General features: G+C 61.7%; 55 protein-coding genes and 2 tRNA genes (2 of these 57 only partly in view). 28 read left to right on the top strand and 29 right to left on the bottom strand.

Going from position 1 to position 56,153, the window contains the following annotated elements; translation table 11 throughout:
- The 8 genes from dusB to hflX all read left to right on the top strand — a co-directional run.
- Nucleotides 1-71 carry the final stretch of a tRNA dihydrouridine synthase DusB gene (gene dusB, locus NKI19_RS23135; protein WP_352491358.1) on the top strand. 955 nt of this gene lie to the left of the window's left edge, so only the last 71 of its 1,026 coding nucleotides appear in the window; the start codon falls outside the window, past its left edge; its stop codon occupies nucleotides 69-71.
- Nucleotides 68-1,210, top strand: coding sequence for a two-component system sensor histidine kinase NtrB (locus tag NKI19_RS23130; protein ID WP_023675075.1), 1,143 nt, complete (start codon nucleotides 68-70; stop codon nucleotides 1,208-1,210). The genes dusB and NKI19_RS23130 overlap by 4 nt, the downstream gene beginning before the upstream one ends.
- Entirely contained in the window at nucleotides 1,207-2,667 is a 1,461-nt protein-coding gene (gene ntrC, locus NKI19_RS23125) for a nitrogen regulation protein NR(I) (protein WP_023675074.1), read from the top strand. The genes NKI19_RS23130 and ntrC overlap by 4 nt, the downstream gene beginning before the upstream one ends.
- 128 nt (nucleotides 2,668-2,795) lie before the next feature.
- Nucleotides 2,796-5,081, top strand: a complete 2,286-nt coding sequence (locus NKI19_RS23120) for a sensor histidine kinase NtrY-like (protein ID WP_352491357.1) — start codon at nucleotides 2,796-2,798, stop codon at nucleotides 5,079-5,081.
- Entirely contained in the window at nucleotides 5,071-6,432 is a 1,362-nt protein-coding gene (gene ntrX / locus NKI19_RS23115) for a nitrogen assimilation response regulator NtrX (protein ID WP_352491356.1), read from the top strand. The genes NKI19_RS23120 and ntrX overlap by 11 nt, the downstream gene beginning before the upstream one ends.
- A gap of 89 nt (nucleotides 6,433-6,521) precedes the next feature.
- Entirely contained in the window at nucleotides 6,522-7,385 is an 864-nt protein-coding gene (locus NKI19_RS23110) for a D-amino-acid transaminase (protein WP_352491355.1), read from the top strand.
- 145 nt (nucleotides 7,386-7,530) lie between these two features.
- Complete coding sequence (gene hfq / locus NKI19_RS23105; RefSeq protein WP_006202172.1) at nucleotides 7,531-7,776, top strand: RNA chaperone Hfq; 246 nt, start codon at nucleotides 7,531-7,533, stop codon at nucleotides 7,774-7,776.
- The gene (hflX, locus tag NKI19_RS23100) at nucleotides 7,777-9,168 is read left to right on the top strand and encodes a GTPase HflX (RefSeq protein ID WP_352491354.1); all 1,392 of its coding nucleotides are present in this window, start codon (nucleotides 7,777-7,779) and stop codon (nucleotides 9,166-9,168) included.
- A gap of 6 nt (nucleotides 9,169-9,174) precedes the next feature.
- Here the strand turns inward: hflX and mazG are convergent, their stop codons facing one another.
- Nucleotides 9,175-9,999, bottom strand: a complete 825-nt coding sequence (gene mazG / locus NKI19_RS23095) for a nucleoside triphosphate pyrophosphohydrolase (protein WP_352566218.1) — start codon at nucleotides 9,997-9,999, stop codon at nucleotides 9,175-9,177.
- A 162-nt stretch (nucleotides 10,000-10,161) separates the two neighbouring features.
- Nucleotides 10,162-11,346: an amino acid aminotransferase gene (locus tag NKI19_RS23090; RefSeq protein WP_352491352.1), complete on the bottom strand. Its 1,185-nt coding sequence runs from the start codon at nucleotides 11,344-11,346 to the stop codon at nucleotides 10,162-10,164.
- A gap of 217 nt (nucleotides 11,347-11,563) precedes the next feature.
- Here NKI19_RS23090 and NKI19_RS23085 point away from each other — a divergent pair, with 217 nt between their 5' ends.
- From NKI19_RS23085 to NKI19_RS23070, 4 genes are read left to right on the top strand one after another with little or no spacing between them, the layout of a single operon-like run.
- The gene (locus NKI19_RS23085) at nucleotides 11,564-12,094 is read left to right on the top strand and encodes a sigma-70 family RNA polymerase sigma factor (RefSeq protein ID WP_473555436.1); all 531 of its coding nucleotides are present in this window, start codon (nucleotides 11,564-11,566) and stop codon (nucleotides 12,092-12,094) included.
- Nucleotides 12,094-12,867 (top strand): anti-sigma factor family protein, encoded by a 774-nt coding sequence (locus tag NKI19_RS23080; protein WP_352491350.1) that lies wholly within the window; start codon nucleotides 12,094-12,096, stop codon nucleotides 12,865-12,867. Before NKI19_RS23085 ends, NKI19_RS23080 begins: the two co-directional genes overlap by 1 nt.
- Nucleotides 12,868-12,891: 24 nt before the next feature.
- Complete coding sequence (locus NKI19_RS23075; protein WP_352491349.1) at nucleotides 12,892-13,599, top strand: Bax inhibitor-1/YccA family protein; 708 nt, start codon at nucleotides 12,892-12,894, stop codon at nucleotides 13,597-13,599.
- Between the two features lie 32 nt (nucleotides 13,600-13,631).
- Complete coding sequence (locus NKI19_RS23070; RefSeq protein ID WP_352491348.1) at nucleotides 13,632-14,186, top strand: DUF2076 domain-containing protein; 555 nt, start codon at nucleotides 13,632-13,634, stop codon at nucleotides 14,184-14,186.
- A gap of 102 nt (nucleotides 14,187-14,288) precedes the next feature.
- Here NKI19_RS23070 and NKI19_RS23065 read toward each other — a convergent pair whose 3' ends face one another.
- The 9 genes from NKI19_RS23065 to NKI19_RS23025 form a co-directional block, all read right to left on the bottom strand.
- Nucleotides 14,289-14,879: a hypothetical protein gene (locus NKI19_RS23065; protein WP_352491347.1), complete on the bottom strand. Its 591-nt coding sequence runs from the start codon at nucleotides 14,877-14,879 to the stop codon at nucleotides 14,289-14,291.
- 204 nt (nucleotides 14,880-15,083) lie between these two features.
- Nucleotides 15,084-15,902, bottom strand: coding sequence for an MBL fold metallo-hydrolase (locus NKI19_RS23060; protein ID WP_352491346.1), 819 nt, complete (start codon nucleotides 15,900-15,902; stop codon nucleotides 15,084-15,086).
- A 3-nt stretch (nucleotides 15,903-15,905) separates the two neighbouring features.
- Complete coding sequence (locus NKI19_RS23055; RefSeq protein WP_352566220.1) at nucleotides 15,906-16,700, bottom strand: TatD family hydrolase; 795 nt, start codon at nucleotides 16,698-16,700, stop codon at nucleotides 15,906-15,908.
- Entirely contained in the window at nucleotides 16,700-18,286 is a 1,587-nt protein-coding gene (gene metG, locus NKI19_RS23050; protein ID WP_352491407.1) for a methionine--tRNA ligase, read from the bottom strand. Before metG ends, NKI19_RS23055 begins: the two co-directional genes overlap by 1 nt.
- A gap of 122 nt (nucleotides 18,287-18,408) precedes the next feature.
- Entirely contained in the window at nucleotides 18,409-19,464 is a 1,056-nt protein-coding gene (locus tag NKI19_RS23045) for a DNA polymerase III subunit delta' (RefSeq protein ID WP_352491344.1), read from the bottom strand.
- A complete protein-coding gene (gene tmk / locus NKI19_RS23040) occupies nucleotides 19,461-20,135 on the bottom strand; it encodes a dTMP kinase (protein ID WP_352491343.1) in 675 nt (224 codons plus the stop codon). Before tmk ends, NKI19_RS23045 begins: the two co-directional genes overlap by 4 nt.
- Before the next feature lie 64 nt (nucleotides 20,136-20,199).
- Nucleotides 20,200-21,330, bottom strand: coding sequence for a D-alanyl-D-alanine carboxypeptidase family protein (locus tag NKI19_RS23035; RefSeq protein ID WP_352491406.1), 1,131 nt, complete (start codon nucleotides 21,328-21,330; stop codon nucleotides 20,200-20,202).
- 131 nt (nucleotides 21,331-21,461) lie between these two features.
- Nucleotides 21,462-22,685 carry a septal ring lytic transglycosylase RlpA family protein gene (locus tag NKI19_RS23030; protein WP_352491342.1) on the bottom strand — a complete coding sequence of 408 codons (1,224 nt, stop codon included), beginning with the start codon at nucleotides 22,683-22,685 and terminating at the stop codon, nucleotides 21,462-21,464.
- Between the two features lie 273 nt (nucleotides 22,686-22,958).
- On the bottom strand, nucleotides 22,959-23,690 hold the full coding sequence (locus tag NKI19_RS23025) for a hypothetical protein (RefSeq protein ID WP_352491341.1): 732 nt from the start codon (nucleotides 23,688-23,690) through the stop codon (nucleotides 22,959-22,961).
- Nucleotides 23,691-24,151: 461 nt separating this feature from the next.
- On the opposite strand from NKI19_RS23025, the gene NKI19_RS23020 reads away from it, so the two are divergent.
- The 4 genes from NKI19_RS23020 to rimO all read left to right on the top strand — a co-directional run bounded on the left by NKI19_RS23020 (nucleotide 24,152) and on the right by rimO (nucleotide 27,231).
- A tRNA-Ser gene (locus tag NKI19_RS23020) sits at nucleotides 24,152-24,241 on the top strand.
- A 284-nt stretch (nucleotides 24,242-24,525) separates the two neighbouring features.
- Nucleotides 24,526-24,933, top strand: coding sequence for a DUF930 domain-containing protein (locus tag NKI19_RS23015; protein WP_352491340.1), 408 nt, complete (start codon nucleotides 24,526-24,528; stop codon nucleotides 24,931-24,933).
- Between the two features lie 171 nt (nucleotides 24,934-25,104).
- Nucleotides 25,105-25,764, top strand: a complete 660-nt coding sequence (locus NKI19_RS23010; protein ID WP_352491339.1) for a TerC family protein — start codon at nucleotides 25,105-25,107, stop codon at nucleotides 25,762-25,764.
- 153 nt (nucleotides 25,765-25,917) lie between these two features.
- The gene (gene rimO / locus NKI19_RS23005) at nucleotides 25,918-27,231 is read left to right on the top strand and encodes a 30S ribosomal protein S12 methylthiotransferase RimO (protein ID WP_352566222.1); all 1,314 of its coding nucleotides are present in this window, start codon (nucleotides 25,918-25,920) and stop codon (nucleotides 27,229-27,231) included.
- A 62-nt stretch (nucleotides 27,232-27,293) separates the two neighbouring features.
- Here the strand turns inward: rimO and NKI19_RS23000 are convergent, their stop codons facing one another.
- From NKI19_RS23000 to NKI19_RS22965, 8 genes are all read right to left on the bottom strand, one after another.
- The gene (locus NKI19_RS23000) at nucleotides 27,294-28,361 is read right to left on the bottom strand and encodes a BMP family ABC transporter substrate-binding protein (protein WP_352491337.1); all 1,068 of its coding nucleotides are present in this window, start codon (nucleotides 28,359-28,361) and stop codon (nucleotides 27,294-27,296) included.
- 47 nt (nucleotides 28,362-28,408) lie between these two features.
- Entirely contained in the window at nucleotides 28,409-29,329 is a 921-nt protein-coding gene (locus tag NKI19_RS22995; RefSeq protein WP_352491336.1) for an ABC transporter permease, read from the bottom strand.
- Complete coding sequence (locus NKI19_RS22990) at nucleotides 29,329-30,441, bottom strand: ABC transporter permease (protein WP_352491335.1); 1,113 nt, start codon at nucleotides 30,439-30,441, stop codon at nucleotides 29,329-29,331. Before NKI19_RS22990 ends, NKI19_RS22995 begins: the two co-directional genes overlap by 1 nt.
- Complete coding sequence (locus NKI19_RS22985) at nucleotides 30,438-32,030, bottom strand: ABC transporter ATP-binding protein (RefSeq protein ID WP_502899326.1); 1,593 nt, start codon at nucleotides 32,028-32,030, stop codon at nucleotides 30,438-30,440. The genes NKI19_RS22990 and NKI19_RS22985 overlap by 4 nt, the downstream gene beginning before the upstream one ends.
- Nucleotides 32,031-32,180: 150 nt before the next feature.
- On the bottom strand, nucleotides 32,181-33,158 hold the full coding sequence (locus NKI19_RS22980; RefSeq protein ID WP_352491333.1) for a quinone oxidoreductase family protein: 978 nt from the start codon (nucleotides 33,156-33,158) through the stop codon (nucleotides 32,181-32,183).
- Nucleotides 33,159-33,176: 18 nt separating this feature from the next.
- The gene (pcsA, locus tag NKI19_RS22975; RefSeq protein WP_352491332.1) at nucleotides 33,177-33,992 is read right to left on the bottom strand and encodes a phosphatidylcholine synthase; all 816 of its coding nucleotides are present in this window, start codon (nucleotides 33,990-33,992) and stop codon (nucleotides 33,177-33,179) included.
- Entirely contained in the window at nucleotides 33,989-34,603 is a 615-nt protein-coding gene (locus NKI19_RS22970) for a DUF1326 domain-containing protein (protein ID WP_352491331.1), read from the bottom strand. The genes pcsA and NKI19_RS22970 overlap by 4 nt, the downstream gene beginning before the upstream one ends.
- A 13-nt stretch (nucleotides 34,604-34,616) precedes the next feature.
- The gene (locus NKI19_RS22965) at nucleotides 34,617-35,555 is read right to left on the bottom strand and encodes a DUF2182 domain-containing protein (RefSeq protein ID WP_352566224.1); all 939 of its coding nucleotides are present in this window, start codon (nucleotides 35,553-35,555) and stop codon (nucleotides 34,617-34,619) included.
- Between the two features lie 61 nt (nucleotides 35,556-35,616).
- Between NKI19_RS22965 and NKI19_RS22960 the strand changes: the two genes are divergently transcribed.
- Nucleotides 35,617-36,825, top strand: a complete 1,209-nt coding sequence (locus NKI19_RS22960; RefSeq protein WP_352491329.1) for a UbiH/UbiF family hydroxylase — start codon at nucleotides 35,617-35,619, stop codon at nucleotides 36,823-36,825.
- A gap of 221 nt (nucleotides 36,826-37,046) precedes the next feature.
- Nucleotides 37,047-37,370 carry a heat shock protein HspQ gene (gene hspQ / locus NKI19_RS22955; protein ID WP_352491328.1) on the top strand — a complete coding sequence of 108 codons (324 nt, stop codon included), beginning with the start codon at nucleotides 37,047-37,049 and terminating at the stop codon, nucleotides 37,368-37,370.
- A gap of 117 nt (nucleotides 37,371-37,487) precedes the next feature.
- Here hspQ and NKI19_RS22950 read toward each other — a convergent pair whose 3' ends face one another.
- Nucleotides 37,488-38,117 carry an invasion associated locus B family protein gene (locus NKI19_RS22950; protein ID WP_352491327.1) on the bottom strand — a complete coding sequence of 210 codons (630 nt, stop codon included), beginning with the start codon at nucleotides 38,115-38,117 and terminating at the stop codon, nucleotides 37,488-37,490.
- A gap of 250 nt (nucleotides 38,118-38,367) precedes the next feature.
- On the opposite strand from NKI19_RS22950, the gene NKI19_RS22945 reads away from it, so the two are divergent.
- Nucleotides 38,368-40,155 carry an extracellular solute-binding protein gene (locus tag NKI19_RS22945; protein WP_502899329.1) on the top strand — a complete coding sequence of 596 codons (1,788 nt, stop codon included), beginning with the start codon at nucleotides 38,368-38,370 and terminating at the stop codon, nucleotides 40,153-40,155.
- A gap of 23 nt (nucleotides 40,156-40,178) precedes the next feature.
- Nucleotides 40,179-40,856, top strand: coding sequence for a DsbA family oxidoreductase (locus tag NKI19_RS22940; protein ID WP_352491325.1), 678 nt, complete (start codon nucleotides 40,179-40,181; stop codon nucleotides 40,854-40,856).
- Nucleotides 40,857-40,862: 6 nt separating this feature from the next.
- On the opposite strand, the gene NKI19_RS22935 is transcribed toward NKI19_RS22940, so the two are convergent.
- Nucleotides 40,863-41,297: a hypothetical protein gene (locus NKI19_RS22935; protein ID WP_352566226.1), complete on the bottom strand. Its 435-nt coding sequence runs from the start codon at nucleotides 41,295-41,297 to the stop codon at nucleotides 40,863-40,865.
- Between the two features lie 639 nt (nucleotides 41,298-41,936).
- On the opposite strand from NKI19_RS22935, the gene NKI19_RS22930 reads away from it, so the two are divergent.
- The gene (locus NKI19_RS22930) at nucleotides 41,937-43,826 is read left to right on the top strand and encodes an ABC transporter ATP-binding protein/permease (protein ID WP_352491323.1); all 1,890 of its coding nucleotides are present in this window, start codon (nucleotides 41,937-41,939) and stop codon (nucleotides 43,824-43,826) included.
- Nucleotides 43,827-44,097: 271 nt separating this feature from the next.
- Nucleotides 44,098-45,462: a magnesium transporter gene (mgtE, locus tag NKI19_RS22925; protein ID WP_352566228.1), complete on the top strand. Its 1,365-nt coding sequence runs from the start codon at nucleotides 44,098-44,100 to the stop codon at nucleotides 45,460-45,462.
- 57 nt (nucleotides 45,463-45,519) lie between these two features.
- On the opposite strand, the gene gor is transcribed toward mgtE, so the two are convergent.
- From gor to rpiA, 3 genes are all read right to left on the bottom strand, one after another.
- On the bottom strand, nucleotides 45,520-46,908 hold the full coding sequence (gene gor / locus NKI19_RS22920; RefSeq protein WP_352491321.1) for a glutathione-disulfide reductase: 1,389 nt from the start codon (nucleotides 46,906-46,908) through the stop codon (nucleotides 45,520-45,522).
- A gap of 118 nt (nucleotides 46,909-47,026) precedes the next feature.
- A complete protein-coding gene (locus tag NKI19_RS22915; RefSeq protein ID WP_352491320.1) occupies nucleotides 47,027-47,605 on the bottom strand; it encodes a DUF2059 domain-containing protein in 579 nt (192 codons plus the stop codon).
- Nucleotides 47,592-48,323, bottom strand: coding sequence for a ribose-5-phosphate isomerase RpiA (gene rpiA, locus NKI19_RS22910; protein ID WP_352491319.1), 732 nt, complete (start codon nucleotides 48,321-48,323; stop codon nucleotides 47,592-47,594). Before rpiA ends, NKI19_RS22915 begins: the two co-directional genes overlap by 14 nt.
- Before the next feature lie 145 nt (nucleotides 48,324-48,468).
- On the opposite strand from rpiA, the gene NKI19_RS22905 reads away from it, so the two are divergent.
- Both NKI19_RS22905 and NKI19_RS22900 read left to right on the top strand, forming a co-directional pair.
- Nucleotides 48,469-49,152 (top strand): phosphoglycolate phosphatase, encoded by a 684-nt coding sequence (locus tag NKI19_RS22905; RefSeq protein ID WP_352491318.1) that lies wholly within the window; start codon nucleotides 48,469-48,471, stop codon nucleotides 49,150-49,152.
- Nucleotides 49,153-49,255: 103 nt separating this feature from the next.
- Nucleotides 49,256-49,330 (top strand) — tRNA-Val (locus NKI19_RS22900).
- A gap of 34 nt (nucleotides 49,331-49,364) precedes the next feature.
- Here the strand turns inward: NKI19_RS22900 and NKI19_RS22895 are convergent.
- On the bottom strand, nucleotides 49,365-49,766 hold the full coding sequence (locus NKI19_RS22895; RefSeq protein WP_352491317.1) for a hypothetical protein: 402 nt from the start codon (nucleotides 49,764-49,766) through the stop codon (nucleotides 49,365-49,367).
- Between the two features lie 68 nt (nucleotides 49,767-49,834).
- On the opposite strand from NKI19_RS22895, the gene NKI19_RS22890 reads away from it, so the two are divergent.
- Together NKI19_RS22890 and NKI19_RS22885 are read left to right on the top strand one after the other, a co-directional pair.
- Nucleotides 49,835-50,086 carry a PepSY domain-containing protein gene (locus NKI19_RS22890; RefSeq protein WP_352491316.1) on the top strand — a complete coding sequence of 84 codons (252 nt, stop codon included), beginning with the start codon at nucleotides 49,835-49,837 and terminating at the stop codon, nucleotides 50,084-50,086.
- A 127-nt stretch (nucleotides 50,087-50,213) separates the two neighbouring features.
- Entirely contained in the window at nucleotides 50,214-50,690 is a 477-nt protein-coding gene (locus NKI19_RS22885; RefSeq protein ID WP_352491405.1) for a hypothetical protein, read from the top strand.
- A gap of 11 nt (nucleotides 50,691-50,701) precedes the next feature.
- Here the strand turns inward: NKI19_RS22885 and NKI19_RS22880 are convergent, their stop codons facing one another.
- Nucleotides 50,702-52,594 carry a L,D-transpeptidase family protein gene (locus NKI19_RS22880; RefSeq protein WP_352491315.1) on the bottom strand — a complete coding sequence of 631 codons (1,893 nt, stop codon included), beginning with the start codon at nucleotides 52,592-52,594 and terminating at the stop codon, nucleotides 50,702-50,704.
- A 219-nt stretch (nucleotides 52,595-52,813) separates the two neighbouring features.
- The gene (locus tag NKI19_RS22875; RefSeq protein WP_352491314.1) at nucleotides 52,814-53,560 is read right to left on the bottom strand and encodes a 3-oxoacyl-ACP reductase family protein; all 747 of its coding nucleotides are present in this window, start codon (nucleotides 53,558-53,560) and stop codon (nucleotides 52,814-52,816) included.
- Between the two features lie 98 nt (nucleotides 53,561-53,658).
- Between NKI19_RS22875 and NKI19_RS22870 the strand changes: the two genes are divergently transcribed.
- Nucleotides 53,659-54,273, top strand: a complete 615-nt coding sequence (locus tag NKI19_RS22870; RefSeq protein WP_352491313.1) for a TetR/AcrR family transcriptional regulator — start codon at nucleotides 53,659-53,661, stop codon at nucleotides 54,271-54,273.
- A gap of 35 nt (nucleotides 54,274-54,308) precedes the next feature.
- On the opposite strand, the gene NKI19_RS22865 is transcribed toward NKI19_RS22870, so the two are convergent.
- Nucleotides 54,309-55,217, bottom strand: coding sequence for an alpha/beta hydrolase (locus NKI19_RS22865; RefSeq protein WP_352566230.1), 909 nt, complete (start codon nucleotides 55,215-55,217; stop codon nucleotides 54,309-54,311).
- A gap of 47 nt (nucleotides 55,218-55,264) precedes the next feature.
- Between NKI19_RS22865 and NKI19_RS22860 the strand changes: the two genes are divergently transcribed.
- The gene (locus tag NKI19_RS22860; protein ID WP_352491311.1) at nucleotides 55,265-55,717 is read left to right on the top strand and encodes a MarR family winged helix-turn-helix transcriptional regulator; all 453 of its coding nucleotides are present in this window, start codon (nucleotides 55,265-55,267) and stop codon (nucleotides 55,715-55,717) included.
- A gap of 27 nt (nucleotides 55,718-55,744) precedes the next feature.
- Here the strand turns inward: NKI19_RS22860 and NKI19_RS22855 are convergent, their stop codons facing one another.
- Nucleotides 55,745-56,153, bottom strand: partial view of a pyridoxamine 5'-phosphate oxidase family protein gene (locus tag NKI19_RS22855; RefSeq protein ID WP_352491310.1) — the 3' portion only. The gene runs 203 nt beyond the window's last position; only the last 409 of its 612 coding nucleotides appear in the window; its start codon lies beyond the right edge, outside the window — the gene reads right to left on this strand; the stop codon is at nucleotides 55,745-55,747.

Here is a 56,153-nt window from a genome sequence, read left to right as displayed (position 1 = left end):
ATGTCATTGCCTTGCTGCGCGACATGTTCTCAAGCGCTCCCGAAGCGGCGAACCTGCGGAGTGCGGCATGAACGCTACCGTCACACAGAGCACGGATATGGCGGACGCCGCGCATATTGTGCTCAACACCATTCGTCGGCCGGTAATCATGGTCGATCCACAAGGCTTCATCACCTTCGCCAATGCCGATGCCGAGGATTTTTTCCGCTCGAGCGCCACGATGCTCGCCCGCAACACGCTGCACAAGCTCATTCCTTTCGGCAGTCCGCTGCTAACGCTTGTCGACCAGGTGCGCGAGCGCCGGGCGCCGGTCAACGAATACCGGGTGGACGTGTCGTCGCCACGTCTCGGCATCGAGAAGGTAGTCGACCTCTACGTCGCACCGGTGACTGAATTTCCAGGCTCGGTCGTGGTGATGTTCCAGGAACGCTCAATGGCCGACAAGATCGACCGGCAGATGACGCATCGCGGCGCGGCACGCTCGGTTACCGGCCTTGCCGCGATGCTTGCCCATGAGATCAAGAACCCGCTGTCCGGCATTCGGGGTGCCGCGCAGCTGCTTGAACTGTCGGCGTCTGACGAGGATCGCGCACTGACCAGGCTGATCACCGACGAGACCGACCGCATTGTCTCGCTGGTCGACCGCATGGAGGTATTTTCGGACGAGCGGCCGATCGACCGTTATCCCGTCAACATCCATGTCGTGCTCGACCATGTCAAGGCAATCGCCAAGAACGGTTTTGCCAAGCGGATCAAGATATTGGAGGACTATGATCCATCATTGCCTCCGGTTTTTGCCAATCGCGACCAGCTCATCCAGGTGTTCCTCAATCTGGTAAAAAATGCCGCCGAGGCGATCGGCAGCGATCCACAGGGCGAAATCATGCTGTCGACAGCCTTCCGCCCGGGCATTCGCGTTTCCGTACCCGGGACTCAGGACCGCGTGTCGCTGCCATTGGAATTCTGCGTACGCGACAACGGTTCGGGTGTCTCCGAGGATATCCTGCCGATCCTGTTCGATCCTTTCATCACCACCAAGCCGAACGGCTCCGGTCTCGGTCTGGCGCTGGTCGCAAAGATCGTCGGCGAGCATGGCGGCATCATTGAATGCGAATCGACCCCGCGCGGGACCACCTTCCGCATCCTGATGCCGGCGTGGAAAGAAACCCAGTTTGGCACCGACGACGACGGTGAAGGAGACCGCAAATGACCGTTCGCGGCAATATTCTAGTCGCCGACGACGATGCGGCCATCCGCACTGTCCTCAACCAGGCGCTTTCGCGCGTTGGCCACGACGTGCGTGTCACCTCCAACGCTTCGACGCTGTGGCGCTGGGTTGCGGCGGGCGAGGGCGATCTGGTTATCACCGACGTTGTCATGCCTGACGAGAACGCCTTCGACATGCTACCGCGCATCAAGAAGGCGCGACCGGAACTGCCGGTCATCGTCATGAGTGCGCAGAACACGTTCATGACAGCAATCCGGGCCTCCGAAACCGGGGCCTACGAGTACCTGCCGAAACCGTTCGACCTGACCGAGCTGCTCAACATCGTCAACCGCGCACTTTCCGAGCCGCGGCGGCCGAAGATCGATACGCGGGCCGACGAGCCGCCGGAAACGATGCCGCTGGTCGGCCGCTCGGCCGCCATGCAGGACATCTACCGCATGCTGGCGCGCATGATGCAGACCGACCTGACGGTCATGATCAGCGGAGAGTCGGGTACCGGAAAGGAACTGGTGGCGCGCGCGCTGCATGAGTACGGCCGCCGCCGGGGCGGTCCCTTCGTCGCCATCAACATGGCAGCGATCCCGCGCGACCTGATCGAATCGGAGTTATTCGGGCACGAGAAGGGCGCCTTTACCGGCGCGCAGAACCGCTCGACCGGCCGTTTCGAGCAAGCCGAAGGCGGCACGCTCTTCCTCGACGAGATCGGCGACATGCCGATGGAAGCGCAGACGCGGCTGCTGCGTGTGTTGCAGCAGGGCGAATACACTACGGTCGGCGGCCGCACGCCGATCAAGACCGACGTGCGCATCGTCGCTGCCACCAACAAGGACCTACGCACGCTGATCAATCAGGGGCTTTTCCGGGAGGATCTGTTCTACCGCTTGAACGTTGTGCCGCTCAGGCTGCCGGCGCTGCGCGAGCGATCGGAGGACATTCCGGACCTCGTCCGGCACTTCTTCAAGCTCGGCGCCAGTGAAGGCCTGCAGACCAAGCGCATCTCGACCGGCGGCATCGAGCTGATGAAGCGCTATCCATGGCCGGGTAACGTGCGCGAACTCGAAAACCTCATCCGCAGGCTGGCTGCGCTGTATTCGCAGGACGAGATTTCCGCCGAGATCATCGAGGCGGAGTTGAAGACCGGCGAAAGGCCTGTCGTTCCAGGTGGTGGCAACCTCATTCCCGACGACCTTTCCATCGGCCAGGCGGTGGAGCATTTCCTGCAACGCTATTTTGCCTCGTTTGCCGGCGATTTGCCACCGGCCGGCCTCTATCAGCGAATCCTCTCCGAGGTCGAATATCCGCTCGTCCTCGCCTCAATGACCGCAACGCGCGGTAACCAGATCAAGGCTGCCGAACTGCTGGGGCTCAACCGCAACACGCTGCGCAAGAAGATCCGCGAACTCGGCGTCAACGTCTATAAATCGTCCAGGCAGGTCTAGACGAATCCCTTTACGAGCGCTTTCCAGGGGATCGATTGCCGAAAGATTTCCGTCTCGGCCACACTTGTTGCATAATCGCCACAATGCGTTGCATACATCCGACGCAATCACTGGCTCTAGACGGCGACATGGCCCTGCACGCACCGACACTGAGCAAACCGCTTTTCAGCAATACGGGCGCGAGAGACGGTCGCCGGCTGCTTGCGCTGCCCGGCGTGATCGCCGTTGCCGGTGCGCTGGTGACGGCGGCCATCTCCTTCGCCATTCTGGTTGGCGCGACGCCGATCACGCCCGACGCGAGGACGACGCTGGCGCTGATTGCGCTTAATGCGGCGTTCGTCCTGTTTCTGATCTTGCTGGTCGGCCGCGAGGTGCATCGCATCCTGATGGCACGCCGGCACGGCAAGGCTGCGTCGCGCCTGCATGTGCGCATCGTGGCGATGTTTGCGCTGGTCGCCGCCATCCCCGCGATCATGGTGGCGATCATCGCCTCGATCACGCTCGACATCGGCCTCGACCGCTGGTTCGAGATCCGCACCAAGACGATCGTCAATTCGTCGTTGTCGATCGCCGACGCCTATGTGCAGGAAAACGCGCGAAATCTTCAGGGCACGACGTTGTCGATGGCTTATGACCTCGACGCTTCGCGCACGCTCTACGGCCTCGATCGTACCGGTTTCCTCGACCTCATGAACAAGGAGGCGGTGGGACGCTCGCTGGCGCACGCTGCACTCATCAAGCCCGACGGTTCCTTCGTCATGAGCGCCAAGACCGACGCGGACTTTGCCATGCCGGAGCCGCCGGAGGGCGCCGTGGCAAGCGCTGCCGGCGGGAAGCCAGTGCTGATAGAACCGCGCACCCGCAACATCATGGGTGCCATCGTCAAGCTGCGCGAGATCGACGGGCTCTATCTCTACACCATCCGCCTCGTCGATCCCGAGGTGATCAAGGCACGGCAGATCGTCAAATCCAACACCGCCGAATATCGCGGTCTCGAAGACAATCGCCGCACCTCGCAAGTGGCTTTCGCGCTTCCCTATCTGTCGCTGACGCTGATCATCATCCTGTCCGCCATCTGGACTGGCATTGCGGTGGCCGACCGCCTGGTGCGGCCGATTCGTCAGCTCATCGGCGCGGCCGATGAGGTCGCTACCGGCAATCTCGACGTAGCCGTGCCTGTCCGCCCCTCCGATGGCGATGTCGCCTCGCTCGGCGACACATTCAACAAGATGCTGATGGAGTTGAAATCGCAGCGCAACGAGATCCTGTCGGCCAAGGATCTGATCGATGAACGGCGGCGCTTTTCGGAGGCGGTGCTTGCCGGCGTCACCGCCGGGGTCATCGGCGTCGATCCATATGGCATCGTCACTATTGTCAACCGTTCGGCCGAAACGATGCTGGCCATATCCGCCACGGCAGCGCTTGGGCAGAACCTTTCCGCCGTGCTGCCGCATGTCGGGCGCGTCTTCGAGATCGGCCGCAAGTCGGGCAAGCCGGTCTATCGCGAACAGGTCACCTTCTATCGTGCCGGCACTGAACGGACCTTCAACGTGCAGATCACCATCGAAGCCGGCGACGACGGTTCGGAGGATAAATCCTACGTCGTGACGGTCGACGACATTACCGATCTGGTCCAGGCACAGCGTTCCTCCGCATGGGCCGACGTGGCGCGGCGCATTGCCCACGAGATCAAGAACCCGCTGACGCCTATCCAGCTTTCGGCCGAGCGCATCAAGCGACGGTACGGCAAGGTCATCACCGAGGACCGTGAGGTTTTCGATCAATGCACCGACACCATCATCCGGCAAGTGGAGGACATCGGACGCATGGTCGACGAGTTCTCGGCGTTCGCCCGCATGCCGAAACCGGAAATGAAGGCCATCGACCTGCGCGATTCGTTGCGCGAAGCCTCGTTCCTGGTCGAAGTGAGCCGGGCTGACATCACCTTCGAGCGCGTCTTCGGCAACGAGCCGCTCAAAGGCACGTTCGACAGCCGGCTGATGGCGCAAGCTTTCGGCAACGTCATCAAGAATGCTGCCGAAGCCATCGACGGACTTGATGCAGAGGATCGTCCGCACGGCATAATCCGGATTCAAGCCGGGCGTCAGAATGGCGCGATTCGAATCGACGTCATCGACAACGGCAGGGGCTTGCCGCGCGAGAACCGGCAGCGCTTGCTCGAGCCTTACATGACGACACGCGAGAAAGGCACCGGGCTTGGCCTCGCTATCGTCAAGAAGATCGTGGAGGACCATGGCGGGCGACTCGAATTGCACGATGCACCAGCGGACTTCCACGATGGGCGGGGTGCAATGATCAGCATCATCCTGCCGGTTGCCGCCACCGTTCCGATACGCGGCGAGGGCAAGACGGAACACGAAAAAGAAACTGAAAAGGTCGGTAATGGCTTCTGATATTCTCATCGTCGATGACGAGGAAGACATCCGCGAACTCGTCGCCGGTATCCTGAGCGACGAAGGTCACGAAACACGCACGGCGTTTGATGCCGACAGCGCACTGGCGGCGGTCGCCGACCGGGCACCCAGACTGATCTTCCTCGACATCTGGCTGCAGGGCTCGCGGCTCGATGGTCTGGCTTTGCTAGACGAGATCAAGACGATGCACCCGAATCTGCCGGTGGTGATGATCTCGGGCCACGGCAATATCGAAACGGCAGTCTCGGCCATCCGCCGCGGCGCCTATGATTTCATCGAAAAGCCTTTCAAGGCCGACAGGCTGATCCTCATTGCCGAGCGGGCGCTCGAAACCTCCAAATTGAGACGCGAGGTTTCGGACCTCAAGCTGCGCAGCGGCGAGACTTTCGACCTCATCGGCATGTCGTCGGCAATGAGCCAATTGCGCCAGACCATCGAGCGCGTCGCGCCGACCAACAGCCGCGTCATGATCATTGGCCCCTCCGGCTCGGGCAAGGAACTGGCCGCGCGCGCCATCCACGCGCTCTCAGCGCGCAAGAGTGCACCGTTTGTGACGCTGAGCGCCGCCAACATCACCCCGGAGCGTATGGAGATCGAGCTGTTCGGCACCGAATCGAACGGCGTCGAACGCAAGGTCGGTGCGCTGGAGGAGGCCCATCGCGGCATTCTCTACATCGATGAAGTGGCCGACATGCCGCGCGAGACGCAGAACAAGATCCTGCGCGTGCTAGTCGAACAGCAGTTCGAGCGGGTAGGGGGCACCAAGCGGGTCAAGGTCGACGTGCGCATCATCTCGTCGACCTCGCAGAACCTGGAAGCCATGATCGCCGACGGCCGTTTCCGCGAGGACCTTTATCACCGCCTGGCCGTGGTTCCGGTTATGGTGCCGGGACTGGCCGAGCGTCGCGAGGACATTCCTTATCTGGTCGACAATTTCATGAAGCAGATCGCTCGCCAGGCCGGCATCAAGCCGCGCCGCATCGGCGACGACGCGCTGGCGGTGCTGCAGGCGCACAACTGGCCGGGCAACGTTCGGCAGTTGCGAAACAATGTCGAGCGTCTGATGATCCTGGCGCGCGGCGACAATGTCGATGCGCCGATCACCGCTGACCTCTTGCCTGCCGAGATCGGCGACGTCATGCCGCGCACTCCAAACAAGTCCGATCAGCACATAATGGCGCTGCCGCTGCGGGAAGCGCGCGAACAATTCGAGAAGGACTATCTGATCGCCCAGATCAACCGTTTTGGCGGCAACATCTCGAAGACAGCAGAGTTTATCGGCATGGAACGCTCTGCATTGCACCGCAAGCTGAAGTCGCTGGGCGTCTGACAGCCAAACCAGTCGTGGCCCACGCAATTATCGGTTACGGCGGTGTTGGAATCGCATAAGAAAGCTGGGACTTCTTCCAGGGATTAGCCATGCCGCGCATTGCCTATGTGAACGGGCGCTACGTCGCTCACGCCGAAGCTTCCGTGCATATCGAGGACCGTGGCTATCAATTCGCCGACGGCGTCTACGAGGTCTGCGAGGTGGCACGAGGCTTCATCGTCGACATGCCGCGCCATCTCGCCCGATTGAACCGCTCGCTTACCGAACTCTCGATCGATTGGCCGATCACGCGCGGCGTGCTGCCGATCGTCATGCGCGAGGTGGTGCGCCGCAACCATGTCGTCGGCGGCCTGGTCTATGTCCAGGTGACGCGCGGTGTCGCCAGCCGCGAGTTTTTCTTCCCGCCGGCGGGCACGAAGCCGTCGCTGGTGGTGACCGCCAAAAAAGCCGATCCTGCAGCTGCCGCGAAGCGGGCCGAGAGCGGAATCCGGGTCATCACGGTGCCGGAGAACCGGTGGGATCGGGTGGATATCAAGTCGGTCGGCCTGCTGCCGAACGTGCTGGCCAAGCAGAAAGCCAAGGAAGCCGGCGCTCAGGAGGCCTGGTTCGTCGATGTCGACGGCACCGTCAAGGAAGGTGGATCGTCGAACGCCTGGATCATCACCAGGGACGGCGTGCTGGTGACGCGCCCCGCCGAGCACGGCATCCTGCGCGGCATCACCCGCACGACGCTGTTCGATGTCGCCGCCAAGCTCGGCCTGAAGATCGAGGAGCGCGGCTTTTCGGTTGCCGAGGCCAAGGCCGCACGCGAGGTTTTCATCAGCTCCGCGACCACGATTGCCATGCCGGTGGTAGCGATCGATGGCGCTGCCGTCGCCAACGGCCACCCGGGCTCGATAACAGTTTCATTACGGCAGGCCTTTTTTGACGTTGCGGAAAAAAGTCCAGCCTGATAACCGCACAGATGGAATGAACATCAATATATCTCGTTCTGCTTGTCGTTACTGACGGCAAGATGGTGTTTGCGTGCTTGACATGTGCCGGCTAATTTGGCGCATTGGCCTGCAAACCGAAGGGGATCGGCGAAAGACAAGAACAATGGCGGAACGATCGCAAAATCTTCAGGACCTGTTCCTGAATTCAGTTCGCAAGAGCAAAAACCCACTCACCATCTTTCTCATCAACGGCGTGAAGCTGACCGGCGTGGTCACTTCGTTCGACAATTTCTGCGTTCTGTTGCGTCGCGACGGCCATTCCCAGCTTGTCTACAAGCACGCTATTTCCACGATCATGCCGAGCCAGCCGGTTCAGATGTTCGATGGTGAGGAAAGCCAGGGCGCCTGATTGGCACGTGAGAAAGACGCGGACCGCAGCGTTCGCGGAAAACCAGTACATCAGACCGGGACAGAGGCCAACGGTCCGACCCGGGCGGTGGTCATCGTGCCGGTGCTTACCCGGCAGCCGCGTGGCGACGACGATACCAATCGCCCGCGCCTAACCCGTTCTGCCGAGGCCCGTCGCGACGAGGCGGTCGGCCTCGCCAGCGCCATCGACCTTGACCTGGTCCACACGGCGGTGGTGACCGTCAACGATCCACGTCCGGCGACCTTGCTTGGCGGCGGCAAGGTCGCGGAGTTTGCCGAGATCGTCAAAGAGGGCCACGCGGAAGTGGTCATTGTCGATCATCCGCTGACACCGGTACAGCAGCGCAACCTCGAAAAAGAGTTGAACGCCAAGGTGCTCGACCGCACCGGACTGATCCTGGAGATTTTCGGCGAGCGCGCCCGCACCAAGGAAGGCACGCTGCAGGTCGACCTTGCCCATCTCAACTACCAGAAGGGCCGCCTTGTGCGGAGCTGGACCCACCTCGAGCGCCAGCGCGGCGGCGCCGGCTTTCTCGGCGGCCCTGGCGAGACCCAGATCGAGTCGGATCGGCGTGTGCTGCAGGACAAGATCACCAAGCTGAAGCACGAGCTCGAAACCGTGCGCCGCACCCGCGACCTGCACCGCGCCAAGCGCAAGAAGGTGCCATTTCCGGTGGTGGCGATCGTCGGCTACACCAATGCCGGCAAGTCGACGCTGTTCAACCGCCTGACCGGAGCAGGGGTGCTGGCGGAAGACATGCTGTTTGCCACGCTCGACCCGACGCTGCGCCGCGTGCGCCTGCCGCACGGCACGCCGATCATCCTTTCCGATACGGTCGGCTTCATTTCCGACCTGCCAACGCATCTGGTCGCGGCCTTCAGGGCGACGCTGGAGGAAGTGGTCGAGGCAGACCTCGTCATTCATCTGCGCGACATCTCCGATCCCGATACGGCCGCGCAGGCCGAAGATGTCGAGCGCATCCTTGCCGATCTCGGCGTCGATGCCGGCGATAACAAGCGCGTCATCGAAATATGGAACAAGATCGACCGGCTCGACGAGGGCAACCGGGCGCGGCTGCTTGCCGATGGTGCTGACGGCAAGAAGGCACCGCCGATCGCCATATCGGCGGTAACCGGCGAGGGCATCGATGCGCTGAAGGCGATCATCGAGACGATGATGTCGGGCGAACTGGAGACGTTCACCGTCACGCTCAAGCCCGACCAATTCGCCGTCGTCGACTGGCTTTACCGCAACGGCGACATCGTCTCGCGTGATGACAATGAGGATGGCAGCGTGACCATCGCGCTCAAGGCCACGCACAGCGCTCGGCAAGAGATTGAAAGCCGATTGCGCCGTCAAAACAACGGGTAGGGGCGTTTACTTCGCGCTCTTTGCCTGCTGCCAGAGCGCTTCCATCTCGTCCAGCGTCGCCTCTTCGAGGCTGCTTCCCGACGCCTGCAGCGTCCGCTCGACATAGTGGAAGCGCGACCGGAATTTTTCGTTGGTGCCGCTGAGTGCCGCTTCGGAATCAATTTTGAGGTGCCGGCCGAGATTGACGACCGCAAACAGCATATCGCCGAACTCGTCCTTGATCGGCGCAGTGTCGCCTTTGGCCAACGCCTCGCGTAGTTCGCCGATCTCCTCCTCGATCTTGTCGAGGATCGGCGCCGCCTCGCTCCAGTCGAAGCCGACGCGGGCGGCCTTTTCCTGCAGCTTCAGCGCCCGGGTAAGCGCGGGCAGGGCGACCGGCACGCTGTCGAGAAAGCCTTTGCCATGGTCTTCCGGGTCGAGCCCACGGGTGAGCCGCGCACTGCGTTTCTCAGCCTTTTCCTCTGCCTTGATCTTTTCCCACATGCCCTTGGCCATGCCGGCGCTGCGCGCCTTGTCGTCGCCAAAGACATGGGGGTGGCGGCGGATCATTTTTGTGGTGATGGCCTGGACCACATCGCCGAATGAAAATTCACCGGCCTCCTCGGCCATTTGCGCGTGGTAGACCACTTGCAGCAGGAGATCGCCGAGTTCATCCCGCAGATCGTCCAGGTCGCCGCGCGCAATGGCGTCCGCCACTTCGTAGGCTTCCTCGATCGTGTATGGCGCGATTGTCGAAAAGTCCTGCTCGATATCCCACGGGCAGCCGGTTTCCGGTGCTCGTAGCGCGGCCATTATCTCGATCAGCCGGGAAATGTCTTTCGAGGGTTTCATCCGGCGAACGCTATCCTGCACACGGCTGTGCGGCCAACGGCTTCAGCCGGCGAGGGCGCCTTGTCCACAGATGGGCGGCCAGACCATGATCCCGAACGGACCGACTGCGTCAGCGAAAAGTGGAAGCTGGTTTTCGGAAAGATCATGGTCAACCAAAAAGCATCAGTCGAGCACTGAGACGATCGCCTTGGCGAGCGCATCCATGCCGTCCTCGGGCAGGCCGGCAACGTTGATGCGGCTGTCGCCGACCATGTAGATGGCATGCTCGGCGCGCAACCGCTCGACTTGCGCTTCCGATAGGCCGAGCCGGGAAAACATGCCGCGATGGCTGGCGACGAAATCGAAACGATCGGAGTTGGACTGCCGGCGCAGCGCCTCGGCGAACTGGACGCGCAGCCGCAGCATGCGCAGCCGCATCTCTTCAAGCTCTGCCTCCCAGTCGGAACGCAATGCGGGGTCTTCAAGCACGATGCGCACCGCGGCCGCGCCGTGGTCCGGCGGCATCGAATACATGGCACGTGCCGCCGACAGCATCTGGCCCATCGCCAAATCCGCCTGCGCGCCGTCTTTCGCCATGATCAGCGCTGCACCGACGCGGTCGCGATAGACGGCAAAGTTCTTCGAGCAGCTTGAGGCAACGACCATTTCCGGAACTTTCGCCGCCAGAAGGCGCAAGCCGGCGGCATCCGCATCAAGCCCCTCGCCAAAGCCTTGATAGGCGATGTCGACAAAGGGCAGCAGGCCGCGCTCAACGACAAGATCGGCAACGGCAGCCCATTGCGAGATGTCTAGATTGGCGCCTGTCGGGTTATGGCAACAGCCATGCAACAATACGACGTCGGCAGGATTCGCGGCTCTCAATGCATTCAGCATGTCGTCGAAGCGAACCGCACCAGAAGCAGCGTCGAAATAGGGGTATTCGCGTGTCTGCAGGCCAGCGGCGCGCATCACCGGCATGTGGTTCGGCCAGGTCGGATCCGACAGCCAGACCATCGCGTCGGTGCGGGTCCTTTTCAGCAGCTCTGCCACCAGCCGCAGCGCGCCGGAGCCGCCTGGCGCCTGCGCCGCACGAATGCGCGTCATGTCGGCTGCTGGGCCGAATACCAACCTGGCCATCGCCGCGTTGAAGGCGGTATCGCCGGCAAGGCCGAGATAGGTCTTGGTATCCTGGCCTTGCAGCAGCCGCTTTTCGGCTTCGCGCACCGCGCGCATCACCGGCGTTTTGCCGTCGCGATCCCTATAGACGCCGACCCCGAGATCGACCTTGTCGGCACGCGGATCGGCGCGATAGAGGCCGATCAAGGCCAGGATCTTGTCGGCAGGCGCGGGCTGGAGATTTTCGAACATCGATAAGGTTCCGTTGGCGGCGGAGTGATACGCAAACCGGCCATACTTTGCCAGCAGTTTCATATGCGCCAACTCGGCGTCGGTCTGCCTCGAGGGCGGCCGATACTATCTGCCGGGCGAAGGCAGGCGCGGTATCTCCCAGAACGCGAGCGCGGCGAGCCGCAAGAAAATTCGGGGAGGGCGGGATTAAAATGCCAACCTGCTCCGTAAACAGGACATGAAACGGCCGATGCCACGCTTCGATATTCTGGGACAGCTCGGTTCACTGCGCCGCTATGCACGCTCGCTGACACGCGACAGCGCCGATGCAGAGGATTTGGTACATGATGCGCTGGTGCGTGCCTATGAGCGACGCGGCAGCTTCCGCTCCGGCGGAAATCTTCGCGTATGGCTGCTGTCGATCGTCCACAACGCGTTCATCGACGGCTTGCGATCCCGCAAATCCGAAGCAATGCGCATTGAACAGGCGGGCCATCTCGCCGAGGCGAATGTCCAGGCTCCGCAGGAGCATTCGGTCCGTCTGGCGCAGGTGCGCGACGCTTTTTTCGAATTGCCGGAGGAGCAGCGTTCGGCGTTGTATCTCGTCGCCATCGAGGGGCTTGGCTATAGCGAGGCGGCCGAGATCAGCGGCGTACCGCTGGGCACGCTGATGTCGCGCATCGCCAGGGCGCGTGCGGCCCTGCGCGAGATGGAGGACGCCGTGCCGGCACGCGCGAAAGGCCATCTGAAGATCGTCGGAGGTCGATGATGAACCAACTGCGCGATCCCGTGACCGACACCGATCTCGACGCCTATGTCGACGATCAGCTGGACGTGGCTCGTCGCATCGAGGTCGAGGCGTTCCTTTCGGCTCGCCCGGAAGCGGCCGCGCGGGTGATGTCCGACCTACGGATGCGTGACGAATTGCGCGTGGCGCTTGCCGGATCGAAAGGCATGGCGCGGCCCGCGACGGCCGATGCTGCACGGCGGCTGGAACGGGCATTGGCGCGCGGCCGCGTCCTTGGTGCTTTGCAGCGGGCGGCGGCAGTCGCTGTCTTCGTCGCTGCCGGCTGGCTTGCGAACGGGCTCATCGGACCGATATCGGTGACGGAAGTTGTCGCTTCGACCCATCCGCCCGCCTATGTAGAAGAGGCGGTGCGGGCGCACCGGACGACACTCATGCGTGAGGCGATGTCGTCCCAAACCGCGGCACCCGGCTACAACGCCGATGAAATCCGCGCCGCGACTGCGATCGTGATGCCATCGCTGCCAGCGGACTGGAGGGTCCGTGACGTGCAGATCTATCCATCGCATTTCGGCCCGAGCGTCGAGATGGCCGTCGAGACAAAAGAGATGGGGCTGGTCTCGCTGTTCGCCATCCGGCCCGGAACATTCGATGTCGTCAAACCGACTGTCGCTCCCTCGGGCGAAGTTTCCTCGGCCTATTTCCAGATCGGCGAGGTCGCCTACGCGGTCGTCGGACGCAGCGATGTCGGCGGTCTCGATCGCACGGCCGAAGCGCTCGCCAAAACGCTTTACTGATCGACCTTCAAGAAGGAGAACCACATGAACAATCTCGGATATATCGGGGCCGGAGCCCGAGCCGGAGCCGTCTACGACGAAGGTCTGCGCCGGCACATGCTGCGCGTCTATAACTATATGGGCCTTGGCCTCGTCGTCACGGGCGTGATCGCGTTCGTGGTGGCTTCCACGCCCGCCCTTTACGTGCCGATCTTCTCCACCCCGCTGAAATGGGTGGTGATGCTTGCCCCGCTGGCCTTTGTGCTCTTGTTCTCGTTTCGGATGCAGACGATGTCGGCAGCCGGCGCCCAGGCGATGTTCTGGGCATTCTGCGCCGTCATGGGCCTGTCGCTGGCTTCCGTGTTCCTGGTCTTTACCGGCACCAGCATCGCACGCACCTTCTTCATCGCCGCCACCATGTTCGGCGCGACCAGCCTTTACGGCTACACGACCAAACGCGACCTGACGCAGTTCTCGTCGTTCCTGATCATGGGCCTGATCGGCGTGGTGATCGCCAGCGTCGTCAATATCTTCCTGGGCTCGACCGCGCTCCAGTTCGCGATCTCGGTGATCGGCATCGCCGTCTTCATCGGCCTCACTGCCTGGGATACCCAGACTATCAAGGAGCAGTATGCGGAAAACTTCGGTGCGGAATCACAGCAGAAGCTCGCTGTCTTCGGTGCATTCTCGCTCTATCTGAACTTCATCAACATCTTCCAACTGCTGTTGAACTTCACCGGCGAGCGCGAATAGCCGGCGTTGAACCAAGACCGGAGTTGGACATCATGGACAGAAACGATCAACAGGCGATCGGACAGCTCTTCGAGAAATTGGCAAACGTCGAGCGCCAGGCGCCGCCGCGCGATGCCGAAGCAGAGCGCTTCATCCAGGACCAGATCACCCAGCAGCCTGGGGCGCCATATTACATGGCCCAGACGATCGTGGTGCAGGAGCAGGCGCTGAACGCAGCTCAGGCACGCATCGAAGAACTGGAAGAGCAAGCGCAGCAGCCGGCCGGCGGTGGACCGCTCAGCGGCTTCTTCGGCCGCGGCGGCGGCAGGCGCTCAGGCTCGGTTCCGCGGGTAGGGCGCACCGCCTCCGTTGCAACTGAAGGGCCGAAGGACACGCCACAGCGGGCAGGCGGCGGTTTTCTTGCCGGCGCCGCGCAGACCGCGATGGGCGTGGCGGGCGGCGTGCTGCTCGGCAGCGCGATCGCCGGCATGTTTGGCGGCAGCGAAGCGAAGGCAGCTGAACAGCCGACGCCGCAGCCGGACGAAGCCGATCAGGCAGGCGATTCCAGCTCCGATAATGGCGGGGATTTCGGTGATATGGAGTTCTGACGAGCGACCCAGCCTGTGCCTGTGCCGGCGCTGGTGAAGATTGCGGGTCAGCATAGGCGAGGTGGCGAGGGCAACATCCGGGAAGCGAGCCCCCGCCGGCCGCTAATAGCCCAGGCGCTTCAGTTCAGTCTTGACCGCCGCGATGGTCTTGAAGCGGAAGTGCTTCGTTGTGCCATCGCGCCAATGGCAGTCGCATGTGGCATCGAACTTCCGGCTCGCTTTCAATTGAGTCAGCGCCTTCTGGCCCGGCTTGGGATCATCGAAGATGCGAACTTCGTAGAGCGTCCCTTCGACATCGTAGTGCATCTGAGCCCAGGAAAGTATCACGATCAGTTCCTTTGCCGGGTCGTGGTCGGCGTTGGCGAGGCCCAGCGCAATGTCCGGTGTGTCGCCCTCTTGTTCACCGAGCGTGACCTGGATTGCACGATACCTGTTGTCAGCTGGTCGTTGCAGCGCGACGAGCGGGCGTTCCGGATAGTCCTCAGCGGTCTGGTAATCGACAAAGAGTGTCTGGAGGCCGTTCCAGCTCACGGCTGTGGTGTGCGGATCAGCATTGTCGGCGAACCCAACAACACGTTTGGCGAAAGCCAGGTCGTTTTCGCCTGGAGCACGATCAAGGTCCTGCGCTCGCGCGTCAGTGAGCGCGCACGCGAGGGTGAGGGCAAGACTTGCAAGCAGCGGGAGTGTCTTCATGATTCGCAACCCTAGCATGCCCGTTGCCTCCACAGCGCTATAGCGAATGTCTAAGAGTGACCGGTCTGAATTCGCCGCCAACGGATGCTATAGGCGTTAGTCGCATAAGATAGATTATGGAACTGACGTGGCCGATTAGATGTGGCGTGAAGATAGCACCTCGCGAGATCCAACCCGGGAACCCAGCCGTAAAAACTTGGTCCTTCACGCTGATTCATAAGGGATTTCGATCGTCATGCCGTCATAAGCAGGCTCGACGTTATCAGGCGTCTCGGCCATTACCGTGGCGTAGTCGAGCGGCACATGCATATGCGTCAGCACCGCGTTCTTCGGCGCCAGTCTCTCGATCCAGCCAAGCGCCTGGCCAAGCGACAGATGGCTCGGATGGATGGTGTATTGCAGCGCGTCGATGACCAGCATGTCCAGCCCGCGCAAACGCTTGGCGGTCGCCTCCGGAAAGTCGCTGACGTCAGGGCAATAGGCCAGCCCGCCGATGCGGAAACCCAGCGAGGTGATGTCGCCATGGAGCTGCAGCAGCGGTTCGAGGGTGAGGGCGCCGCCCTCGCCTTCGATCACCACCGGCCTGTGGTGGTCGATGATATGGGCGTTGACGATCGGCGGATACGAACTGCCTTTCGGTGTTTCGAAACAGTAGCGGAACGCCTCGCGTAGGCGCAGCATGGTAGCCTGATCGGCATGAATGTCGATCCGGTGGCGCTGCTCGAGCACGAAGCCGCGCAAATCGTCGATGCCGTGGATATGGTCGGCATGCGGATGTGTATAGACCACCGCATCAATGCGCTTGACCGATGCCAGCAGCATCTGCTCGCGGAAATCCGGGCCGGTGTCGATGACGACCGTGGTCCGGGCGCCACTCGCCGCGATCCGCTCGACGAGCGCTGCAGTGCGCGTGCGCCGGTTCCGGGGGTTCGCGGGATCGCAATTGCCCCAGTCGCCGGTGATGCGTGGCGTGCCCGGCGAAGAGCCGCAGCCGAGGACGGTAAGACGTAACCGGTCGCTCATGCGTCAGGCGCCCGGCGCGCTCGGGCGCGGCATTTTCCTGAACAGCCGGAAGAAATTATCCGTGGTGATATCAGCGATCTCGGCCTCGCTGACGCCGATCGTCTCGGCCAGCACCTTGGCTGTATGCGCAACATAGGCAGGCTCGTTGCGCTTGCCGCGAAACGGTATCGGCGCAAGGTATGGCGCGTCGGTTTCGACCAGCAGACGGTCGCGCTGCACATCGGCGGCGACGGCGCGCAGCTCGGCGGAGTTCTTGAAGGTCAGGATGCCGGAAAACGAGACGTAGCCGCCGAGCGCCACGCCGATCTCGGCCAGCCGGCGCCCCGACGAAAAACAGTGCAGGATGAAGGGGAAGGCGCCCTTCCCTGTCTCTTCTTCGAGGATATCAGCCATGTCATCGTCGGCGTCACGCGAATGGATGACCAACGGCAGACCGGTCACGCGCGCCGCGGCGATGTGGGTGCGAAAGCTCTGCGCCTGTGCGTCGCGCGGCGCATGATCGTAGAAATAGTCGAGCCCGGCCTCGCCGATCGCCACCACTTTGCGATGAGCAGAGAGCCGCACCAGATCATCGACAGTGACATCAAGCTCTTCGGCCGCATTGTGCGGATGGGTGCCTACCGAGCAATACACCTCATCGAAAGTCTCGGCAATCTCAAGCACGTGGCTAAATCGCTTCACCCTCGTCGAGATCGTCACCATTCGGCCGATGCCGGCCGTAAGGGCGCGGGCGACGATGGCCGCCCGCTCTTCGGCGAAATCCGGAAAGTCGAGATGGCAGTGACTGTCGACCAGCATCAGGTGCTTGTATCCGTTTGCTCGACATAGCGTGGAAATACCGGTTCCGGCGCCGGCAGCGCCGTACCGGATACCAGCGAATGGCCTTCCGCGACATGCTCGAAATTGCGGCTGCCGGCCGGCACCGCCAAAAGATCTAGCAGCTTTGCCGCCGACTGCGGAATGAAGGGCTGGCACAGCAACCCGACACGCCGGATCACCTCAGCGGTCGTCCACAGCACCGTTTCCATGCGCGCCGGATCGGTCTTCTTCAGCGCCCATGGCTCCTGCCCGGCGAAATAGCGGTTGGCTTCGGCCACTACGCCAAAGATCGCCGCCAGAGCAAGGTGGATGCCCTGGTCGGCCATCGTCCTGCGCGCCGTGACAAGGGCGGTATCTGCCTGATCGAGGATCGCTTTGTCGGCATCGCTCAATTCGCCGCGCTTAGGCACCACGCCGCCGCAGTTCTTGGCGATCATCGACAGCGAGCGCTGCGCCAGATTGCCGAGATCGTTGGCGAGGTCGGCATTGGTGCGGTTGACGATTGCCTCATGACTGTAGCTGCCGTCCTGGCCGAACGGCACTTCGCGCATGAAGAAATAGCGCACCTGGTCGAGGCCGTAGTGCTCGATCATCGCGAACGGGTCGACGACATTGCCGACCGACTTCGACATTTTCTCGCCACGGTTGAACAGAAAACCATGCGCGAACACGCGCTTCGGCAATTCGACGCCGGCCGACATCAGGAATGCCGGCCAGTAGACCGCGTGGAAGCGGATGATGTCCTTGCCGATGACGTGGACGTTCGCCGGCCAGAAAGACCATCTCTCATTGGCCGGATCCGGATAACCGGCGGCGGTGATGTAGTTGGTTAGGGCATCGACCCAGACATACATCACATGCTTCCCATCGCCGGGCACCGGCACGCCCCATTTGAATGTGGTGCGCGAGATCGACAGATCCTTCAGGCCGGATTTGACAAAGCTGATGATTTCATTGCGCCGCTCTGCCGGTCCGACGAACTCGGGGCTGTTCTCGTAGAGCGCGAGCAGTCTGTCCTGATAGGCGGAAAGGCGGAAGAAATAGCTCTCTTCCTCGGTCCATTCGACAGGCGAGCCGAGCGGTTCGCGGCGCACGCCGTCGTCACCGACCTTGGTTTCGGCCTCGTCGAAATAGGCTTCCTGCCGCACCGAATACCAGCCGCTGTAGCGGTCGAGGTAGATGTCGCCATTCTCAGCCATGCGCGTCCAGATCGCCTGGCAGGCCTTGTAATGACGCTCCTCGGTGGTGCGGATGAAAACGTCGTTCGAGCAACCGGTCGCTTCGAGCATCGAGCGAAAGATCGCCGAGTTGCGATCGGCAAGCGCTTTCGGCGTCAGGCCTTCGGCGTCCGCCGTCTGCTGCATCTTCAAACCGTGCTCGTCGGTTCCCGAGACGAAGAAGACGTCCTTGCCGTCGAGCCGCTGGAAGCGGGCCAGCGTGTCGCTGGCGATGACATTGTAGGCATGGCCGATATGCGGCTTGCCGTTCGGATAGAAAATTGGCGTCGTGACGTAGTATTTTTCGCGTGCCATGGATGAGCCGTCATGAATGTCTGAATGAAAGATGTCGCGGTGAGATATCGCATCGAAACGGCAATTGCCATCCGACGCCAATGTGGTGGCTTCGAAGTTCCTGCGATTGATTGGGAATCAATACTCAGGGGCTTCAAAAGCCACGCCAGCGGCCGTCACATTCGCATTGCAGAATTCAGGCGGTCGATCATGGTCAGGGCGTGCTGCTTTTTGTCGAGGTTGTAGGTCTCGGTTTCGGATATAGCGTTCAAAGCCTCGTGCCAAGTATCCGACAGCGTTTTGGCCCGCGCGAGATCGCCGGCGAGCGCTGCCTGGCTGGCGCCGGCCGACAGCAGATCAAGCGCGCGGCGATTGAATATCTCGAACGGGATCGCCTGGTCGCGGCCGGCGACCGCCTCGGCAAGACGGTAGGCGCCTGCGACATCTGTCTTTTTGGACATCACCAGAGCGTCGAGGGTGGCGGCGATTTCAAGCCCGCCATACTGCGTCAACAGGATCGCATTGCGCGCGCTGCCCGCTGCCCGCTCCGCCAGCGCCGCGCGCGCCGCAGGATCCTCCGGTGGCGGCGGCTCGATACCCTCCAGAACCGTCATCAAGCTCTCGGCATCGAGCGGCGCCAACCGCACCATCTGGCAGCGCGACCGGATCGTCGGCAGCAGACTGCCCGGCGCATGGACGATGAGGATGAACAAGGTGCGCGCGGGCGGCTCTTCAAGATTCTTCAACAAGGCATTGGCAGCATTGGTGTTCATGTCGTCGGCGGGATCGACGATAACCACCCGGTAGCTGCCGTCGTGCGACGTCAACGACAGAAAACGGCTGACCTTGCGGATTTCGTCGACCGTGACCACTGTCTTGAAGCTCTTGGTCTTGTCGTTCGCGGGGCGTGTAAGATGCAGCACCGAAGGATGTGCCCCGGTGGCGATCTGGCGAAACAGTGACGAAGCCGGATCTGGAACGGCAAGGCTTTCCGGCGCCTGCTCGAAGGCCGGGTGCCTCAACAGATGATGCGCCAGGTGAAAGGCCAGCGTCGCCTTGCCGATGCCAACCGGCCCGGCAAAGATCAGTGCGTGCGGCAGCTTTCCCGAGCGGTAAGCGGTGGCCAGCATGTTGGCCGCCTGCAGGTGACCGACAAGACGCGGCGTCTCGGATGGCTCTGGCACCCCGTCCAGCGTGTCGTGCTGTTCGGGCGCGATGCGTTCGAAAATCATGCCGGCGCCGCCTGCCTTCTTTGCGCCGGCATCATCCTCTCGAGAGCCGCGAAGACGGTGGCGGTAACGACATCCTCCACCGTGTTGGGGTCGACTGACGCATCGACGACGACGCAGCGTTCGGGTTCAGCTGCGGCGATCGCGAGAAACGCCTCACGCCGGCGTTGGTGGATGGCCAATGTTTCCTTCTCGAAGCGGTCCGGTCCGTCAGTGCTTCCCCGCCGGGCGGTAGCGCGCCTCAGGCCCTCGGCAGGGTCGATGTCGAAGATCAGTGTCATGTCCGGCACCATGCCGTTGATGGCGACCTTCTCCAACGCGTCCATGAATGCCGGGTCGAGGCCGCCGGTGACGCCCTGGTAGACGCGCGAGGAATCCATGAAACGATCGCAAAGCACGACCGAGCCGCGCTCGACCGCCGGCCGGATGACCTGTTCGACATGGTCGGATCGCGCAGCGGCGAAAAGCAACGCTTCCATCTTGGGGCCGAACGGCTCGGCTGCGCCTGAAAGCAGGACATGCCTGACCGCCTCCGCGCCCGGCGAGCCACCCGGCTCACGTGTCACCAGCACATCGTATTTCTTGGCGCGCATCTTCTTTGCCAGTCGCTCGATCTGCGTCGACTTGCCTGCTCCTTCGCCGCCTTCAAAAGTGATGAAAAATCCGCGCGCCAAAGCCTTTGTCCATACTTCGGGGACCGTATAGTCCCGGCGGGAAAAAAGGTCCACCGCGACGGTGCTAACGCAGCCAGCCGACGGCCAGTTCCTTGGCGGCATCGAGCGCGCGCTGCGGCAGCGAGCCGACACCGATCGACTCGGCGGCAAACAGCGGCGTCTCCTGGCTCAGCGTATCGCCGATCCAGACGCGCAGCGCACCGACCGGCTGCCCCTCCTCCACCGGCGCTGCAACCGGTCCGTCATAGACGATCCTGGCGGTGAGCTTGTCGCGGTTGGTGATCGGCAGGAAGATCTGCACCGGTCCTTTTGCCTTTAACGCGACACCGGACTTGGCGCCGCCAAAGACCTGGGCTTCGCCAACCACTTCGTCCTTGGCGAATATTTCAGTCTTCTCGAAGGAGCGAACGCCCCAGTCGAGCAGCTTTCGCGCTTCCTCAGCACGCTCGCGGTCGTTTGCCAGGCCGCTCATCGCCGCGATCACCCTTGTGCCATTGTGGCTGACCGAGCCGACGATGCCGAACCCGGATTGCTCGCTCGCGCCGACCGCGAGCCCGTCGGCGCCTATATCCATGGCCAGCAGCGGATTGCGGTTCCTCTGGGAAATCTTGTTCCAGGTAAAATCCTTCTGGCCGTAATAGCGGTAGAGATCCGGGTAGTTGCGCCAGATATGCAGCGCCAGAAGCGCGAGTTCGCGAACGCTCGTTTGCTGCCCATCGGCCGGCAGACCGGTGGAATTGACAAAAGTCGATTTCTGCAAGCCGATCTGGCGGGCACGCTCGGTCATCTGCGCCGCGAAGTTTGCCTCGGACCCGGCCATCCCTTCAGCGATGACGATACAGCCGTCATTGGCCGCCTGCACGGTCACGCCCTGGATCAGGTCTTCCAGCCTGATCGTCGACTTGAGCTTGGCGAACATGGTCGATGTCCCCGAAGGAGCGCCGCCTTTGCGCCAGGCGTTCTCGCTCACCACGAAGGTGTCATCGAGCGTCATGCGCCCTGATTTGATGGCGTCGAAGACCACTTCCATCGTCATCAGCTTGGCCAGCGAGGCCGGCGGGATCAACCTGTCGGCGTCCTTGGAAAACAGCACGGTTCCGGTTTCGGCATCGATCATGAAGGCCTGCGCGGCCTTGGTCTCGAAAAGCTGTGCTGAGGCCGGCGCAAGCGAGAGCAGCAGCAGGCCGAGCGCCATAAGCCCGGTGAAAGGGTGAAAAAATTTCATCAGGTTCGACCAGTGAGCCGGCGCTTTTGCAAGTTGGCAGAAGCTATCAGGCTTTTGCCTGGCGGATCAATCGCGCACGAAAAAACCAGGCAGCCCCGAGCTCAGTTGCGTACAGCAAGCGCATCCGGCGCACCATGCGACCACGCTGCCTGCAGCATCTCGTCCAGGCTGCCACGGCCGTCGGCAAAGAGGTTGACCGAGTACCAGTCCTTGCCTTCAAGTTCCGAGCGCTGGATCTCGGTCTTGCCGAAGCTGGAAAGCTGGGCAGCCACACGCTCCGCTTCGGCGGCATTCTCGAACGAACCCGCCGCGACATAGGCCGCGGGCGACCCGGTTGGAGGAGCTTGCCGCTTCCACGATTGAAGAATTTCGGCGGGCGAAATGCCGGCGCCATCCAACCCGGCAAACGCGTTGGAGGCGCGCTGCACGCGCTCGTCCGCATAAGACAGCGACGCCACGGTGAACGGCGATTGCGCCGGCAGGTTGATCTCCGGACGCTCTGGCACGATCGGGCCGAAATCGGGCAGTACAATGTCTCCCGAAGCAGATGCTTGCACCGCCATGACAGGCCCTGCATCGGATCCCTGCCCGGAATTCGTCAGCTGACCGGGGAACGGCACGGCAGCAGCGCTCACCGGCAGGCTTGGCGACGGCCCATTCATCGCGACCATGACACCGCTGGGCAGACCGTCCGACGGATCCGGCACCCTGTTGCCTGGACGATACGAAGCCATAAGATACTGCCCGTCATTGCCTTCGAGCGGCGCACGGCCGACATATTCGACCTTCACCTCGGCCGTACCGATATTGGCATAATCGAGCATTTCAGCAGCGCGCTTCGACACATCGATGATGCGTCCATCATGATAGGGTCCGCGATCGTTGACGCGCACAATCACCGAGCTGCCGGTCTTCATGTTGGTGACCCGCGCATAGCTCGGCAGCGGCATGGTCGGATGCGCCGCCGTCAGATCTGCCATGTCGTAAACTTCGCCGTTGGCGGTCAACCGGCCGTGGAACGCCTCACCGTACCAGGACGCGAGGCCAACCTTGGCGTAACGTTTGTCTTCCTTCGGATAATACCACTTGCCGCGCACCTGATAGGGCTTGCCGAGCTGGTCGCGTCCCCGAGATGTCTTGAACATCACGCGCGGGCTGGCTTTCACGCCATACTCGGCTTCGGAAAAATATTCCTTGGAGCGAGGTTTCTTGTTGACCATCGCCTTTTGCTGCGGCGTCGCACATGCCGCAAGAAAGGCGGCCGACAAGGCAAACAGCGCGAAAGCGGAAGCGCGACGAAGACGCGGGCGCGCCGTGGTCTGCATATTTTGATTGTCCCCTATAGCATCGACGAAGGCACCGCAGCATAAACGTCAGCGATGCCAAAGCACCCACTCCAGAAACGCCGGTGACGCCCTACCCCAATCCTTTTTGTGCGCAGGAATTGTTTATCACCGTATTAACCGATTGTGGTCGGAACCGGGCGAGATTGTGGCACGAACCGTCTCGCCGATCGGCATGAAAGTCATCGCTTATCGATCAGCAACGCCGTTCGTGGCGCACTTTGCCCTTCGCTTGGCCTGGCTGCCAGCGCAGATTCAGGGACCGAAGATCACAAGCTCGGTGAACGTCAGATCTCCAGGTGCAGGTGGTTTGGGACCCCTGAAATATTTCAGCCCCTTGTTGGGCCGGTACCATCCCACCAAACCTGGAATCGGCTCCTTGGCGTCGACAAAGCAAACGAGGATTCCTCTTCGCAAGAGAAAGTGCCCCATCGCACCGGCGCAGCGGCTCAAATCCGCAAGCGAGCGGCAATAGATGACCTGATGGGATCGGATAACACCGTGCAACATTCGGCGCGGCATCAACACCAGGGGGAACGCTGCTCCGTCGCAAATGCAGATCAACGACAGGCAGCCCAGCGCGGCGTGTTCCGAGAGTATGTATCTCTCACCCTCGGGCAGCATCGCCAATTCCGGAAGATCGGGACGCATTTCGAGCACGCGACATGACCGCTGCGCCGAACTTAAAGCCGGCAAGAAGGTAAATTGTCCGCTGGAGAAGAGCCGAAAGCCGAGCGCCCGGTTGGCTTTCAATGTCGCTTGTGCGGGCGAAATGTTCGTGTAGGTCACGTCCTTCCGCTTGAGAACCGCCGCTACCAACATGGCACCATAAGGACGGAATTCTGCATCGACTGACCAGCTTGAAAGATTGCAGCGGATTTCCTCGCTCTCCGACCCCTGGTAGCGAGCATAAAGGGTGAGCACAACGCCGACGATCTGACCGGCGTGCTCCAAGGCAAAGCCATATTGTGGGAACTCGGCAACCACAGGCCGCTGCGACAAGCGGGTCAGAGCGTGTGTCCAGTAGCTCCGGTTACGCGCCGGAAAGCCCCTGCACAGGCAATCGACCACTCCCTCCCAGTCGGTTTCGCAGATTGGTCTACAGCGGAGACCGGGCGGGAGAGCGCCAAGAACGGCCAAAATCAACTCCAGAATACGATTTACTTACATGTCCCTAATGCGCTCAACATATCAGCGCTCAACGATTAATACTCCGTGCGGGTTTTAAAAACGATTTTCCACACTCAGTACAAAACACAGCTCGCCATGACGCTGCTCACCGTCCTGGATCGCGCTGAAAGGTGCGGCCGCCACGGTTGACTTGGCGTTGAATGCGGCTTTACAGGAATGGAACGCGAACCGGTCGGGGAACGTCCTGGTGCCAATCCGGTACCGACAGCTCGAACCCGCTCCTCTCGCGATATCCTAAGTGATTGAAAAGTCACCTTGGAGGGATGGCCGAGCGGTTTAAGGCACCGGTCTTGAAAACCGGCGTGGGTGCAAGCCCACCGTGGGTTCGAATCCCACTCCCTCCGCCATATCCGTCCAATTTCTTCAATCCTGCAGGCATGACGTCGAGTTTTCCGCTCGTCGGATTCTCGACTGCCCGGGTTTAACAGGCCGGTCCGTTTCGGAGAGAAGCGCCGGGCCGCTCTGCCCCATGCACGCGCCACCTCTCGCGTCACTGAAATGCGACAGGTGCTGATCGTGCCAACGATACCAAAGTACCGTTGATGCTACTGCGTAATCAACAACCTGCCACAAGCGAAGACTGTCACCCGCCGCGCAGCCGCGCTCGTCGGGTTGATTTCTCCGCCCGAATATGATGCTTCTCCCGCCTATGAATAAACTATTTTCTGCGGCTCTCGCATGGACGATAGTGGCTTGGCCGGCCAGCGCGATGGACAGCGCATTGCGCGCCGGCCTGCTGAAACTCGATCCGCAAACCCGGCTGGAGCAGCGATGCGACGCCGAAATTCTCGACCGGATTACCCGCGACGACCACAAGTACAAAGCCGATCGTGTTGTCGCCTACGCTTTTGCGACGCCCGAAATGGGCGCCGATGCGATCAAGAGCCCGGGTGCTGCGTTTCGCAGCAAGGGACAATGGTACCGGCTGAAATTCAAATGCGAGACAGCGCCGGACCATATGGAAGTCCTGCAGCTCCGCTACCGGATCGGTGATGAAATTCCGGAAAGCGACTGGCCCAAATACAATCTCTATAACTAGGCATTCGGGAGCTGTGGCCGCATTTTGCTGGTGTTTCGGGCCGATCGTCGCAAACTCTGTATATAGCTGACCTTGTTCCAACCAGTCCCTTGACGCGCGGGAACCATACACGTTAGGCCCTCCAGGCATTCGACGCGAACGGTCGGCCAACCAGCAAGGGACTTCCAGTCGATGGAAATTTTCACTGCCGCGGGCTTCTCTGCCCTGCTCCAGGTCATCGCCATCGACCTCGTGCTTGCAGGCGATAACGCCATCGTCATCGGCCTGGCCGCGGCGGGCTTGCCGGTCGAGCAGCGCAAGAGAGCGATTCTCATCGGCGTGGTGGCGGCGACGGTGCTGCGTATCGGTTTTGCCGCGATCACCGTCACCCTGCTGCAGATTGTCGGCCTGCTGCTGGCCGGCGGCATCTTGCTGCTGTGGGTGTGCTGGAAGATGTATCGCGAGCTGCGCACGTCGCATGCCGACGAGGAGGAGGCGACCGAAGCGCTGTCCAATTCCGATATCAACAGCGATGATATGGTGGCCGGCAAGGCGCGCAAGAAGACCCTGGGTCAGGCGGCATTGCAGATCGTCATCGCCGACGTGTCGATGTCGCTCGACAACGTGCTGGCGGTCGCCGGCGCAGCGCGCGATCACTTCCAGGTGCTGGTGATCGGCCTCGTCCTGTCGATCGCGCTGATGGGCCTTGCCGCGAGCTTCATCGCCAAGCTGCTGCACCGCCATCGCTGGATCGCCTATATCGGCCTTTTGATCATCTTCTATGTCGCGCTCGATATGATCTATCGAGGCGCTGTGGAAGTATTGCCGCATGTCAGCAGTGCGATGAGCTGACGCATCGACTCGAATTCGCATCGGCCGGCCTTTCAGCTTCGGCGAGCCTTCGTCGACGCTGGCGGTTGCGTTTCGCCGCAGCCGCTGCCCATACCAATGCCGCAATAAGTGTGGTAATGCGCCGCCAATCCCGAAAATCCGGAAAACCCTTTTATGTCTGCCCCTCGCGTCAGTTTCGTCAGTCTTGGATGCCCGAAAGCCCTTGTGGATTCGGAGCGCATCATCACGCGCTTGCGCGCCGAGGGCTACGAGATCGCGCGCAAGCACGACGGCGCCGATCTGGTCGTCGTCAACACCTGCGGCTTCCTCGATTCCGCCCGCGACGAGTCGCTCAACGCTATCGGCTCGGCACTTTCAGAGAATGGCGAAGTCATCGTCACCGGCTGCCTCGGCGCCGAGCCGGACGTCATCCGTGAAAGACATCCCAACGTTCTCGCCATCACCGGCCCGCAGGCCTACGAGAGTGTGATGGCAGCCGTGCATGAGGCTGCGCCCCCGAGCCATGACCCCTATGTCGATCTCCTGCCGCCGCAGGGCGTCAAGCTGACGCCGCGCCACTACGCCTATCTCAAGATTTCGGAAGGCTGCAACAATCGCTGCACCTTCTGCATCATTCCAGCACTTCGCGGCGACCTCGTCTCACGGCCGGCCGCCGACGTGTTGCGCGAAGCCGAGAAGCTGGCCAAGGCCGGGGTCAAGGAGATCCTCGTCATCTCGCAGGATACCAGCGCCTACGGCATCGATATCAAATACCAGACCAGCTTGTTCGGTGATCGCGAAGTGCGGGCGAAATTCTTGGATTTATCGGAGGAACTCGGCAAGCTCGGTGTCTGGGTGCGCATGCACTATGTCTATCCCTATCCGCATGTCGCAGACGTCATACCACTGATGGCCGAAGGCAAGATTCTTCCCTATCTCGACATTCCGTTCCAGCACGCCTCGCCGCAGGTGCTGAAGAATATGCGTCGGCCAGCTCATGGCGAAAAGACGCTCGAGCGCATTCGCGGCTGGCGCGACGTCTGTCCGGACCTTGCCATCCGCTCCACCTTCATCGTCGGCTTCCCCGGCGAGACCGATGACGATTTCGAGATGCTGCTCGACTGGCTGGACGAGGCCAAGATCGACCGCGCCGGCTGTTTCAAATACGAGCCGGTCAGAGGCGCCCGCTCCAACGAGCTCGGCCTCGAGCAAGTGCCGCAGGAGATCAAGGAAGCCCGCTGGCACCGCTTCATGCAGCGCCAGCAGAAGATTTCGGCAACGCAGCTCACCAAGAAAATCGGCAAGCGCCTGCCGGTCCTGATCGACGAGGCGCATGGCAATTCGGCCAAGGGCCGGACCAAATACGACGCGCCCGAAATCGACGGTTCGGTCCATATCCAGTCGCGGCGGCCACTGCGCGCCGGCGACATCGTCACGGTCAAGATCGACCGCGCCGACGCTTACGACCTTTACGGCTCAGCTGTCTGATATTCCGTCCAAAGTAAAAGGGCGCCGCGTGGCGCCCTTTCGTTCGATATGTTTCCGACTGCCTACTGCGGCAGCTTGTCGTCGACGCCCTTGACGTAGAAATTCATGCCGAGCAGCGTGCCGTCGTCGGCGACCTCGCCCTCCTTCAGCCAAGGTGTGCCGTCCTGCTTGGCGATCGGCCCGGTGAAGGGGTTCCAGCCGTCGGCGATCTTCTTGGTGGTGGCCTCGGCCATCGCCTTGACGTCGTCGGGCATGTTGGTGAAGGGCGCCAGCTTGACGGCGCCGTCCTTAATGCCGAGCCAAACATTGTCGGGCTTCCAGGTGCCGTCGAGCGCCGCCTGGACGCGGCTGATGTAGTATGGACCCCACTCGTCGGTCAGCGCGGTCAGCTGCGCGTGCGGTGCGAACTTGATCATGTCGGAGGATTGGCCGAAGCCGTGCAGCTTGCGCTCCTCCGCCACCTGCAAGGCAGCGGTCGAGTCGGTGTGCTGGACAATGATATCGGCGCCCTGGTCGAACAATGCCTTGGCAGCGTCGGCCTCCTTGCCCGGATCGAACCAGGAGTTCACCCACACGATCTTCGCCTTGAAGTTCGGGTTGATCGACTGTGCGCCGAGCATAAAGGAATTTATGCCCATCACCACTTCCGGGATCGGGAAGGAAACGATGTAGCCGGCGACGCCCGACTTCGATTGTTTGGCGGCGATCTGGCCAAGCACGTAGCGGCCTTCATAGAAACGCGCATTGTAGATGCCGAGATTTTCGGCCGTCTTGTAACCGGTGGCGTGCTCGAACATCACCTTGGGGAATTTCTTGGCGATCTTCACTTCCGGGTCCATGAAGCCGAAGGACGTGCCGAATATGATCTTGCATCCCTCGCGCGCCAGGCGCTCGAAGGCGCGATCGGCATCGGGGCCTTCGGAGACGTTTTCGAGATAGGCGGTCTCGACCTTGTCGCCGAGTGCCTTTTCCACCTCGAGGCGGCCTTGGTCGTGCTGGTAGGAGTAGCCGAAATCGCCGATCGGGCCGGTGTAGACCCAGCAGGCCTTCAGCTTGTCCGCCGCCTGGGCTGAGGCCGCCAATGACAATGCGGCCGTCGTCGCCATCAGGGCAATAAGCAGTTTTTTCATTGTGTTACCTCTCTGAGTTAAGCCTTGGAGCTTCCGTCTTTTTGTTGTCAACGATCCGGAACGAATGGCTGGCCCAAGGAGGCCGGCGTGTTCATCATCGTCAAACGCTTGTTGCGCGAGATTAGAACGAGAACCACGACGGTTGCCAGATAGGGCAGCGAAGAAAGCAGTTGCGAGGGGACCGGAATGCCGAATGCCTGTGCATGAAGCTGGCCGATCCAGACCGCGCCGAAAATATAGGCGCCGGCCAGCACCCGCCATGGCCGCCAGGAGGCGAAGACGACCAGAGCCAGCGCGATCCAGCCGCGGCCGGCGGTCATGTTCTCCACCCATTGCGGTGTGTAGACCAGCGATAGGTGACCGCCGGCTAGGCCGGCACAAGCGCCGCCGAAAATCACTGAGAGATAGCGGTAACGGATGACGTGGATGCCAAGCGCATGGGCGGATGCATGGCTGTCGCCGATCGAGCGCAGCGTGAGCCCGGTGCGGGTCTTGAACAGGAACCACATGACGGCGGCGGTCAGCGCGATCGAGATGTAGAAGATTGGATCCTGACCGAACAGCAGCCTGCCAATGACCGGGATTGCGGTCAGGCCGGGAATATCGAGGTTAGGCAATCTCTCGCCGGGCTGGCCGACAAAATTCGTCCCCATCATGCCGGAAAGGCCGAGGCCGAGCAGCGTCAGCGACAGGCCGGTTGCCACCTGGTTGGTGGCCAGCGACAGGGTCATGACGGCGAACAGCAGCGAGAACACTGCCCCCATGGCAATTGCCGCCAACAGCCCGATCCACGGCGAGCCGGTGAGATAGCCGGCGCCGAAGCCGCCGACTGCACCCATGATCATCATGCCCTCGACGCCGAGATTGAGCACACCCGAACGTTCGACCACCAGTTCGCCGATCGCCGCGATCAGCAGCGGCGTCGCCGCCGTCGCGATGGTCAAAAGGATGTTGACGGTGATGTCCATCAGCGAGCTTCCTCCAGCTTCGGCGCTGCCTCGAGTTTCGGTGCGGCAAAGCCGGTCAGGCGAATGCGATAGTGAATGAGCGTGTCGCAGCCGAGCACGAAGAACAAAAGCATGCCCTGGAACACGCGCGCCACCTTGTCGGAGATGCCGAGCGCGCTTTGCACTGCCTCGCCGCCGAGATAGGTCAGCGCCAGCACAAGGCCGGCGGCAACGATCCCGAGCGGATTGAGCCGGCCGAGGAATGCGACGATGATGGCGGTAAATCCGTAGCCAGGCGAGATCACCGGCTGCAGCTGCCCGATGGCGCCTGAGACCTCCGAAATCCCGGCAAGCCCGGCCAGTGCGCCCGACAGCAGGAAGGCAAAGAAGACCATGCGGTTAAGGCCAAACCCGGCGAAGCGCCCTGCCCTCGGGCTTGAGCCGAGCACGCGGACCTCGAAGCCTTTCAGCATACGGCTCATCAGGATCCAGATCAGTATCGCCGCGACCAGCGCGAAGACAAATCCCCAGTTTGCCCGGCCGGATTCCGGAAGGAGTTCCGGCAGTATCGCCGAGTCGTTGAACTGGATGGTTTGCGGGAAACCGTGGCCCTGCGGATCGCGCCACGGCCCGCGTACCAGCCAATCGAGGAAGAGCTGGGCGACATAGACCAGCATCAGGCTGGTCAGGATCTCGTTGGTGTTGAAGCGCGTCTTCAGCAGTGCCGGGATTGCAGCATAGGCGGCCCCACCGACCATGCCGAAAAGAAGCATCAGCGGCAGCACCAATGGGCCTTCGAACTGCGGAAACAGCACGGGGAAGATCGAGCCGACAATGCCGCCCAGGATGAACTGGCCTTCGGCGCCGATGTTCCAGATGTTGGCCTTGTAGCAGACCGACAGTCCGACCGCGATCAGGATCAAGGGGGCGGCCTTGATCGCCAACTCATGTAACTGCCAGACCTGGCTGATCGGTTCGATGAAGTAGATGCGGAACGCAGTCAACGGGTTGACGCCGAGCAGCGCGAACATGATGGCACCAGCAATGATCGTCAAAACGAAAGCGATGAAAGGCGAGAGTGCCGAAAACAGCATCGAGCGCTGCGGGCGTTTTACAAGTTCGAGGCGCATCAAGCCGTCTCCAGCGTATGTTCGGCATGACCGGGTTCGGCGCCGCCCATCAGTAGTCCGATCTTCTCGAATGTCGCTTCAGCTATCGGCAGCGGCTTCGACAGTTCGCCATTGTGCATGACCGTGATCGCATCGGAAATCTCGAACAGCTCGTCGAGGTCCTGGCTGATCACCAGCACCGCCGAGCCGCTGCGCGCCAGTTCGATCAGCGCCTGGCGGATGTGGGCCGCCGCACCCGCGTCGACCCCCCAGGTCGGCTGATTGACCACCATGACGCTTGGCCGCCGGTCGAGTTCGCGGCCGACGATGAATTTCTGCAGATTGCCGCCAGAAAGAGCCGCAGCCTCTGGATCCGGCGCGCTCTTGCGCACGTCCATCGCCTTTATGATGCGCTGGGCAGCGGTATAGATCGCATCGCCCTTGACCATTCCACCGGCGCCGACAAACATCTTGCCATCGGTGGCGTGGCGCGACAGGAGCAGGTTCTCCGAAAGCTTCATGCGCGGTGCTGCACCATGGCCGAGCCGCTCTTCCGGAACGAAGGCAGCGCCCATCAGGCGCCTGCCGGTGATGGTGAGGCCGCCGGCATCCTTGCCGCGGATGCGGACCGAGCCGGCATCCTGCTGCAGCACCTCGCCGGAGACGGACTCAAAGAATTCGCCCTGGCCGTTGCCGGCCACACCGGCAATGCCGATCACCTCGCCGGCGCGGACTTCAAGATTGATGTTCCTGAGCGGGATCGAGAACGGGGTCGCCGGCTTGCGGGTGAGTTCGCGGATTTGAAGCAGCACCGGCGCGGTCTCGATACCCTCGGCCGGCGCCCGCACCACGGCCTGCACCTCGTTGCCGACCATCATCCGCGCCAACGAAGACGCGGTTTCCTGGCGCGGATTGCAATGGCCGACCACCTTGCCGTGACGCAGCACGGTGGCGCGGTCGCAGATGCGTTTGACCTCTTCCAGCCGGTGCGAAATGTAGAGGATGGACTTTCCTTCCGAACGCAGCCGTTCGAGCGTCTCGAACAACTTATCGGCCTCCTGCGGCGTCAGCACCGAAGTTGGCTCGTCGAGGATGATGAGTTGCGGCGTCTGCAGCAGGCAGCGGATGATTTCGATACGCTGACGCTCGCCGACCGACAGATCACCGACCAGCGATAGCGGATCGAGAGGCAGGCCGTAACTGTAGGAGAGCGCCCTCGCCTTGGCCGCGATCGTGCTGATCGGCGAGCCGTCATCCAGCGACAGCGCGATATTCTCCGCCGCCGTCAGCGCTTCGAACAGCGAAAAATGCTGGAAAACCATGCCGATGCCGAGCTTCTTTGCGGTGCCGGGGCTGGTGATCCTGACCGCCTGGCCATTCCAGAATATCTCGCCGGAATTCGGTTCCAGCGATCCGAAGAGCATTTTCACCAGCGTCGACTTGCCGGCGCCGTTCTCGCCAAGCAATGCATGGATCTCGCCCTTGGCGATGTTGAGATCGACATGGTCGCACGCCGTCAGCGTGCCGAATATCTTTGTGAGGCCGCGAACCTCCAGCAGGTTTGCGCCGTCCTGATCTGCACTCACGGTGCCTCCATCTGGTTTGCCAGACATGTTCTGTGTTCCCGCAAGCATCGTATGCGCGGGCTGCTCTCTACGGTAAGCGCCTCACGACTTGAAAGAGCTTCAAGAATTTCAGCGGAAACTCAAGCGGTAAAGAGCAGTTCGCAAGAACGGCGGCGTCGGCGGGCCGAAAATGCGGGCTCAAGGGATAAGTATCGTTGTCCCGGTGGTCCGGCGCCCTTCGAGATCGGAATGCGCCTTGCCGGCATCGCTGAGCGCGTAACGCTGGTTGATCTTGATCTTGACTGCGCCGCTGAGCACCACATCGAACAAGGCGGCGGCGGAAGCCTCGAGGTCTTCGCGCTTGGCATTGTAGACGAACAGCGTCGGCCGCGTTGCGAACAGCGAGCCCTTCTGCGCCAGCAGCGAGATGCTGAAGGGCGGGATCGGCCCAGACGATTGACCGAAGCTGACGAACGTGCCGAGCGGCCGCAGGCAATCGAGCGAGGCTGGAAACGTGTCGTTGCCGACCGAGTCATAGACAACGTCGCATTTCTTGCCACCGGTGATAGCGGCAACGCCGCCCACGAAATCCTGTTCGCGATAGTTGATCACATGGTCGAAGCCATGCGCCTTGGCGAGCTCGATCTTGTCGGTTGAACTCGCGGTGCCGATCACCGTCGCGCCGAGATGCTTGGCCCATTGGCCGAGGATCAGCCCGACACCGCCGGCCGCCGCATGAAACAGGATCGTGTCGCCGGCTTTCACCTTGAATGTACGGCGCAACAAGTACTCGGCGGTCATGCCCTTTAGCATCATCGCCGCGGCCTGTTCGTCGCTGATGCCGTCGGGCACCTTCACCACGCGGTCGGCGGCGATCACGCGCTGCCCGGCATAGGCGCCGGTCGTCACCGCATAGGCGACGCGATCCCCGGGCTTCAGCCAGTCGACATCTGTGCCGACGTCCAAAACCACGCCGGCCGCCTCGCCGCCGGGGATCAGCGGAAATCCGCCCTGCGGCGGATAAAGGCCCGAGCGATAATAGACGTCGATGAAATTGAGACCGATCGCGGTGTGCTTGACCAGGATCTGTCCCGAGCCCGGCTGCCCGGGATCGGCATCCTCATAGGTCAGGACCTCCGGGCCGCCATGGGCATGGATGCGGATCGCTTTGGACATTTTCTGGCTCTCTTGGGATCAGGCTTTCTTATCCGGCTTGGCGCCGAGATTTGGGAAGAACTGCATGATAGCGCCGATGCAGGCGAGGTAAAGCCCGGTGATCGTAATCCCGATCTTGATGAAATCGCTGACCTGCTCGCCCAGCACGCCGATCTGGTCATAGAAGGAGGCAAGTGCGGCCTGCGCCAGCGCCAGCGCGCCGAAAGCGCACCAAAGCAGCGTCATACCGAGATTGATTGGGCGCAGCCGCTTCACCCGCACCGGATGGATGAAATTGATCGGCACGAAGGTGAGAATGCCGGCCACCACGACCGCGGCGAAAGAAACCCATTGTCCAGGCTCGATGACGAACAGCGTGAACACCACCATGTTCCAGACGACCGGAAAGCCCTTGAAGAAATTCTCCTTCGTCTTCATGCCGGTATCGGCATAGTAGATTGCGCTCGACACGACGATTATCGCAGCCGACAGGAACGACAGGCGCTCGCCCATGAAGCCGCGCTGATAGAGCGCGAAGGCCGGAATCAACACGTAGGTCACGTAGTCGATGATGTTGTCGAGCAGTTCGCCCGACCATGTCGGCAGGATTTCCTTGACGTCGAGCTTCCTGGCGATCGGCCCGTCGATGCCGTCGACGAAAAGTGCCAGGCCCAGCCACCAGAACATTGCCGTCCAGCGCTGCTCGCTTGCTGCCACTAGCGACAGAAACGCCAGGAATGAGCCCGACGCGGTCAAGAGATGGACCGAGAACGCCCGCGCCTGAGGCCATGTGACTTTCTTCTTCGGCCGCGGAATCCGGTCGGCGATTTTCCTGGCCGTCGTCTTCTTGCTCACGGGCCCCGCCAGTCCAGCTTGCAGATTTCGGCCGAACGGCCGGCAAAGTTCCAGTTACGGCCAAAGGCCCGCATTTTGCTCTTGTCGGATTTGGCGACGATGATTTCCGGCGCAATCCAGTATTCCGAATTGCTGATAACCGTATCCTTGTCGCGATCCTTGCCGGTGATTGGCGTCACCGCACCATCGATGATCTTCGGTATCTGGAACATGCGTGTTTTCTCACGCGTCTCGTAGGTGATCGGCACCTGCTCGGCGCCGAGGAACTGTCCGACCAGGATGGAGAGCAGCGATGTGGTTCCACCGGCCTTGCCGGTGAATATCTTCGTCAGTCCCTTCACAGCGTAAACCGAGGCGCGCTTGTCGATAAACAGGCCGGCGGTCCAGTTACCGCGACTCATGTAGCCGGGGATTTCCATGATCAGCCCAAGATTGAGACCGGACAGGTCGACCTCGCCGAAATGGCCGGCATCGATGCGGAACCCCGCCCAGGTTTGGCAATAGCCTTCCGTAGGCGGATGATTGCCGAGCGACAGAACGCAAGGGCAAAAAACCGTGCAATTGCAGGAGAGGACGAGCTCTCCCTTCATTGCCCAGTTTTGGTCAGTCATCGAATTCTCCCCCTCATGTCGAGACTACTAGTAGCGCGGCTGCCCAGACAAGCAGTATCGCACCGCCCAGCCGCGTCGGCAGATTGCCTGCCGTCTGTTTTTCGACCAGGCTGAACAGGCCGATCAGCGCCATCCAGAACACGTTCATCACACCGACGGCGAACATTACCAGCATCAGCGCCCAGCAGCATCCAAGGCACCACAGGCCCTGCTCCATGCCGAGCCGGAAAATGCGAATGGGCCTGGCGCTCCAGTTGGCGAACAGGACCGAGAACGGATTTCTGCACTTCTCCAGACAGGCTTCCTTCAGCCAGCTGAACTGATACAGACCAGCGATCGACAGCGCGGCTGCTCCGGCAATTCCAACCAGCGGATCGAGCATCTGCCCGGATGACGCGAATGCATCGACGGCGAGCGTCAGGGCTGCGAACATTGCCGAGGCGGCAAGCCAGACGCTCAAATATCCAGCGACCAGGATCAACGGATGGACGGCCGGCTCCCCCTTGATCCGGGCGGTATCTGCGATCTCGCAATAGGAGCGGATCATCGGCGCCGCGGAGGGCAGCATGGTCGCGATGGCCATCAACAGCCACATCGCGGTGAGTGCCCCGCCTTGCGCGCCTAGGCTTGCGCGAAGTGGCGCCGGCGCAAGGCAGAGGGCGAAGAGACGCACAAGGAAATCCGGCAGCGGCAGTTGCGGCAGGTATTCCAGCACGGCATCGCCGGGTGCATCGGTGCCCGGGAGCCGGCTTACCGCCCCTCGAACTGCCATTGCGCCGAGAAGGAGCCAGGCAAGGGCGATGCCCATGCCGGCAACAACGCTCACGGTCAGTCGAGGGCTGCGCGCAACGCTCGCCATCGCGCGGCCGGTGCCGTCGAGGTGGCTGAAATCGTCTTGTTGGCCGGTCATGGCAACCGAATGGGCCGAATCGCCGCGTTGATCAAGCCGCATCACCTGACCTATATGGACCAGCAGGTCGGACGGGCCTCACCTCGCAATCCGGAAGCCGAATTTGAACCATCGGGAAACAGCACGGATACTGGTCGCCGGCAGCGGCCCTGCGGGGCTGATCGCGGCGCTTGGCCTTGCCGAGGCGGGTTTTCCCGTGACGCTCGTCGGACCCGAGGCAGCCGGCCCCGACGGCCGGACGACAGCCTTGATGAACCCTGCCCTGAAGATGTTCGAACGGCTCGGGATCTTCGACGGAATCAGGTCGCACGCAGCGCCGCTCAAGGTGATGCGCATCGTTGACGCAACCAACCGGCTGATCCGCAGCCCGACAGTGACCTTTCGCGCCAGCGAGATTAACGAAGAGCAATTCGGGCTGAACTTGCCCAACAGCGTTCTCAACCGCACGCTAGCCGAGGCTGTCGCGCATTCGGGCATCGAATGGCGAAAGTCGATGGTGGAGGCATGGCGCCTCGATGCCGACCATGCCCATGCCGTTCTCGCCGACGGCAGCGAGGTTGAGGCGTCGTTGGCGGTTGCCGCCGATGGCCGTCAGTCGCCGGCCCGCGAGGCAGCCGGCATCCGGACCTCGGTCCGATCCTATCCGCAGGCGGCGCTGGTGCTCAATTTCGGTCATCGCAGCGACCACGCCTTCACCTCGACCGAATTCCACACCGAGACCGGTCCGTTCACACAGGTTCCCCTGCCCGGCAACCGGTCCAGCCTTGTCTGGGTGCTCGAGCCCGATGTCGCCAGGGACCTTGCAGCACTCGATGACACCGAGCTTTCGACGCGGGTCGAACAGCGGATGCAATCGATGCTGGGTCGCGTGTCGGTTGAGCCCGGCCGGCAGGTCTACCCACTTTCAGCGGTGAGCCCGTGGCGGTTTGCGCATCGCCGCGTGGCCCTTGTCGGTGAAGCCGCCCACGTGTTTCCCCCAATCGGCGCGCAAGGCCTCAATCTCGGCATCAGGGACATCGACGACCTGATTGGTACCGCAAGCAGAAACCGCTCGGATCCGGGCGCCGCCAAGGCGCTTGCAGCCTATGATTTCAAGCGGCGGCCGGACATTCTGGCGCGCAGCAGCGCGGTCAACCTGCTCAACATGTCGTTGCTTTCCGACATGCTGCCGGCTCAGCTGGTGCGCAGCGCTGGCCTGGGCGCGCTTGAGGGGTTTGCGCCGCTGCGGGCGTTTTTCATGCGCGAGGGTCTTCGACCCGGCAGCGGTTTTGCAGCGTTTTTTGGGGGATTGCGAAAACCGGCTGCGCGATAGCGATCTTGGGCACCGCCCTTGATCCGCATCTTGCGATGCTCAACCCGGCATCAAGGGGATCGGGATTGAATTGACGCGGCGTCTGCGCCAAATAATGACGATGTCGACCTTAAGGTCCGGCCAGTCTTTGCCGGATTGGTGCGTTAGAGTCTAAAGTCCTGGAGCGTTTTCTTGCGTGTTTCAGGATGCGTGGCGTTCAAGAAGTTCAAGTGGTGAGTGCGATGAAGACAGCCAAATTCTCGATCGGACAGGTGGTTCGGCACCGGCTGTTTCCGTTCCGCGGCGTTATTTTCGACGTCGATCCGCAATTCGCCAATACCGACGAATGGTACGAGGCGATCCCCGCTGACGTGCGGCCGCGCAAGGACCAGCCTTTCTATCATCTGTTCGCCGAGAATTCCGAAACGGAATACATCGCCTATGTGTCCGAGCAGAATTTGCTCGAGGACCGGTCGGGCGAACCGGTCCGGCATCCGCAGATTGGTGAGATGTTCGATAAGAAGCCGGACGGGCGCTACGAGCCGAAGCACCAATTGAGACATTGACTTAGTCGGGATCGAGCTGGGATAGGCTTGAGACATGGCTTGACCCGACAAACGGCCGATCCAAACGAAAAAAGCGGGGCATGAACCCCGCTTTTTGTTGGTTCGAAAACCCGTCGATCAGTTGGCGGCCTTCGCCTTTTCCTGCTCTTCCTTGAGCTTCTTGGCAAAATCCTGATTGTTCTTGGCGACGAAGTCCTGGAGCTTTTTCTGCCGGTCCTCGATGTCCGACTGCTGCAGCGGCGGGCCGTCGAAGGCGCCGCTGAAGCCGGTCAGCGCAATCTTGATCGGGTTCGGCTGGTTCTGGAAATTGACTGAGGTGAGCGTCAGCGCCGATCCCTTCTTGAAGGATGCGACCAGCTGATCGCTCAGCGGCACTTCCGCCACGCAGCGATCCGGGAAACAGATTACATAGTCGAGCTTCTGCGCCTTGCCGCCGTCGATCTGGAGGCCGATGCCGGGAGGAACCAGACGGCCGGTCGGAACCGTCACCTGGAACACCTTGCGGTTCACCTTGCCCTTCAATTCGATCAGGCTGACACCGGTGATGAGCTGGCCGTTGCCGGCGGTGGTGATGTTCTGGACATTGCAGATGTCGACGTCTTCCTGCTTGGTGCAGGCCTTGAACCAGCCTTGCGGAATCTGCTGTTGCTGCTGCGCGGAAGCAGCGGGAATCCCGGCGCCGAGAATGCCGACCACGCCAGCGGCCATGACCGACAGGCGGTACGCGTTGCTGTTCAGGCTCGTCATGTCGTGCATTCCTCTCAAATGATCCCGGAACCGGCTTTTTCCCGCCGTGTGGTCCAGCTACCTGTTGCCGAAATGAGGCAACAGAATGACTTCGGACGGCGTGTTACACTGCAAGCGGTGCCGAATCCAGCCCGGGTCTCGCGAATCTTGGCCGAGGGGTTGGCCGGTGCACGACCGGCTCATGTATGCTGCGCATCGAATCGGGAAGGAGACGGTCATGGGCCGCGTTGTCTTTTGGCTGATCGCCGCAATGTTGTTTGTCGGCCTTTCCCTGCAGCCGGCTCTGTCGGAACCGAAGCACGCGCTTGCCATGCAGGGCGAGCCGGCGCTGCCGGCCGACTATGATCATTTCAACTACGTCAATCCCGACGCGCCAAAAGGCGGCAGCATTACCTATTGCGTCGTCGGCAGCTTCGACAATCTCAATCCGTTCATCCTGAGAAGCCTGCGCACCACCGCGCGCGGCATGATGGATCAAGCCTTTGGCAATCTCGTCTTCGAGCCGTTGATGCAGCGCAACTACGACGAGGCCTTCAGTCTCTACGGCCTGCTCGCCGATACCGCCGACATGGATCCCGAGCGCAAGAGCATCGAATTCCACCTCGATCCCAACGCCAAATGGTCGGACGGCGTGCCGGTGACGCCGGACGACGTGTTGTTTACCTATGACGTCTTCACCGAGAAGGGCCGGCCACCTTACAGCCAGCGGATGAAAGCGATCGCCAAGCTCGAAAAGACCGGCGACCGCAGTGTGCGCTTCACCTTCAACGACAGGGCCGACCGCGAATTTCCGCTGATCATTGCGCTGACGCCGATCATCCCGAAACACGCCTTCAACAAGGACACCTTCGACAGGACGACGCTGAAGCCGGTGATCGGCAGCGGGCCCTACACGGTGGCGCATGTCGTGCCCGGTCAGCGCATCGTGTTCAAGCGCAATCCGGACTATTGGGGCAAGGACGTGCCGTCCAAGCGCGGCTTCGACAATTACGACCAGATCACCATCGAGTATTTCCTCAACGCCAGCGCCAAGCAGGAAGCGTTCAAGAAAGGCATCTGCGCCATCGACGACGACAGCGACCCGGTCAAACGCGAGCGCGATCTCGACTTTCCGGCCTTCCACAGGGGCGAGGTCATCGCCGAAACCTTCGACACCGGCATTCCGCCGGTGGTCAACGGTTTCCTGTTCAACACTCGGCTGCCGAAGTTTTCCAATCCGGTCGTGCGGCGCGCGCTCGGCATGCTCTACGATTTCGAATGGGCCAACAAGAATCTGTTCGGCGGCAAATACACGCGCACGATGAGTTTTTGGCAAAACTCCGAGCTCTCCGCCCTCGGTCATCCCGCCAGCGAAAAGGAAAAGGCCCTGCTGGCCCCCTACCCCGGCCGCGTGCCCGCAGATGTCATGGACGGCACCTACAGGCCGCCCGTTACCGACGGCTCCGGCCAGGACCGCAAGGTGCTGAAGGCGGCATTCGAGCTGCTGAAGAGCGCGGGCTATACGGTGCAGGACGGCGCGATGCTCGATCCCGAGGGAAAGCCGTTCGGTTTCGAGATACTGACCGCCTCGCAGGACGAAGAGCGACTTGCCGCTATCTATCAGCGCACGCTTGAGAAGCTCGGCATCGATGTCAGCATCCGCAGCCTCGACGGTGATCAGATCCAGTCGCGCAAGCAGCGTTTCGATTTCGAGGTGCTGGTCGGCTCGACCGGTTTCAACAACTCGTTGTCGCCCGGAATCGAGCAAACCGGGCGCTGGGGATCCGCTGCCGCCACGGCCGAAGGATCGTTCAACCTCGCCGGCGTCGCCGATCCGGCGGTGGATGCGGCGATCGAGGCGATGCTGAGAGCCCGTTCGAAGGAGGACTATGTCGCCGCCGTCCGCGTTCTCGACCGGCTGTTGATCTCAGGCAATTACATGGTGCCAACCCAGCACAACAACCAGCAATGGCTTGCCTATTGGAACTATCTGGAACATCCGCAAAAGACGCCCATATACGGTTATCAGTTGCCGACCTGGTGGCGCAAACCGAAGTGACCTCTTCAGAACAGGAGACCAAGATGAACGACGAGAACTCGATTACCGTCGATGTGGTCTCCGACGTGGTGTGCCCCTGGTGCTTTATCGGCCAGAAACGGCTCGACAAGGCGATTGCCGCCGTCGATATCGACGTTCACATACGCTGGCGGCCCTTCCAACTCGACCCGACAATCCCGCCCGAAGGCAACAACCGCCGCGACTATATGGTGGCGAAATTCGGGAGCGAGCAACGCATCCGCGAAATCCATGCCCGGATCGAGCAGTTGGGCGAGGCTGAAGGGATTTCCTTCGCGTTCGACGCCATCAAGGTCGCGCCTAATACGCTGGATGCGCACCGGCTCATTCGCTGGGCTGGCACAGCCGGCGAGGCTGTTCAGAACCGGCTGGTGCGTCGGCTGTTCCAGCTGAATTTCGAGGAAGGCGCCAATCTCGGCGATCATGCCGTGCTGATCGAAGCAGCCCGCGAGGCCGGCATGGATGCGTCTGTGGTCGAAACGCTTCTGCCGACCGACGCCGATGTCGAGGCGGTGCGCACCGAAATCGCCACCGCTTCGCGCATGGGCATATCGGGCGTGCCGTGCTTTCTGCTTGAAGGCAAATATGCGGTGATGGGCGCCCAGGACGCCGATACGCTTGCCGATGCGTTGCGCCAAGTCGCCGCGGCGAAGGCACGCGGCGAACTGGAAACGGCGAACTGAGCCGGACTATTTCACCGTCACCTTGGCCTTGCTGACGAAAAAGCCATGGCCATGCCTGCCGGTGCAGGTCAATCCCTTGGTGGATGACTGGCAGAAAAACGGCCCCTTGCTCCAGCTATTGCCGTAGGCCAGCTTGCTGACGTCACCGCAGCAGCCTTGCTCGCCTGGATTCTTGATCAGCGTCGCCGGGCCTTTCGGGCCGAGGATGATGGTGACGTAGCTGGGCTCGACGTGCGAACAACTCAGTTCCGGTCCGCCATCCTGTGGCTCATAGGTGCTGGTGCCGCCCTTCGGCGTGTAGATGCAGCCAATATTGCCGGACGGCGTGTTGAACTCGATCTGTCCCTCGCCGTTTGCGGGAACGGTCTGGCTGCCGGCATATGTTGGCGGCAGCCAGGCAAACATTGCGAGCATCGCCACAAACAATGTCCGTGCAAGCATGAAGAACTTCCCCCCGGTTCAAACCTGGATGCGTCCAGCAGGTTCGATCCGAAGCGCATCTTTGTCAAACGCAGTTTGCGCGCGCTCTAAAAAGTACGGTCTGATCGATGTTGGTCTGCATCCTGGACTGTAACAGCAAAGTCAGTGCTTGGCCGATTACGGGGTCCTGACAAGGCGGCTTCAACCACGAATCATACGGTCACGTTCTGGCCGCCGACGAGGTCGGACCTGACTGTAAAGGCGGACTGAAGATCGGTTCAGGCTGTGAAGATCGACCGCTGGGCGGCGCTTCTATGTTCACAAAGCTGTGTGAAGACCTTCCCTAGGGGAAGGTCTCTACTTGCTCCGGCGCAGGCAAGTAACTACTTGAAATGGCGTTGGTATTCCACCCCTTGAAACGTAACGGCCTAACGCCGCGATCATTCATTCTGTTGCTCCACTGCAACGGCCCGCGAGCTAAGCCACCTGCGGCCGGAGAAAAGCTAATGGAAAATGATCAATTGGTGTTACTGTCCGTAACAAAAGAAAAATCGTTTGGGCGGGATAGTGATTCGGGTCGATAGACCAACGCGACATTCAATATCGGAAAAATGGCTCCGCGGTGCCGCAAGGCAGTCGCCCCTGACGCCCGTATCGTCGATGCGCAGCTTCTGGGGACTGGTGCGGGCCTACTGGTTCTCAGACCACTGGATGGAAGCCTGGACGCTGACACTGGTGATCGCCCTGCTCACCGCGCTCTCCAGCAAGTCAGGCGTCTGGTTTGCCGTAGCATCCGGAGAGCTGGTCAACTCGATCGCCTTTTTCCACGATGCCGCAAACACCACCCCGCTTCAGACACTGCTGACCAATGCCGGGATACTTGTCCTCCTGGTCTTGCTCAAGGATGCGGGTTTTACCGGTATCCGCAGCCTGGTATCCGCAACTTTGCATCGCAAGTGGCGCGGCTGGCTGGACAGCCAGTTCAACGAAGCCCTGCTTGACGCCAATCACACCCATTTCCACGCTCAGCATGGCTCGTCAGGTGCCGCCGCTCCCGACAATATCGATCAGCGCATCCAGGAATCGATCAAGGATATGACGGGCGGAGCCATCGGCCTCGCGATGGGGGTTCTGGCCGTTGCTACTTCATTGTATTTCGTTGGCCAGCAACTGCTTGCGCACTCGGCGGAGGTCAAGGGGCTGGAGTTCCTCGGCAGCTATGGCAGCGCCGTTCTCGCCTTTCTGGCGGTCGCCACCTACGTGCCGTTGAACACCTGGATCGCGGTCAAGCTGGGCAGGCTGCTGGAACGGCTCAATGTCAGGATGCAGCAGGCCGAAGGCAGCTATCGCGGCGAGTTGATCACGTTCCTGCGCCGCAGTTTTCATGTCGCCGCATCGCAAGGCGAGAACGTGCAGAAGGCAGTGCACACCCAGCGCTATGTCGACATCGACCGCACCTGGGCGCGGCTGAACATCGTGAACACAGGCTACAATTCGTTCGAGCTGATCTACAATTTCATCGGTGCCCGCATTGTCGCCTACGGACCAGGCTTGGTTCCCTTTATCCATAACGGCTTCGATCTCAAGGGCTACATAACCGGCTCCGAGATGGTCAACTCGCTGATCAGTCAATGCTCGTGGTTCATCCACGTCATGCCTGCCATCGCCGCGCTGCGGGCCAACAGCCAGCGCGTCACCGAACTCGCAAACGCGATCGAAAACGTCCAGCACCCGCAGGAATTTTATCAGCAGACCGGCCGCTCCGATTTTCGCTACGACCGCCAAAACCCGGTTTTCGGCCTGACCATCCAGAAGCTTGAACTGGCGCATCAGGGCGAGGACGCAACGCCCTTCCTGAGTGCCGCGAATTTGCGCTTCCGGCGTGGCGAATGGACGTTCCTCAAGGGCGAATCCGGTTGCGGCAAGACCTCGCTGATCAAGGCGATCAACGGCCTGTGGCCCTACGGCCGCGGCACCATCGTCTTCCCCGAAGGAGTCAGGAGTTTCTACGCCGCCCAGGAGGTGAAGCTGCAGCAGGTTTCGCTGAAGCAACTGGTCTGCCTGCCCGGCTCCGAGCATGATTACGCCGACGTGCAGGTCGCATCCGCCCTGCACAAGGCCGGCCTCGGCGATTTCATCGAGCATTTGACCGATGAGAGCCGTGAAGGAAAGATCTGGGACCAGGTTCTGTCGGGTGGGCAGAAACAGAAGCTGGTTGTCGCCCGCATCGTGCTGCAGCAGCCAGGATTGCTGTTCCTCGATGAAGCCACCGGCGCGCTCGACCCCGATGGACGGATCGCCTTCCACCAGGCGATCAAGGACAATTGCCCTGATGCAACTGTGATCTCGATCATGCATGAGGCGACGCCGCCGAGATCGCTGGCGGGCACCGAATTCTACCACAGCGTGGTTGCGATCGCCGACGGCGTCGCCACCAAGAAGCCGCTGGTTCCGAGCTTGCCGGTCGAGCTCACCACCATCCTCACGCAGCCGACGCGGCCGGCCGAGGACAAATGGCTGCGCTTTCCCCGCCGGCTGAAGCAGAGATAGCCGCGGCACCACTGCCGGCATCCAGCCAGCCTGCCACGTAGCCCGATCACAGTCTCGCGATCCGGTCGGTTTGCCGCCGCTTTAACCCACTCTCGCGATTGACTCGGCAAGGCGCGCTCCTATGTTGCGCCAGCTTGCAGAATCTCAACTCGAACCCGCGAGCAGAAAGGTCACCGCGCCATGCCTGGCGACAGTCACAGTCGAACGCAACCGCCGTCCGCTTGACGTGACCTGACCGGCTCACGTCCTGCCGGACGGCAAGGAGTGAGCCATGAACGAGTTTTCCCCCGTCGCGGGCGGCGATGCCATTGCCATCGCCCGCGTGCTTGCCAACGAACACGTCGCCGACATCGTCGAGGCCTTGAACCAGGAGCCCCGCGAGACGGCATCGGAGCTGCTCTGCGAAGTGCCGTTCGGGCGGCTGGTCGAGATCTTCGACCAGCCGAACCTCAACGGCGCATCCGAACTCGTCGAGGCACTACCCCGCATCAAGGCAGGCAGACTGCTTGCCGCCATGTCGGTCGACCGTGCCGCCGACATACTGCGCGATCTGAACGAACCGGCTCGTTCCGAGCTGCTTGGTGGCTTGGCGCCACCGCTGCGCGCGACGCTGCTTGCCATTCTCGGCTACCCCGAGGGCAGCGCCGCCTCGCTCATGACGACCGAATATGTCAGCGTGCCGCCGGACTGGAGCGTTGCCCGCACTCTGGATTATATCCGCAAGGTGGAGCGGACGCGCGAAACTGTCTACGCGATCTACATCGTCGATCCGCAAACGCATGTCCTGTTGCGCTCGACCAGCCTGCGTCGACTGATCGCTGGCGAGCCCGACGAGCAGATCATGGCAATAGCGCCGGATCGTGCGCCTATCACCGTTTCACCGCTGACCGATAGTGAAAAGGTTGCTCAGTTGATCTCGAAATATGATCTGCTCGCCGTCCCGGTCGTGGACAACGGCAAGCTCCTCGGCATCGTTACCATCGACGATATTATCGACACGATGATCGAGGAAACGACCGAGGACGTGCATCGTTTCGGCGGCATGGAGGCTCTGGACGAACCCTATATGAAGATGGGTTTTCTGGCGATGATCCAGAAGCGCGCCGGCTGGCTATGCGCGCTGTTTATCAGCGAGATGCTGACCGCCAACGCGATGCAAAGCTACGAGGGCGAGCTGGAAAAGGCGATCGTGCTGACGCTATTCATTCCATTGATCATGAGCTCCGGCGGCAATTCCGGCTCGCAGGCGACCTCGCTCGTCATCCGGGCGCTGGCGCTGCGCGAGATCGGCCTTGGCGACTGGTGGCGGGTGGCATTGCGCGAGCTGCCCACCGGCCTGGTGCTTGGCTCGATTCTTGGCGTGGTCGGCGTCTGCCGCATTGCGCTCTGGCAGTATCTCGGCTTCTACGACTACGGCCCGCACTGGCCGCTGATCGCAATGACGATCGGCGCCACGCTGGTTGGCATCGTCACTTTCGGCTCGCTGTCTGGATCGATGCTGCCGTTCGCCCTGAAGCGCATCGGCTTCGACCCGGCCAGCGCATCGGCTCCGTTCGTCGCCACGCTGGTCGACGTCACCGGGCTGGTGATCTATTTTTCGGTTGCGCTGGTGATCCTGCGCGGAACGCTGCTGTAAAAAACTCACGCACTTCCATCGCGGCAATTTCGTTGCCGCGATGGGTTTATTGTCGCGTCAGACGCGCTCTCCATCCTTCACCCGGTAAGTCGGCCTGTACATGGTGACGAGTTCTTCCGCCGCGGTCGGATGCACCGCCATGGTGCGATCGAAATCATCCTTGGTCAGGCCGGCCTTCAGCGATATGCCGAGAAGCTGCGCCATTTCGCCGGCATCCGGCCCGAGGATGTGGGCGCCGAGGACCTTTTTCGAGGCGCCGTCGACGACCAGCTTCATCAGCATCTTTTCATCGCGGCCGGAAAGTGTGTGCCGCATCGGCCGGAAGGTGGCCCGGTAGATTTCAAGATCCGAGAAGCGCTTTGCCGCCTCATCCTCCGACAGGCCGACCGTGCCGATCTCGGGCTGCGAAAAGACTGCGGTAGCGATGGTGTCGTGGTCAGGCGCCGTCGGATTGTCCTTGAAGGCAGTCTCGACGAAGCACATCGCCTCGTGGATTGCCACCGGCGTCAATTGCACGCGGTGGGTGACGTCACCGATCGCCCAGATGTTGTCGATGTTGGTGCGAGAGTATTCGTCGACGTGGATTGCCCCGGTTTTGGTCATCTCGATGCCGACGCCTTCCAGGCCCATGTTCTCGGTATTGGGAATGCGGCCGATGGCGAGCATGACCTGGTCGACCGTCAGCACGGTGCCGCCGGTGACAAGCGCGTCGAGCCGGCCGTCAGGCCGCTTCCTGACCCACTCGGACACGGCGTGGCAGAGGATTTTTATCCCCTTCTTTTCCATCGTTTCGTGCAGCATGCGTCTGAGGTCCATGTCGAAACGGCTGAGGATCTCCTTGCCGCGGTAGACCAGCGTCGTGTCGACGCCAAGGCCGTGAAAGATGTTGGCGAATTCGACGGCGATATAGCCGCCGCCCTCGATCATGATTGCCTTCGGCAACTCCTTTAGATCGAAGGCCTCGTTGGAAAAGATGCAGTGCTCATGGCCGGGCAATGCCGGATGCGGCGCCGGGCGCCCGCCGGTAGCGATCAGGATCTGGTCGGCGCTAACGGTGCGATCCTCACCGAGAAGATGCACCACATGCGGATCGACCAGGGTGGCGCGCGAATGAAAGACCTCGCCGCCGGCGCCCTGCACGTTCTTCTTGTAGATGGCCTCCAGCCGGCTGATTTCGCGGTCCTTGTTGGCGACCAGCGTCTGCCAGTCGAAACGCGCCTCAGGCACCGTCCAGCCATAACCGGCGGCGTCGGCGAAATGCTCGGGGAATTGCGAGGCGTAGACATAGAGCTTCTTCGGCACGCAGCCGCGGATCACGCATGTGCCGCCGTAGCGATATTCCTCGGCAATGCCGACACGCTTGCCGAGTGCGGCCGCGACGCGCGCCGCCCTCACCCCGCCGGAGCCGCCGCCGATGACGAAAAGATCGTAGTCGTAACCGGCCATGGCTGAACTCCTTGCCCCTCAAACACCGAGACAGGTAGGCTGCCGACTATCAAAAGAAAAGCCCGGACTTGCCGGGCTTTCTGGTCCAGTGTCGGTCAGGCCGCTCGGAAGTCGGCAATCAATTCGGTGTGGCGTCCGCGGGAGCTGCGCCGTCTGCCGGAGCGGTACCGTCGGCAGGTGCAGCCGGCGCCTTGGCATTCGCCGCTGCGCCCAGGGTCTCGCCGACCTGCTGGGCGAGATCGCGAGCCAGGCCGTTCTGCCAAATCTCGGCGGCCTTCACCAGTTCGCGCGTCACGATCGGGCCGTTGTCGAGCAGCTTCTTGCCGGAATCGGAATTGTAGAAGGCGGCGATTTCATTGAGTTCCTTTTCCGAGAACACCTTTGCATAGGCGAGCGCTGCTTCCTTTTCCAGGTCGGCGCGGCGCGATGCCAGGACCATCGCCTTCTCGTTGATCGTCTTTGCGATCAGTTCCTGCATGTCCGGGTTCTTCTGGATCAGCTGCTGCTCGAGTGCCGCGGCCGCTTGCGGCAGGATATTGTCGAATGTATCCGTCGCATGGATCGCCGCGACCGCGGCGCGCGCCGCCTTCAAATGCGCATCGGTGACGTCCTGCGAAAACGCAGGCGACGAAAACGCGAAAACGGCCGAGGCCGCCAGCATGGCAAAAAAGCGGCCAACCCGGTTATGCAACATCATGATCGGTAAAACTCCCTGATTTTCGGGTGGCATGGACGGTTTGGATGCCGTCGCCGCCGGCTATGATGGCCGTTGATGCCAGCCCGATGAAAAGACCATGCTCGACCACGCCCGGAATGGCGTGGAGAGCATTCGAAAGCGCTCTTGTATCCGGAATGCGGCCAAAAGATGCATCGAGGATAAAATGGCCGCCGTCTGTAACAAATGGCTGGCTCCCCGTCATCCTCAATGTAACAGGGCCGGAAAGGCCAAGGTTTGCAGCCGCCGCGCCAACCGCAATTTCGGTGGCGCGCAGGCCGAACCGGTTGACTTCGATGGGCAGCGGAAAACGGCCGATCATTTCGACCATCTTGGAGCTGTCGGCGATGACGATCATGCGGGCGGAGGCCGCCGCGACGATCTTTTCGCGCAGCAGCGCACCGCCGCCGCCCTTGACCAATGTCAGCGCCGGATCGATCTCGTCGGCGCCGTCGATGGTAAGGTCGAGCTCGGGCGTTTCCTCGAGTGTCGACAGAGGCACACCAAGCTCGGTGCAAAGGACGGCGGTGCGCTCCGAGGTTGGCACGCCGATGACATTCAGGCCGGTGGCGACCTTGTCGGCGAGCAACCGCACGAACTCATCCGCTGTCGTGCCGGTGCCGATGCCGAGCCGCATGCCATCCGTGACATGGGCAAGCGCTGCCCGCGCGGCCTCAACCTTCAATTGCCTCGCATCCATGCCGGGTCCCGAGATTTGTTTCGGCGCTCGTAGCATTTTTGCCGGGCTGGTCAAAGGACCTTGCCGGCGGTGGATAAGCCGGCTTGCCTGAAAGGGCCGCAGCGGTTATCGCCTGCCGGCAATCAAATCGTCACAGGACAGGCCAATGACCCGACCGATCATCGTGTTCGACCTCGACGGGACGCTGATCGACACGGCGCCGGACCTGCTCGATAGTCTCAACCACAGCCTTGCCGCCAGCCAGCTCACGGCCGTCGACGAAGCCGGCTTCAAGCGCTTCGTCGGCCATGGCGGCCGAGTGATGATCGAGCGCGCTCACGCAGCGCAGCATAGGTCGCTGGCAGTGGAGGAGCACGACCGCCTGCTCAAGCTGTTTCTGGACCATTACACCGTTAACATTCCCGGCAAATCGCGCCCCTACCCCGGCGTCCCTGCGGCGATCGCACGGTTCGAGGCAGCCGGTTACCTGCTGGCCATCTGCACCAACAAATACGAGGCCAATTCGGTGGCATTGATCGAAGCGCTCGGTATGACCAGGCATTTCGCGGCGATCTGCGGCCAGGACAGTTTTCCGTTCCGCAAGCCAGACCCGCGCCATCTCACGCAGACCATCGCGCGCGCCGGCGGCGACCCGCACCGTGCGCTGATGGTCGGTGATTCGCAGACCGACATCGACACGGCGAAAGCCGCCGGGATTCCGGTGGTGGCAGTCGATTTCGGCTACACTGACCGCCATGTGCGAGAGTTCGAACCGTCGGCGGTAATCTCGCATTTCGATTCGCTGACGCTCGATCTGGTACAAAGACTGATGGCTGCGGCAGAAGGCTGAAAGCTGCCCATCGGGCGGACCGCCAGATGCCGACCGACAAGTGGTTGACTTAGCAGGCCGGCCTCCCTTATATCGCGGCGCGCTTGGCCTTCGGGCAACGAGCGGGCGATTAGCTCAGCGGGAGAGCACACCCTTCACACGGGTGGGGTCGCAGGTTCAATCCCTGCATCGCCCACCATCTGCTTTCCTGAATCAATTCCAAGCCAGAGCGGCTAGCAGCTGCAGGTGGCCCCCTCGCCGCCAAAATTCTTTTGGGCGAAATTCAGAGCGCTGCTGTAGCTCGTATAGCTCTGGAACTGGCAAACGTTGGAGCCGGCCCGCACCTTCATCTGCTCGATATCCCAGAACGAAACTTCGATCCGGTCGTCGGCGCAATAAACCGTATAGCGTTCAGGTTCCAGCGCTGCGGCCTTCCGCACAGGCATCGAAACGGCCAGGATGGAAAGTAGGGAAAGTACAAATATGAAGGCATGACGCATTTGCATGTAGACCCCCGAATGACCACCGGCATTATTATGGCCGCGATGTTGAGGCGACGCATCATGATTTTTAAGCAGTCGCCGTGTTCTTCGGCCGCCATAAGTCAGGCACGGCAGGGCCTCCTTGTAGCGCAACGCCCGACGATCCCGGAACAAACCTGCATGGAAACGAGTTTCTGCTGATAGAAATGTGAGGGAAAGCCATGTCCAGACTTGTTTTGGCGGCCGCCGTGCTGCTTGTCGGCGGATCGGCCTTTGCCGCGGACGAAAATCTGGTGCCGCCGCAGAATGCCAAGAAGCTGTCGGAAATCATCACCAAGGTCGAGCAACGCGACGACTTCCGCTACATCAAGGAAATCGATTGGGACAGCGGCGCCTACACTGTCACCTACTACACGAACGACAAGGCGAAAGTCGAAATCACCTATGATCCGGTGACAGCCGCGCCGAAATGAAGCTGGCCGCCAACGGTACAAATCTTAAAAAATGGCGGGCATCGAATGCCCCCGACCTTCGGCAAACCCTTGCGCAGATATGACTTTGATGGCTGACTGCAGGCTATCATTGCGCGCGGGGGTGGGCATGGCGACGGTAAAGCACGTATTGAAACGCTTTCTGATGATGCTCGCGGGTTATTTCATAGCGGTACTGGTTGGGCTGATCGCGGTGGCGGCGATCTATGGCGGGTTGAGCTCGCTGCCAAATGCGCCGAATTATTTTGACGTCATGGGTGTCTCCCCCATTGCGGTGCTGCTGTTGCCGCCGCTCGGCATGTTCATCTATTTTCTGACGATCGTGCTGACCGGCCTGCAGACACTGATCTTCGCACTGATTGCCGAGTTTTTCTCGCTGCGCAGTTTTTGGCTGCACATGGTCTTCGGCGCAGCGGCCGCGGTTGGCGGGTTCGCCTTGATCTGGCCTAGTGTACCGGACGACACGAACCCGGAGCGCTGGGCCGATATCGGTATCATTGCCGCGGCAGGCGTTGTTGCCGGCCTGGTCTATTGGCTGATCGCCGGACGCGACGCCGGCTTCCGGCGTCCGCTGTTTCAGCGCTAGAACCGCATTCCTCAGCTAGCCGGCGAACGCACCGCTTCCGTGCTGTCGAGCGCCTGCTGCAGCCTTGTATCGCGGCCGTAGACGTCGTTGAAATATTCGACGGTGCCGGACAGGTCCGGCCATGCGGTGAAATAGGCGACATAGACCGGGATCTTGCGTGTCACGTCTTCGGTCGAATGTCCGTGTTTCAGTTTGTCCTCGATGTAGTCGACCGAGGTGCCGAGCACTGCAGCCGCCATGCCGCGCGGATCCTGCAAGCGAACGCAGCCATGGCTGAGCGCGCGCATGTCGCGCTGGAAAAACGACTTCTGCGGCGTATCGTGCATGTAGATGGCGTGCTTGTTGGGGAACAATATCTTCAACTCGCCCAGCGCATTGGCCTCGCTCGGCAGCTGGCGCACGCCGTAGGGTATCTTCGCGCCATAGGCGCCCCAATTGACCGAGGATGAGGGAATGCGCTTGCCGCGGGCATTTACCACCTCGTAGCCGGCGCGGTCGAGATAACCAGGATCCCGGCGCAGCCGCGGCAGCATCTCGTTAACCAGGATCGACTGCGGCACGCCCCAATAGGGATGGAAGTCGACCTGCTCTATCTGGTCGTAGAAGAAAGCAGTCTGGTTGGTGGGCCTGCCAACGACGGCACGGGTCTTCAGCTTCTCCTCGCCATCGTCGATATAGCTCGCGGTGAAAGCCGGCTGGTTGATGAAGACGCGCGGGCTGCCGAGGTCGGAAGGCAGCCAGCGCAACTCTTCGAGCGCAACCCGAACCTTCTGAATTTTGTCGGCCTTGGACGTTCCGGCCAACGATGCGACCGTACGGGGACCGATGACGCCGTCGCCTTTCATGCCGGCACGTTTCTGCACCGCCTTGATCACCGGCACCAGCTCCGGATCGTAGACCTCACTGGTGGCGAGCCTCGCCAGAACCTCTCCATAGGCGCCGCCCATCTCGTCATCGAGATTGCGCGCGATCTTTGTCAACAGCTTCGGCAGCTCGGGGTTGGTCTGCCCCGGCTTCAACAGCAGATTGGGATCGATGGTGATTTCGTCTTCGGCGCTGGCCTGGAGCGCTTCCAGTTCGACGCGCAGCGCCTGATACTCGGAATTCTGTGGATGCCGCGATTCGAGATAGGTGCGCACTTGCTGGGTGTGGGCCAGCGTGTTCAGCACCCCTTCCATGTCGAGCGGCTTCGGCGGAAAATCGTAGTAGCCGGTCATGCGGTTGGGATCGACGCGGCCGCTTTGTGCGTCACGGGCGTAGCGCAGGACACGCGCCGACAGCGCCATCTCGAAGCGGACCAGCTCTTTCAGGCGTTCATCGGCATTGCCCGCCGACGCGCCTGCTGCCGGAACTTCGACTGTGTAATCCGCGGGCGTCAGGCCGTAGCTCGCGGCCTCGCCCAGCACTCGCACCGCATCCTCGGCACGGCTGTTGGGACTGGTTCCCGTTACCCAGATGAAATCCGGATTGGCCGAGTAATAGGCGATCAGCGCCTTGGCGATGTCCTTCTCGGCGTAGAGGTCATAGCCTTCGAGGCCGGCAATGGCTTCGCGGAATGCAGCCCCGGTGGCCGCCGGTTCGAATGCAGCATCCTGAGGCGTTGCCGGTTCAGGCGCTGCCGACAGTGCCGAAAAATCGACGCGCACCAGCGGATCGCTCTTGTAGGTGTAGTAGGACGGGCTGCTGATTTGCGCACCACCACCGGAAGCGGCCGGAGCCTTGGGCTTCGGCTTGTATCTTGACGGTGGCGGAGGAAAGTTACCTTTCGGCGGTGCGTGTTTGACGCCGCCGCCGAAAAGCATGTCGAAGAACCCTTGCGCTTCAGCCTGCGGCGCCCCGAAGGCCAGCATTGCCGCGGCCACCGCAATCGGCAGCACGGTTGCTTTGTTTCCAAGGAGTTTCATGGATCACCCGCTCCGGTTGAACCGGATCCCGTTCCGCACCGCTTTCACGGTCTCGCCCACCGCATGGCGGATGTAAGGCGTGACTACACTGATTCATACTGATTTCGTTAAGCTTCCATAAATTTCGGAACGTCTGTTGCAGAACGGTTTCACAACATCGTGACGGGCCAAGCGGTTCCGCCATCGCCCCGATCAATGGTAGTGCCCGTGAGCCAAGCCTCAAGCGTTGGCGCCGCCGTCGATGGTCAATGCCGCGCCTGTCACGAAGCGCCCTTCGGGACCGGCAAGCCAGGCGACCATGCCGGCGATCTCGTCGGCCGTGCCGAAGCGAGGCATCGCCATCTTCTGGCGCTGATGCTCGGCGTGCGGGCCGGCTGCCGGATTCATGTCGGTATCGGTCGACCCGGGATGGACGACATTGGCGGTGATGCCGCGCGGACCGAGATCGCGTGCAAAGGCCTTCGTCAGGCCAACCAAGGCAGCCTTGCTGGCCGAATAGGCGCTCAGGCCGGCGTCCGTGGCACGCTCGGCCAGGTTGCTGCCGATCGAGATGATCCGGCCACCCTCGCCCATATGCGCTGCTGCTGCCTTGGCGGCGACGAACGGGGCTCTGAGGTTGACCTCCATTGTCTCATCGAAGTCGGCAAGCGACAGGGCATCAATCGGCGCAGCGCGCCAGATGCCGGCGCTGTTGACCAGGATGTCGAGCCGTCCGAAGGCTTTTGCTGCCTCATCGACTGCAGCCTCGATCGCCGCAGCATCGCGATTGTCGGCCTTGATGGCAAAGGCCCGGCCGCCGGCCGCCTCGATTTCCCTGACCACCCCGCGCGCCGCTTGCTCGCCATTCACATAGGTGATTGCCACGCCCGCGCCGTCGGCCGCGAGCCTTCGTGCGATCGCCGCACCAATGCCGCGGCTGCCGCCGGTGACGAGGGCGGCCTTGCCGTTCAAGCTGCTGGATGACATTTGCTGCTCCATTTTGTAGTGATTGATACATAAATATCTGCCAGCCTTGCTGAACCACGTCAACTGAATTATGTATCGACCAATACAGAAAGGATGCCATGCCGGAACGAGGCCGCCCCCGTACCTTCGATCGAACCGCCGCCTTGCGGCGCGCAATGGAAGTGTTTTGGGCCAAGGGCTATGAGGGCGCGTCGATAAGCGACCTGACCGCTGCAATGGGCATCAATTCACCCAGCCTCTATGCCGCCTTCGGCAGCAAGGAAGCGCTGTTTCTCGAGGCAACCGAGCTTTACACGCGGGTCGAGGGAACCGAGATCTGGTCCGCGCTGGAAAAGGCGCCGACCGCGCGCCAGGCGGTCGAGCGGTTGCTGAGGCAGACTGCCAGGGCCTATTCACAGACCGGTCGTCCGCAAGGCTGCCTTATCGCGCTCGGCGCATTGCACCAGGATTCAAGCCGCGGCGCCATCTGCGATGATCTGCGCCGTCGCCGCGCCGAAAACCGCGAAGCCTTGCTGAGACGGCTCGAGCGTGGCGTGGCCGAGGGGGAGTTGCCGGGCGATTTCGACTGCGGTACGGCCGCGACCTTCTACGCGACCGTGCAGCACGGCATGTCGATCCAGGCGCGCGACGGCGCGTCGCGCTCGGCCCTTCTGGCGACGGTGGCCGGGGCAATGGCGGCTTGGATAGTGATGGCCGGCACCCGAGCGGCGTGACGATCGAACCCGGCAGATAAGAACAGACATTCAGATTACTGCAGAGACGGCTCCAGCCTGCCGGCAACGAAGCCAACGGCACGCTCCACCACACCCGTGTCCGCCAGAATGCGGCGGTGGCCGAGCCCGTCGGCCCAGTAAAGCCGCACATGGTCTCCGGCGCGCGAGTAGAGCCTTGCATGCTCGGCAGACACTTCGCGGTCGTCCGGTGCGTGGATCACCAGCGTCGGCAGCGGCGTGCTTGCCAACTGGCGGTCACCGGTGAACTCATGCAACGGCCGGCCGGCGATGCGCTCGACCCGGTCGGCCATCGCGGCCTGCGAGCGCGAGCCGACATTCAGCATGCGACTGAAATCAGCAAAGATTGCCGGCAGGGAGCTCGGCGCAGCGATAAGCACCAGTCGCCCGGCCGCCAATCGCGGGATGTTCCTGATTGAACCGGCGACTGCATTGGCGGCAACGGCACCACCAAAGGAATGGCCGACGATGGCGGCAAACGGCCCGAACCATTCGCCGGCAACCCGTGCCGCATCGACCGCACTGACCAGGGTAAGCCGGCGGCCCTGCGACTGGCCGTGGCCCGGCAGGTCGAGCGAGACCACCTTGTAGCCGGCATCGCGATAGGCTTCGATCAGCGTGCGCATGTATTCGGTGCGCGAACGCCAACCATGGATGACGAGCACGGTGCCGGCAGTTGCCCTGCCCGGCTCGGGCCGGAATTCATGCATCATGACGCAGCCGGTTCTGGTCTCTAGCCGGTGATGGCGCGCTTGGGTCATGAAATCGGCGGCGCGATCGATGGCGCGGCGCTCGCCTTCGCTCAAGCTCTTCTCGTGCGGCGTACGGCAGAACAGTTCGAATGCGGCGCGCCCGGTGAGTCGCGGTGCCACATGCTCGGCCACGCCGAATGTGCCGCGGATGACCTTCAGTCCAAATGATGCCATAGTGGCGATCCATTCATTGGTTCAAGCATGAACATAATAGTTCAAACATGAACATTAAGCAAGACCTGCCCTGGGACAGCCCGCGTTTTCGCAACTGGGTCGCGGTGGCGCGCGCCTGCCATTTGCTGGAACGCACCCTGGCGGTGAAGCTGGCGCCGCTCGACCTGAAGCCGGCGCAGCTCGACGTGCTCATGAACCTCTACCGCCATCCCGGCATGTCGCAGCACGACCTCGCTCGCCGCCTGCTGGTCGGCCGCTCCAACATCACCATGCTTTTGCCGCAGCTGGAGACCCGCGGCCTGCTGCGCCGCGAGGGCGACGAGAAGGACAAGCGCGTGCTGCGGCTGACGTTGACAGAGGCCGGCGAGGCACTGCTGATGCAGGCGCTGAAGGTCCATATGGCGCTGATCGAGAAGGCGATGAGCCAGTCGACGCCGGAACAATGCGACATGATCGGCGAACAGATGCGGAGGGTTGCCGAGGTTTTGAAGACCGCCTGACCGCCCAGTGCTCCACCACCAAGTGCTTCACCACATCGATTTTTTTGCGCGCTCCGGCCATTCCTTGTCGTAGACCTCGCCGTCGATGTTCTTGCGGCTGGTGATTTCCAGGATCTGTCCGGGGGTCGGCAGCGATTTCGGGTCGACATGCCTTGCCGGATTCCACAGTTCCGATCGATGGATGGCGCGGGCGCACTGGAAATAAACCGCATCGATCTGGACGATCGTCACCGAGCGCGCCGGCTTGCCCTCGACGGCGAACGAGGCGCAGAGCCCGGGATCGGTGGTGACGTGGGCGCGGCCATTGACGCGCAGCGTCGTGCCTGAACCCGGCACCAGGAACAGAAGCGCGACGCGCGGATCGCGAAGGATGTTTCTCAGCGAATCGGCACGGTTGTTGCCGCGCCGGTCCGGCATCATCAGCGTTTTCGGATCA

This window comes from Mesorhizobium sp. M0751, from assembly GCF_040320265.1.
GTDB lineage: Bacteria > Pseudomonadota > Alphaproteobacteria > Rhizobiales > Rhizobiaceae > Mesorhizobium.
This window is presented reverse-complemented; position numbering and strand designations above follow the sequence as displayed.

Excerpts from the sequence above, each read along its gene's own strand:
- NKI19_RS23090 (WP_352491352.1), bottom strand. The coding sequence starts at position 11,346 with ATGTTCGAAAATCTCCAGCCCGCGCCTGCCGACAAGATCCTGGCCTTG.
- NKI19_RS22970 (WP_352491331.1), bottom strand. The coding sequence starts at position 34,603 with ATGACTGACCAAAACTGGGCAATGAAGGGAGAGCTCGTCCTCTCCTGC.
- NKI19_RS22995 (WP_352491336.1), bottom strand. The coding sequence starts at position 29,329 with ATGGACATCACCGTCAACATCCTTTTGACCATCGCGACGGCGGCGACG.
- hfq (WP_006202172.1), top strand. The coding sequence starts at position 7,531 with ATGGCGGAACGATCGCAAAATCTTCAGGACCTGTTCCTGAATTCAGTT.
- NKI19_RS22885 (WP_352491405.1), top strand. The coding sequence starts at position 50,214 with ATGGCGACGGTAAAGCACGTATTGAAACGCTTTCTGATGATGCTCGCG.
- NKI19_RS23045 (WP_352491344.1), bottom strand. The coding sequence starts at position 19,464 with ATGATTTTCGAACGCATCGCGCCCGAACAGCACGACACGCTGGACGGG.
- mazG (WP_352566218.1), bottom strand. The coding sequence starts at position 9,999 with ATGAAACCCTCGAAAGACATTTCCCGGCTGATCGAGATAATGGCCGCG.
- NKI19_RS23110 (WP_352491355.1), top strand. The coding sequence starts at position 6,522 with ATGCCGCGCATTGCCTATGTGAACGGGCGCTACGTCGCTCACGCCGAA.
- NKI19_RS23000 (WP_352491337.1), bottom strand. The coding sequence starts at position 28,361 with ATGAAAAAACTGCTTATTGCCCTGATGGCGACGACGGCCGCATTGTCA.
- NKI19_RS23060 (WP_352491346.1), bottom strand. The coding sequence starts at position 15,902 with ATGAGCGACCGGTTACGTCTTACCGTCCTCGGCTGCGGCTCTTCGCCG.
- NKI19_RS23120 (WP_352491357.1), top strand. The coding sequence starts at position 2,796 with ATGGCCCTGCACGCACCGACACTGAGCAAACCGCTTTTCAGCAATACG.
- NKI19_RS23035 (WP_352491406.1), bottom strand. The coding sequence starts at position 21,330 with ATGGCGCTCGGCCTGCTGCTGCTCTCGCTTGCGCCGGCCTCAGCACAG.
- NKI19_RS23130 (WP_023675075.1), top strand. The coding sequence starts at position 68 with ATGAACGCTACCGTCACACAGAGCACGGATATGGCGGACGCCGCGCAT.
- NKI19_RS23080 (WP_352491350.1), top strand. The coding sequence starts at position 12,094 with ATGAACCAACTGCGCGATCCCGTGACCGACACCGATCTCGACGCCTAT.
- NKI19_RS22980 (WP_352491333.1), bottom strand. The coding sequence starts at position 33,158 with ATGTCCAAAGCGATCCGCATCCATGCCCATGGCGGCCCGGAGGTCCTG.
- NKI19_RS22945 (WP_502899329.1), top strand. The coding sequence starts at position 38,368 with ATGTTGTTTGTCGGCCTTTCCCTGCAGCCGGCTCTGTCGGAACCGAAG.
- NKI19_RS22890 (WP_352491316.1), top strand. The coding sequence starts at position 49,835 with ATGTCCAGACTTGTTTTGGCGGCCGCCGTGCTGCTTGTCGGCGGATCG.
- NKI19_RS22880 (WP_352491315.1), bottom strand. The coding sequence starts at position 52,594 with ATGAAACTCCTTGGAAACAAAGCAACCGTGCTGCCGATTGCGGTGGCC.
- NKI19_RS22930 (WP_352491323.1), top strand. The coding sequence starts at position 41,937 with ATGCGCAGCTTCTGGGGACTGGTGCGGGCCTACTGGTTCTCAGACCAC.
- NKI19_RS22860 (WP_352491311.1), top strand. The coding sequence starts at position 55,265 with ATGAACATTAAGCAAGACCTGCCCTGGGACAGCCCGCGTTTTCGCAAC.
- rpiA (WP_352491319.1), bottom strand. The coding sequence starts at position 48,323 with ATGGATGCGAGGCAATTGAAGGTTGAGGCCGCGCGGGCAGCGCTTGCC.
- NKI19_RS22915 (WP_352491320.1), bottom strand. The coding sequence starts at position 47,605 with ATGATGTTGCATAACCGGGTTGGCCGCTTTTTTGCCATGCTGGCGGCC.
- NKI19_RS22965 (WP_352566224.1), bottom strand. The coding sequence starts at position 35,555 with ATGCGGCTTGATCAACGCGGCGATTCGGCCCATTCGGTTGCCATGACC.
- NKI19_RS23010 (WP_352491339.1), top strand. The coding sequence starts at position 25,105 with ATGGAAATTTTCACTGCCGCGGGCTTCTCTGCCCTGCTCCAGGTCATC.
- NKI19_RS23065 (WP_352491347.1), bottom strand. The coding sequence starts at position 14,879 with ATGAAGACACTCCCGCTGCTTGCAAGTCTTGCCCTCACCCTCGCGTGC.
- NKI19_RS22950 (WP_352491327.1), bottom strand. The coding sequence starts at position 38,117 with ATGACGAGCCTGAACAGCAACGCGTACCGCCTGTCGGTCATGGCCGCT.
- NKI19_RS22940 (WP_352491325.1), top strand. The coding sequence starts at position 40,179 with ATGAACGACGAGAACTCGATTACCGTCGATGTGGTCTCCGACGTGGTG.
- rimO (WP_352566222.1), top strand. The coding sequence starts at position 25,918 with ATGTCTGCCCCTCGCGTCAGTTTCGTCAGTCTTGGATGCCCGAAAGCC.
- NKI19_RS22985 (WP_502899326.1), bottom strand. The coding sequence starts at position 32,030 with ATGTCTGGCAAACCAGATGGAGGCACCGTGAGTGCAGATCAGGACGGC.
- mgtE (WP_352566228.1), top strand. The coding sequence starts at position 44,098 with ATGAACGAGTTTTCCCCCGTCGCGGGCGGCGATGCCATTGCCATCGCC.
- NKI19_RS22870 (WP_352491313.1), top strand. The coding sequence starts at position 53,659 with ATGCCGGAACGAGGCCGCCCCCGTACCTTCGATCGAACCGCCGCCTTG.
- NKI19_RS23030 (WP_352491342.1), bottom strand. The coding sequence starts at position 22,685 with ATGCAGACCACGGCGCGCCCGCGTCTTCGTCGCGCTTCCGCTTTCGCG.
- NKI19_RS23075 (WP_352491349.1), top strand. The coding sequence starts at position 12,892 with ATGAACAATCTCGGATATATCGGGGCCGGAGCCCGAGCCGGAGCCGTC.
- NKI19_RS22875 (WP_352491314.1), bottom strand. The coding sequence starts at position 53,560 with ATGTCATCCAGCAGCTTGAACGGCAAGGCCGCCCTCGTCACCGGCGGC.
- NKI19_RS22935 (WP_352566226.1), bottom strand. The coding sequence starts at position 41,297 with ATGCTTGCACGGACATTGTTTGTGGCGATGCTCGCAATGTTTGCCTGG.
- NKI19_RS22865 (WP_352566230.1), bottom strand. The coding sequence starts at position 55,217 with ATGGCATCATTTGGACTGAAGGTCATCCGCGGCACATTCGGCGTGGCC.
- hspQ (WP_352491328.1), top strand. The coding sequence starts at position 37,047 with ATGAAGACAGCCAAATTCTCGATCGGACAGGTGGTTCGGCACCGGCTG.
- ntrX (WP_352491356.1), top strand. The coding sequence starts at position 5,071 with ATGGCTTCTGATATTCTCATCGTCGATGACGAGGAAGACATCCGCGAA.
- NKI19_RS23070 (WP_352491348.1), top strand. The coding sequence starts at position 13,632 with ATGGACAGAAACGATCAACAGGCGATCGGACAGCTCTTCGAGAAATTG.
- NKI19_RS22905 (WP_352491318.1), top strand. The coding sequence starts at position 48,469 with ATGACCCGACCGATCATCGTGTTCGACCTCGACGGGACGCTGATCGAC.
- ntrC (WP_023675074.1), top strand. The coding sequence starts at position 1,207 with ATGACCGTTCGCGGCAATATTCTAGTCGCCGACGACGATGCGGCCATC.
- gor (WP_352491321.1), bottom strand. The coding sequence starts at position 46,908 with ATGGCCGGTTACGACTACGATCTTTTCGTCATCGGCGGCGGCTCCGGC.
- NKI19_RS23015 (WP_352491340.1), top strand. The coding sequence starts at position 24,526 with ATGATGCTTCTCCCGCCTATGAATAAACTATTTTCTGCGGCTCTCGCA.
- NKI19_RS23055 (WP_352566220.1), bottom strand. The coding sequence starts at position 16,700 with ATGCTGGTCGACAGTCACTGCCATCTCGACTTTCCGGATTTCGCCGAA.
- NKI19_RS23085 (WP_473555436.1), top strand. The coding sequence starts at position 11,564 with ATGAAACGGCCGATGCCACGCTTCGATATTCTGGGACAGCTCGGTTCA.